47 protein-coding genes and 1 riboswitch (2 of these 48 running past the window's edge) are annotated in these 57,671 nt (G+C 61.5%); of the genes, 22 read left to right on the top strand and 25 right to left on the bottom strand.

All coding sequences use genetic code 11. The features are described from left to right. The 4 genes from pgm to MOP87_RS11040 form a co-directional block, all read left to right on the top strand. On the top strand, window positions 1–996 hold the 3' portion of the coding sequence (gene pgm, locus MOP87_RS11055) for a phosphoglucomutase (alpha-D-glucose-1,6-bisphosphate-dependent) (protein ID WP_242809482.1). The gene continues 642 nt to the left of window position 1, outside the view; only the last 996 of its 1,638 coding nucleotides appear in the window; its start codon lies beyond the left edge, outside the window; its stop codon occupies window positions 994–996. A gap of 78 nt (window positions 997–1,074) precedes the next feature. Next, window positions 1,075–1,587, top strand: coding sequence for a sigma-70 family RNA polymerase sigma factor (locus MOP87_RS11050; protein WP_027914873.1), 513 nt, complete (start codon window positions 1,075–1,077; stop codon window positions 1,585–1,587). Beyond that, window positions 1,584–2,540, top strand: coding sequence for a FecR domain-containing protein (locus MOP87_RS11045; protein ID WP_242809480.1), 957 nt, complete (start codon window positions 1,584–1,586; stop codon window positions 2,538–2,540). The genes MOP87_RS11050 and MOP87_RS11045 overlap by 4 nt, the downstream gene beginning before the upstream one ends. 132 nt (window positions 2,541–2,672) lie before the next feature. Further along, a complete protein-coding gene (locus MOP87_RS11040; protein ID WP_242809479.1) occupies window positions 2,673–5,078 on the top strand; it encodes a TonB-dependent receptor in 2,406 nt (801 codons plus the stop codon). A gap of 64 nt (window positions 5,079–5,142) precedes the next feature. Here the strand turns inward: MOP87_RS11040 and MOP87_RS11035 are convergent, their stop codons facing one another. The 5 genes from MOP87_RS11035 to MOP87_RS11015 form a co-directional block, all read right to left on the bottom strand. Then, window positions 5,143–5,994 (bottom strand): CAP domain-containing protein, encoded by an 852-nt coding sequence (locus tag MOP87_RS11035; RefSeq protein WP_125922267.1) that lies wholly within the window; start codon window positions 5,992–5,994, stop codon window positions 5,143–5,145. A 249-nt stretch (window positions 5,995–6,243) separates the two neighbouring features. Next, the gene (locus tag MOP87_RS11030) at window positions 6,244–7,161 is read right to left on the bottom strand and encodes an AEC family transporter (protein WP_049695884.1); all 918 of its coding nucleotides are present in this window, start codon (window positions 7,159–7,161) and stop codon (window positions 6,244–6,246) included. Window positions 7,162–7,251: 90 nt separating this feature from the next. Next, window positions 7,252–8,100, bottom strand: coding sequence for a proline/glycine betaine ABC transporter permease (locus MOP87_RS11025; RefSeq protein ID WP_110607192.1), 849 nt, complete (start codon window positions 8,098–8,100; stop codon window positions 7,252–7,254). Beyond that, window positions 8,097–9,113, bottom strand: coding sequence for an ABC transporter substrate-binding protein (locus MOP87_RS11020; protein WP_206405505.1), 1,017 nt, complete (start codon window positions 9,111–9,113; stop codon window positions 8,097–8,099). Before MOP87_RS11020 ends, MOP87_RS11025 begins: the two co-directional genes overlap by 4 nt. A 69-nt stretch (window positions 9,114–9,182) precedes the next feature. Then, window positions 9,183–11,327: a methyl-accepting chemotaxis protein gene (locus tag MOP87_RS11015; protein WP_027914880.1), complete on the bottom strand. Its 2,145-nt coding sequence runs from the start codon at window positions 11,325–11,327 to the stop codon at window positions 9,183–9,185. A 215-nt stretch (window positions 11,328–11,542) separates the two neighbouring features. Here MOP87_RS11015 and MOP87_RS11010 point away from each other — a divergent pair, with 215 nt between their 5' ends. Continuing rightward, complete coding sequence (locus MOP87_RS11010; protein ID WP_027914881.1) at window positions 11,543–12,862, top strand: Na+/H+ antiporter NhaC family protein; 1,320 nt, start codon at window positions 11,543–11,545, stop codon at window positions 12,860–12,862. Between the two features lie 11 nt (window positions 12,863–12,873). On the opposite strand, the gene MOP87_RS11005 is transcribed toward MOP87_RS11010, so the two are convergent. Then, entirely contained in the window at window positions 12,874–13,872 is a 999-nt protein-coding gene (locus tag MOP87_RS11005; protein WP_027914882.1) for a FecR family protein, read from the bottom strand. A gap of 238 nt (window positions 13,873–14,110) precedes the next feature. Between MOP87_RS11005 and MOP87_RS11000 the strand changes: the two genes are divergently transcribed. The 3 genes from MOP87_RS11000 to MOP87_RS10990 are packed head-to-tail and all read left to right on the top strand — an operon-like array spanning window position 14,111 to window position 17,337. After that, window positions 14,111–14,584 (top strand): MarR family transcriptional regulator, encoded by a 474-nt coding sequence (locus tag MOP87_RS11000; RefSeq protein WP_027914883.1) that lies wholly within the window; start codon window positions 14,111–14,113, stop codon window positions 14,582–14,584. 30 nt (window positions 14,585–14,614) lie between these two features. After that, on the top strand, window positions 14,615–15,808 hold the full coding sequence (locus tag MOP87_RS10995) for an HlyD family efflux transporter periplasmic adaptor subunit (protein WP_027914884.1): 1,194 nt from the start codon (window positions 14,615–14,617) through the stop codon (window positions 15,806–15,808). Beyond that, on the top strand, window positions 15,805–17,337 hold the full coding sequence (locus tag MOP87_RS10990; RefSeq protein WP_027914885.1) for a DHA2 family efflux MFS transporter permease subunit: 1,533 nt from the start codon (window positions 15,805–15,807) through the stop codon (window positions 17,335–17,337). The genes MOP87_RS10995 and MOP87_RS10990 overlap by 4 nt, the downstream gene beginning before the upstream one ends. A gap of 167 nt (window positions 17,338–17,504) precedes the next feature. On the opposite strand, the gene MOP87_RS10985 is transcribed toward MOP87_RS10990, so the two are convergent. From MOP87_RS10985 to icmH, 5 genes are all read right to left on the bottom strand, one after another. Continuing rightward, complete coding sequence (locus tag MOP87_RS10985; protein ID WP_181074025.1) at window positions 17,505–18,701, bottom strand: hypothetical protein; 1,197 nt, start codon at window positions 18,699–18,701, stop codon at window positions 17,505–17,507. After that, window positions 18,701–21,310, bottom strand: a complete 2,610-nt coding sequence (locus MOP87_RS10980; RefSeq protein WP_206405506.1) for a T6SS effector BTH_I2691 family protein — start codon at window positions 21,308–21,310, stop codon at window positions 18,701–18,703. Before MOP87_RS10980 ends, MOP87_RS10985 begins: the two co-directional genes overlap by 1 nt. After that, a complete protein-coding gene (locus tag MOP87_RS10975) occupies window positions 21,298–22,200 on the bottom strand; it encodes a DUF4123 domain-containing protein (protein WP_206405507.1) in 903 nt (300 codons plus the stop codon). The genes MOP87_RS10980 and MOP87_RS10975 overlap by 13 nt, the downstream gene beginning before the upstream one ends. Further along, complete coding sequence (tssI, locus tag MOP87_RS10970; RefSeq protein ID WP_206405508.1) at window positions 22,197–24,383, bottom strand: type VI secretion system tip protein TssI/VgrG; 2,187 nt, start codon at window positions 24,381–24,383, stop codon at window positions 22,197–22,199. Before tssI ends, MOP87_RS10975 begins: the two co-directional genes overlap by 4 nt. A 116-nt stretch (window positions 24,384–24,499) precedes the next feature. Next, on the bottom strand, window positions 24,500–25,294 hold the full coding sequence (gene icmH / locus MOP87_RS10965) for a type IVB secretion system protein IcmH/DotU (protein WP_242810544.1): 795 nt from the start codon (window positions 25,292–25,294) through the stop codon (window positions 24,500–24,502). A 558-nt stretch (window positions 25,295–25,852) separates the two neighbouring features. On the opposite strand from icmH, the gene MOP87_RS10960 reads away from it, so the two are divergent. Further along, entirely contained in the window at window positions 25,853–26,599 is a 747-nt protein-coding gene (locus MOP87_RS10960; RefSeq protein ID WP_028687497.1) for an SDR family oxidoreductase, read from the top strand. A 16-nt stretch (window positions 26,600–26,615) separates the two neighbouring features. On the opposite strand, the gene MOP87_RS10955 is transcribed toward MOP87_RS10960, so the two are convergent. The 4 genes from MOP87_RS10955 to MOP87_RS10940 all read right to left on the bottom strand — a co-directional run bounded on the left by MOP87_RS10955 (window position 26,616) and on the right by MOP87_RS10940 (window position 31,966). After that, complete coding sequence (locus MOP87_RS10955) at window positions 26,616–28,676, bottom strand: PAS domain-containing sensor histidine kinase (RefSeq protein ID WP_082693208.1); 2,061 nt, start codon at window positions 28,674–28,676, stop codon at window positions 26,616–26,618. 67 nt (window positions 28,677–28,743) lie between these two features. Continuing rightward, the gene (gene mapR / locus MOP87_RS10950; RefSeq protein WP_059183962.1) at window positions 28,744–30,153 is read right to left on the bottom strand and encodes a GntR family transcriptional regulator MpaR; all 1,410 of its coding nucleotides are present in this window, start codon (window positions 30,151–30,153) and stop codon (window positions 28,744–28,746) included. 49 nt (window positions 30,154–30,202) lie between these two features. After that, entirely contained in the window at window positions 30,203–31,606 is a 1,404-nt protein-coding gene (ccoG, locus tag MOP87_RS10945; RefSeq protein WP_088523489.1) for a cytochrome c oxidase accessory protein CcoG, read from the bottom strand. A 120-nt stretch (window positions 31,607–31,726) separates the two neighbouring features. Continuing rightward, window positions 31,727–31,966 (bottom strand): DUF3203 family protein, encoded by a 240-nt coding sequence (locus MOP87_RS10940; RefSeq protein WP_059183964.1) that lies wholly within the window; start codon window positions 31,964–31,966, stop codon window positions 31,727–31,729. Between the two features lie 275 nt (window positions 31,967–32,241). Between MOP87_RS10940 and MOP87_RS10935 the strand changes: the two genes are divergently transcribed. Further along, the gene (locus MOP87_RS10935) at window positions 32,242–32,748 is read left to right on the top strand and encodes an MgtC/SapB family protein (RefSeq protein WP_027914891.1); all 507 of its coding nucleotides are present in this window, start codon (window positions 32,242–32,244) and stop codon (window positions 32,746–32,748) included. Window positions 32,749–33,281: 533 nt separating this feature from the next. Here MOP87_RS10935 and MOP87_RS10930 read toward each other — a convergent pair. Continuing rightward, a complete protein-coding gene (locus tag MOP87_RS10930) occupies window positions 33,282–34,181 on the bottom strand; it encodes a hydroxymethylglutaryl-CoA lyase (RefSeq protein ID WP_028687492.1) in 900 nt (299 codons plus the stop codon). A gap of 19 nt (window positions 34,182–34,200) precedes the next feature. Next, window positions 34,201–34,599, bottom strand: coding sequence for a MerR family DNA-binding transcriptional regulator (locus tag MOP87_RS10925; protein WP_028687491.1), 399 nt, complete (start codon window positions 34,597–34,599; stop codon window positions 34,201–34,203). A 227-nt stretch (window positions 34,600–34,826) separates the two neighbouring features. On the opposite strand from MOP87_RS10925, the gene ggt reads away from it, so the two are divergent. From ggt to sodC, 3 genes are all read left to right on the top strand, one after another. Beyond that, on the top strand, window positions 34,827–36,617 hold the full coding sequence (ggt, locus tag MOP87_RS10920; protein WP_027914894.1) for a gamma-glutamyltransferase: 1,791 nt from the start codon (window positions 34,827–34,829) through the stop codon (window positions 36,615–36,617). 69 nt (window positions 36,618–36,686) lie between these two features. Then, window positions 36,687–37,568, top strand: a complete 882-nt coding sequence (locus tag MOP87_RS10915; protein ID WP_027914895.1) for a LysR family transcriptional regulator — start codon at window positions 36,687–36,689, stop codon at window positions 37,566–37,568. A gap of 99 nt (window positions 37,569–37,667) precedes the next feature. Then, entirely contained in the window at window positions 37,668–38,183 is a 516-nt protein-coding gene (sodC, locus tag MOP87_RS10910) for a superoxide dismutase family protein (RefSeq protein WP_023535661.1), read from the top strand. A 59-nt stretch (window positions 38,184–38,242) separates the two neighbouring features. On the opposite strand, the gene MOP87_RS10905 is transcribed toward sodC, so the two are convergent. The 3 genes from MOP87_RS10905 to MOP87_RS10895 form a co-directional block, all read right to left on the bottom strand. After that, the gene (locus tag MOP87_RS10905) at window positions 38,243–39,079 is read right to left on the bottom strand and encodes a bifunctional allantoicase/(S)-ureidoglycine aminohydrolase (RefSeq protein ID WP_023535538.1); all 837 of its coding nucleotides are present in this window, start codon (window positions 39,077–39,079) and stop codon (window positions 38,243–38,245) included. 106 nt (window positions 39,080–39,185) lie between these two features. Beyond that, the gene (locus tag MOP87_RS10900) at window positions 39,186–40,577 is read right to left on the bottom strand and encodes an LLM class flavin-dependent oxidoreductase (protein ID WP_206405511.1); all 1,392 of its coding nucleotides are present in this window, start codon (window positions 40,575–40,577) and stop codon (window positions 39,186–39,188) included. Window positions 40,578–40,591: 14 nt separating this feature from the next. After that, entirely contained in the window at window positions 40,592–41,572 is a 981-nt protein-coding gene (locus MOP87_RS10895; RefSeq protein WP_242809477.1) for an aliphatic sulfonate ABC transporter substrate-binding protein, read from the bottom strand. 196 nt (window positions 41,573–41,768) lie between these two features. Between MOP87_RS10895 and MOP87_RS10890 the strand changes: the two genes are divergently transcribed. Then, the gene (locus MOP87_RS10890) at window positions 41,769–42,650 is read left to right on the top strand and encodes a hypothetical protein (RefSeq protein ID WP_242809475.1); all 882 of its coding nucleotides are present in this window, start codon (window positions 41,769–41,771) and stop codon (window positions 42,648–42,650) included. 31 nt (window positions 42,651–42,681) lie between these two features. Here the strand turns inward: MOP87_RS10890 and MOP87_RS10885 are convergent, their stop codons facing one another. Then, entirely contained in the window at window positions 42,682–43,689 is a 1,008-nt protein-coding gene (locus MOP87_RS10885) for a GlxA family transcriptional regulator (protein WP_027914899.1), read from the bottom strand. Window positions 43,690–43,909: 220 nt separating this feature from the next. Between MOP87_RS10885 and MOP87_RS10880 the strand changes: the two genes are divergently transcribed. From MOP87_RS10880 to MOP87_RS10870, 3 genes are all read left to right on the top strand, one after another. Beyond that, on the top strand, window positions 43,910–44,122 hold the full coding sequence (locus tag MOP87_RS10880) for a PLDc N-terminal domain-containing protein (RefSeq protein WP_023535666.1): 213 nt from the start codon (window positions 43,910–43,912) through the stop codon (window positions 44,120–44,122). Between the two features lie 142 nt (window positions 44,123–44,264). Further along, window positions 44,265–44,693, top strand: coding sequence for a RidA family protein (locus tag MOP87_RS10875; protein ID WP_242809473.1), 429 nt, complete (start codon window positions 44,265–44,267; stop codon window positions 44,691–44,693). 88 nt (window positions 44,694–44,781) lie between these two features. After that, a complete protein-coding gene (locus MOP87_RS10870; protein WP_128610454.1) occupies window positions 44,782–45,675 on the top strand; it encodes a DMT family transporter in 894 nt (297 codons plus the stop codon). 43 nt (window positions 45,676–45,718) lie between these two features. Here the strand turns inward: MOP87_RS10870 and MOP87_RS10865 are convergent, their stop codons facing one another. The 3 genes from MOP87_RS10865 to MOP87_RS10855 all read right to left on the bottom strand — a co-directional run bounded on the left by MOP87_RS10865 (window position 45,719) and on the right by MOP87_RS10855 (window position 49,315). After that, window positions 45,719–46,438 carry a TorF family putative porin gene (locus tag MOP87_RS10865; protein ID WP_023535690.1) on the bottom strand — a complete coding sequence of 240 codons (720 nt, stop codon included), beginning with the start codon at window positions 46,436–46,438 and terminating at the stop codon, window positions 45,719–45,721. 163 nt (window positions 46,439–46,601) lie between these two features. Then, the gene (locus MOP87_RS10860) at window positions 46,602–47,621 is read right to left on the bottom strand and encodes a branched-chain amino acid aminotransferase (RefSeq protein WP_023535596.1); all 1,020 of its coding nucleotides are present in this window, start codon (window positions 47,619–47,621) and stop codon (window positions 46,602–46,604) included. A gap of 95 nt (window positions 47,622–47,716) precedes the next feature. Next, window positions 47,717–49,315 carry an ATP-binding cassette domain-containing protein gene (locus MOP87_RS10855; RefSeq protein ID WP_242810523.1) on the bottom strand — a complete coding sequence of 533 codons (1,599 nt, stop codon included), beginning with the start codon at window positions 49,313–49,315 and terminating at the stop codon, window positions 47,717–47,719. A 337-nt stretch (window positions 49,316–49,652) separates the two neighbouring features. Then, window positions 49,653–49,866, top strand: a riboswitch (cobalamin riboswitch). Between the two features lie 99 nt (window positions 49,867–49,965). Here MOP87_RS10855 and cobW point away from each other — a divergent pair. The 4 genes from cobW to MOP87_RS10835 all read left to right on the top strand — a co-directional run bounded on the left by cobW (window position 49,966) and on the right by MOP87_RS10835 (window position 56,475). After that, window positions 49,966–51,033 (top strand): cobalamin biosynthesis protein CobW, encoded by a 1,068-nt coding sequence (cobW, locus tag MOP87_RS10850; RefSeq protein WP_027914903.1) that lies wholly within the window; start codon window positions 49,966–49,968, stop codon window positions 51,031–51,033. Window positions 51,034–51,036: 3 nt separating this feature from the next. Further along, a complete protein-coding gene (cobN, locus tag MOP87_RS10845; RefSeq protein WP_242810522.1) occupies window positions 51,037–54,798 on the top strand; it encodes a cobaltochelatase subunit CobN in 3,762 nt (1,253 codons plus the stop codon). A 1-nt stretch (window position 54,799) separates the two neighbouring features. After that, on the top strand, window positions 54,800–55,810 hold the full coding sequence (locus MOP87_RS10840; RefSeq protein WP_140174245.1) for an ATP-binding protein: 1,011 nt from the start codon (window positions 54,800–54,802) through the stop codon (window positions 55,808–55,810). Between the two features lie 119 nt (window positions 55,811–55,929). Further along, complete coding sequence (locus MOP87_RS10835) at window positions 55,930–56,475, top strand: VWA domain-containing protein (RefSeq protein ID WP_232097609.1); 546 nt, start codon at window positions 55,930–55,932, stop codon at window positions 56,473–56,475. 101 nt (window positions 56,476–56,576) lie between these two features. Here MOP87_RS10835 and MOP87_RS10830 read toward each other — a convergent pair whose 3' ends face one another. Next, window positions 56,577–56,843 carry a hypothetical protein gene (locus MOP87_RS10830; RefSeq protein ID WP_023535558.1) on the bottom strand — a complete coding sequence of 89 codons (267 nt, stop codon included), beginning with the start codon at window positions 56,841–56,843 and terminating at the stop codon, window positions 56,577–56,579. Between the two features lie 341 nt (window positions 56,844–57,184). Here MOP87_RS10830 and MOP87_RS10825 point away from each other — a divergent pair, with 341 nt between their 5' ends. Beyond that, on the top strand, window positions 57,185–57,671 hold the beginning of the coding sequence (locus MOP87_RS10825; protein WP_027914907.1) for a sigma-54 dependent transcriptional regulator. The gene runs 836 nt beyond the window's last position; only the first 487 of its 1,323 coding nucleotides appear in the window; it begins with the start codon at window positions 57,185–57,187; its stop codon lies off the right edge, out of view.

Genomic DNA, 57,671 nt, shown 5'->3' with positions numbered 1-57,671 from the left:
GACCTGGAAAACGTCATCGACTTCGAGGTCATCCGTGCGGCCAAGCTGCGCTTGGGTGTGGACCCGCTGGGTGGGGCAGGGGTGCGCTACTGGTCGGCCATTGCCCAGCATTATCAACTGGACCTGGAAGTGGTAAACACCGAGGTCGACCCGACGTTCCGTTTCATGAGCGTCGACTGGGATGGCCAGATTCGCATGGACCCTTCGTCACCCTACGCCATGCAGGGCTTGATCGGCCTGCGCGAGCGTTTCGACGTGGCCTTTGCCTGCGATCCGGACCATGATCGCCATGGCATCGTCACCCCCGACGGCTTGCTGCAACCTAACAACTATCTGGCCGTGGCCATCGACTACCTGTACCGCAACCGTCCCCAGTGGCGTAGCGACGCAGCCGTCGGCAAGACGGTCGTGTCCAGCGGCCTGATCGATCGCGTAACCCAACGGCTGGGCCGCGAGCTGTACGAAGTACCCGTAGGCTTCAAGTTCTTCGCCCAAGGCCTGTTCGATGGCACGCTGGGCTTTGGTGGCGAAGAAAGTGCGGGCGCCTCGTTCCTGCGCCGCGACGGCTCGGTATGGGCAACCGACAAAGATGGCCTCATCCCGGCCTTGCTGGCTGCGGAAATGACCGCCCGGACGGGACGTAACCCAAGCCAGGCGTATGCCGAGCTGACCCAGGCCCTGGGCAAGCCGTTCGCTACCCGCGTGGAAGCCAAGGCCGATGCCCGCCAGAAAGGGTTGTTGAGCAAGCTTGCGCCCGAGCAAGTGACCTCCACCGAGCTTGCTGGAGAGCCGATCCTGCAGATCCTGAGCCACGCGCCAGGGAATGGGCAGGCCATCGGTGGTCTGAAGGTCATCACCGCCAATGGCTGGTTCGCAGCCCGGCCATCCGGCACCGAGGACATCTACAAGATCTACGCGGAGAGTTTCGTCGACGAAGCCCACTTGCAACGTCTGGTACAGGAAGCCCAGGTACTGGTGGATGCGGCCATTGCGTAAGCAGTGATAAAGGGCTTGGCCCTGTGGTGAGATGTAAATTAGAATTAATCCTATTTACATCATCGCAGGGACTTGTCCATGTTCGAAGCCGCGCCGCCGCCCTCGCAAAGCTTCCCTGACCTCTACCGGGAGCACCGTGGCTGGCTCGAGGGCTGGCTACGACGGCGCATGGGCAATGCCTGGGATGCGGCCGACCTGAGTCAGGATACCTTCCTTCGCGTGATGGCCAGCGCCCAGCCGTTGACCGACATCCGCGAACCACGCGCCTACCTGTTGACAGTTGGCAAGCGACTGCTGAGCAACCTGCACCAACGCCGCAGCCTTGAAAAAGCCTACCTTGAAGCCCTGGCCCACCTGCCCGAACAGCACGCACCTTCGCCCGAGCAGCGCTGGTTGTTGCTCGAAACGCTGCAGGCACTCGATGAATTGCTGGGCGGTTTGAAGCCGGTCGTGCGCAAGGCTTTTCTGCTGAGCCAGCTCGAAGGACTGAGCTACGCCGACATCGCCAGCCGGCTTGGTGTTTGCGAGCGGTCGGTCAAGCGCTACATGGCGCACGCTTATGAGCACTGCCTGCTGGCCGAACTCCTGTGAGTGCGCCTGTGCACCTGCGGGAGGCGGTGCGCGAGGCCGCGCAGTGGTTGGCGCTCATCGATTCAGGCGATACCCGTGAAGCGGACCTGGCCGGGCTTGAGCAGTGGCGCAGCCAAAGCGCTGTGCATGAGACCGCCTGGCAGCAGGCGCTGCGCTTGCGCGAGCGCTTCACCGGTTTGCCTGCCAGTCTGGCCATGGCCACGCTGGACCGTCCGGATCAGAGCCGACGTACCGCGCTTGGGCAAATACTGGGTTTGGCAGCGCTGGTGCCTACGGCTTGGTGGGTGAGCCACGAACTGCCCCTTGAGGCCTGGACTGCCGACCTGCGCACGGATGTAGGTGAGCGTCGAGTGGTGACGCTCGATGACGGCACCACGGTGCAGTTGAACACCGACAGCGCTGTCGACCTGGACACCGTAAATCACAAGGTGTGGTTGCGACGCGGCGAAATTTCAGTCACCACGCCTGGCCTTCAACCCCTGACCATCCAGGTGCCTTCAGGCCAGGTGTCGCTGGGTGGTGCAACCCTTGGCCCTGGACAGGTGTGCGTCCGCCTGATCGAATCAGGGTGTCAGGTCGCGGTAGTCCAGGGCAGGGCAGACGTGCAGCCCTCAGGGGGTAATCGCCTGCGCCTCAACGCCGGTCAGCAGGCCGACCTTGTGGCGTCAGGTATTCGAAATCTCGGTTTCTTCGAGGCATGGCGACTGGGATGGCGTGATGGCGTGTTGCGCCTGGACGATCAGCGGCTAGGCGACTTGCTTGTGGAGGTGAGCCGCTATCGCCCAGGTGTGCTGCGCTGGGACCCGGCGTTGGACAGGCTGCGGGTGACCGGCACCTTCCGACTGGATGACACCGACCAGGTATTGACGCTGCTCGCGGCAAGCCTGCCGGTGCAGGTGGTAGCCCGTACCCGCTACTGGATCACGCTGGTGCCGCGAGCAACGACTGCCTGAAGCTCGAACCCGCCAAGTTCACCCCCGAACGCTGCGTTGCGACGCATTGCACGTGATATCAACGAGAAGCTGTCCCCTTTTCCGGACTCGCCTGTCATTACCCCTAGAACACCATAAAGGGGAGCTTTATAGATGCCTGCAGTAAAGTCCATCCACCTGCGCCCATGGGTGCGGGCAGCACGCCCATTGTTCGCCATCAGCCTGCTGCTCGGCACGCCCGCTTGGGCCGATGAGCCAGCCCGGCGCACCTACCAAGTGCCAGCGGCGAGCCTGGGGGCGGCATTGACCCGCTTCGCCGATCAAGCAGGGGTCAGCTTGTCGCTGGACCCAGCGCTGGTCAAGGGCCTGCGCAGCGAAGGGCTGACCGGGCAATACAGCGTCGATGAAGGCTTCACGCAGTTACTGCGCGGCAGCGGTCTGCAATGGGTAGCCGTGGGCCAAGATGCTTTCACTCTCGTGCCGTCGCCCCAGCAAAGTGGCCCGCTGGAAATAGCCCCTACCAGCATCGTCGGTGGCCTACCGGCGACCGACGAAGCACCCCCTTATGCAGGCGGGCAGGTCGCCCGCCAAGGCGCGCAGGGCTTGCTGGGTGCGCGCGATTTCATGGAAACGCCGTTCAGCATCACCAGTTACACCAGCGACCTCGTGAAGAACCAACAGGCCCGCACCCTGAGCGAACTGGTCGCCAGCGACCCTTCGGTTCGTGCCACCAACCCGGCCGGTGGGCGTTTCGAGCAGTTCACCATTCGCGGTTTCAGCTTGTATAACAGTGATGTGTCCTACAACGGCCTCTATGGCTTGCTACCTACCTATTCGATCGATATGGAGATGGCCGAACGGGTCGACATCATCAAGGGCCCCAGCCAGTTGATCAACGGCATTGCGCCACGGGGTAGCGTCGGCGGCGGCATCAACGTCCAACCCAAACGCGCTGGCGACACGCCGATCACCGAGTTCACCGGCAGCTACGCCTCGGCGGGCCAGGTAGGCGGGGCCGTTGACGTAGGGCGAAGGTTCGGTGAACAGCAGCAGTTCGGCATGCGTCTGAACGCGGTGAAACAGTCTGGCGATACCGAATGGGACCACCAGCAAGTGGACCGCGAAATGGCCGTACTGGGGCTGGATTTTCGCGGCGAGCGCCTGCGGCTTTCGACCGACCTTGGGCATACCGAGCGTGACACCGATGCCCCTCAGGAGCGTGTGCTGGTAGGGGCAAGCGCCCAGGTACCGCGTGCTGGCGATGTGCACCGCAACTACGCCCAGGCGTGGAGCAAGGCGCGCACCAACGATACCTTCGGGGCAGTGCATGCCGAATATGACCTCAGCGATTCTGTGCTGGCCTATGGCGCAGTGGGCGCCCGGGAGAGCCGACACGATTTCCTGCGCCATAACGTCTCTGTGATCAACAATGCTGGCGACTTCACCATCCAGCCCCGCGATTTCAGCAGGGATGAATCGGTACGCACTGCCTTGGCGGGCTTGAGGACCTGGTTGCACACCGGGCCCGTCAGCCACGAGATCAACCTGGCTGCCACGTACTACTACATGGACTTCACCAATGGGGGTGCCCGTTACGCCGCCTCAGCCGGCAACCTCTATCATCCGACGGCGACGCCCACGCCAGGTACCCCGACGCGGCTCGATTCGAAGGATTACACCGAGAACCGTTTCTCTGGGCTGGCGTTGTCCGACACCCTCGGCTTCTTTGATGACCGATTGCTGTTGACCCTGGGGCTGCGCTGGCAGCGGGTGCAGGTGGACGATTGGAGTGATGGGGTCAAAGGCGACACGGCGTATGACGAGAAGAAGGTGTCGCCCTCCGGTGGTGTGCTGTACAAGGTGACGGATGAGCTGTCGGTGTATGCCAACTACATGGAAGGCTTGAGCCAAGGCAAGATCGCACCGTCCACCTCGATCAACGAGGACCAGATTTTCCCGCCTTTCACCAGCCGCCAGGTGGAAGTGGGTGCCAAGTATGACCTGGGCAACGTGGCGTTCACGGCCAGCGCCTTCAGAATCCGTCAGCCTGCCTATGAAACCAACCCCGGCTCCCGGGTCTTCGGCGCCAATGGCAAGCGCAACAACCGGGGTGTGGAGCTGACCGTGTTCGGTGAACCCACGAAAGGGGTGCGTGTGCTGGGCGGGGTGATGTACATCGACAGTGAGCTGACCGATACCGTGGGGGGTGCCTACGATGGCAACCGTGCGCCCGCAACGCCCGCGTACAACGTCAACCTGGGGGCCGAATGGGATGTGCCGGCGGTCCAGGGGCTGACCCTGACGGCGCGCGGGACGCACTCGAGCTCCCAGTACCTGGACCAGAACAACAGCAAGAAGATCGACGGCTGGGAACGCTATGACCTGGGGGCACGGTACGCCTTCAAGCTGGACGACACGCAGGTGACCCTGCGCGCCAGCGTCGAAAACGTGCTCGGCGACCGTTACTGGAGCTCAGCAGGCGCGCCGGATGACGCCGAACCGGGGCTTACCTTGTCGACGCCACGCACTTACCTGCTGTCTGCCACGCTGGGTTTCTGATCCGGCCAGCCTGAAGCCCGGGGCCAACACTGCGGGTGTCGGGTGTCGCCGGTTCAACCAGGCGCTATTGCGGCGAGCCGAACAGGGCCGTCCAATAGATGCCGGCATCGCTCTTCGGGTCTACGGCATAGGCTGCGCCGAGGTCCCGGAAGTCGGCGCTCATCAGGACTGCGCAGTGGCCTGGGCTGTCTAGCCAGCCTTGAACCACCTTGTGCGGCGTGTCGCGCCCGGCGGCGATGTTCTCGCCAATCTGCTGGTACAGATAACCGGCAAGCTCGGCCCGATCACCTGGGGTGCGGCCTTCTTTGTCGATGTGATCGAAGAAGTTCTGGTTGGCCATGGCCCGCGTGTGGCCGGCTGCCACTCCGGCCAGCACGGTGTTCCAGCCAAGTGCAGGTGCGGCGGCGTAGGGTTGGCCGCCGCACTGGCGGGGTTGCCGACGCGCGGCGTTGATTTCCTGGAGCATCTTTTGTCCTTCCGCCTGCCAGTCGCCCAGGCGACCAGAGAGCAGGGGGCGCGCCAGCACAATGCGCCAATCCCGACCTTCCTGGCTGACGCCGATGTCGACGAACTGAGGATCGAGCACCACCTGGCAGAAGCTTTCTTCAATGGCGTGCATGGCAGCGGGTGCATCTCGGGGGCCAGACAGGCTGATCGCCTGCACGTTGACCATGGGGTAACCGGCGCGGGTCATGGCCTGCTGAAGGTCACGGGTGCCTTCGGGAGACAGCGCCAGGCGGGTGTCGCTGTTGAGCGGCGGCAGTTCGAGCGAGCCTTGCTCGCCACAGGGCTGCGCCTGGCTGCGGTAGACGTTGATGGCCGCTATCAACTGTGCTTCTTCGCCCGTGACAGCCAGTGCCTGGGAGGAAACGATCAGCCCAAGCGTGAAGGCAGCGACAGATGACAGGACGCGCATATGGTTCTCCCTGAGGCTGGCAGCGGCGAGTAGGCGCTGCCTATCCTACACAAGCCCGATGGTTTTGACCCGAGCTGTGCAACGCATTGAAAACGCCTGCAGTCATTGTCGGTCGTAAGGGAGAGTAGACCGCAGGCTGGGCAAAAAGTGCGGCGGCGTGCAGGCCAGGTGTAAGGGGGCAATGCTGAGTGTGCGTGGACCGGACTTGCACTCGGCATGATATCGGCCATGCATGATGTTGTGCAGCTGTCAGCCCAACAACAGTGAAAGGACCAGAGGAAGCGTGGCCGCCGCCGCCACCGTCTGTACCGCAATGATGGTCGCCATCAGAGGCGCGTTGCCGCCCATTTGCCTGGCCATGACGTAGGACGACGATGCCGTTGGCAGCGCCTGGAAAATCACCGCCACTACAGCGGCCTGGCCACTGAGGCCGAGCAGGCGGCAGAGCCCCCATGTCGTCACCGGCATCACCAGGAACTTGAAGACACAGGCCGCTATCAATGGCTGGGCCTGATCACCGAGACGTGCACCACCCAGGGCCGCACCGACGCACAGCAACCCCAGCGGCAACGCGGCATGCCCTAGCGCGCCAAGGGTAGGCTCGATGCCAGCCGGCAGGCCCAGCCCCGTCACCCGTAACAGCATGCCCCCCGCACACCCTAGAATCAGTGGGTTGGCAAGGATCGCCCGCAGCACCGTCAGCGGCGAGCTGTGCCGGGCGCTGAAGCGCGCGAACACCAGCACGCAGAGCAGATTGACCAGTGGCACGATGGCTGCGTTGGCCACTGCTGCCAATGCGATGCCCGCGCTGCCGTAGATGCCCGCGGCCAAGGTCGCGCCGATGTAGTTGTTGAACCGGATGCCACCCTGAAACAGCGACGTGAAGTCGGTGCCGTCGTGCTGGCGCACGCCCTGGTAAAGCACCAGCAGCAACGCCCCGGACAGGGTCGAAAGCATCAGCACCGCGACCATGGCCAGCACCGGCACCCCGTCCAGGTTGGCAGTGGCCAGGCCATGGAGGAACAACGAGGGCAGCAGTACGTAGTAGCTCAGGCGCTCGGCTCCCGGCCAGAAGCTGTCCGAGACGAAGCCACGCACCCGCAGCAGTGTGCCCAGGGCGATCAACAGGATGATGGGGAGCAGGGTGGTCAACAGCACATGCAGCATGGAGGCAGATCCGTGGCCGGGTACGTTGCACAGACTACCGGCCGGACACTTGCTTTGCCATGCCCGTCCTACCGCCCTGGCTATGGCCTTTCAACGCCGTCCACGCCCATACGCCTGGCTGATACGGTCGATGACCATGGCCAGTGCCACGATGGCCAGCCCGGCCTCGACGCCTTGACCAACGTTCAGCGTCTGGATGCCTGCCAGCACATCTTCGCCAAGCCCTCGCGCCCCAATCATCGAGGCGACCACGACCATCGACAGGGCCATCATGACCGACTGGTTGAGCCCGGCCATGATGCTGGGCAGCGCCAGGGGCAGTGCGATGCGCCTGAGCCGCTGGGCACGGGTCGCGCCAAGGCCTTGGGCGGCTTTGAGCAACGACGGGTCTATCTGACTCAACCCAAGTTCAGTGAGTCGCACCAACGGTGGCAGGGCATAGATCAAGGTCGCGAAAACCGCAGGCACCTTGCCCAGACCGAAGAGCATCAACACGGGAATCAGGTACACGAAAGCGGGTAGGGTCTGCATCACGTCGAGCACTGGCATCACCAGCCGCCTTGCCAACGGCCGAGCGGCCAGCACGACGCCCAACGGTATGCCAACCAGCACGCACAACCCGGTACTGACCAGCACCAGCGCCAGGGTCTGCAGCAGTTTGTCCCATAACCCCAGCATACCGATGACCGCCAGCAGCCCTACCAGGACACAGCTGCGCAGCAGGCTTCGGCAAGCATGCCAGGCCAGCGCACCGACCACCGCCAGCAGTAGCCACCACGGCATGAGCCGCAGCAGATTTTCAAGGCCAACGAGCACTTGCAGCAACTGGTCGGAGACGCTGCGCAGGTGGTCCCCATAATGGAGTACCAACCAGTCGACCATGCGGTTGACCTGATCGGCGAAGGAAAACTGCAAAGCCTGGGGGAAACCATTGCTCACAGACCGCCCTCGACCTTGGTGGCCACCTGCTCGGGAAGCCAAGCCTTCCACACGTGCGGGTGCTGGCGCATGAACGCCAAGGCGGCGTCACGGGGTGGGGTACGTTTTTCGCTCATCTGCGCCAATGCCTGGTTGAGCGTGTCGATAGGCAAATCCACCCGTTCGAATACCTGGACCACGTCCGGGTATTGCTCACGAAAGGCTTTGGACACGCCAACCGAGAGTTTCGCCGGCAGCGAACTGCTGCCTTTTGGGGCTGGGTTGGCAGGGTCGGTCAAGGTCGCCCAGGCCTGGGCATCGAATGCAGGTTCCTGTAGCCGCACGAGCTTGTAGCGGCCCATGAGCGGGGTAGGGTTCCAGTAGTAGAAAAGCACCGGTTGGCCCCGGCGAATGGCCGACCCGATCTCCGCATCCATCGCGGCCCCGGAACCTGTGCGGAAGTTGGTGTACAGTTGGTCCAGCCCATAGGCCTTGAGCTTTTGGCTGTTCACGGTCTCGGACGTCCAGCCACTGGGGCTGTTCAGGAAACGGCCTTTGTCGGGTGATTCGGGGTCGCGAAACACCGCAGCGTAGCGCTTGAGATCCTCGACGCTGCGCAGCTCAGGCGCCAAGGCCTTGAGGTTGCGCGACGCATCGCCTGCGATGACATACGCCGGCACCCACCAGCCTTCCTCGGCATGCTTGACCGTGTCGCCCAGTGCAAACACCTGACCTGCCTGCTCGGCCTTGACCCAGGCAGGGCTGCGACCGGCCCATTCTTCGGCGATCACTTGCAGGTCGTTGCGGGCCAGGGCGACTTCCAGGCTGACCGTGCTACCAGGCAATGTCTCGGTGGCGTAGCCGTACCCACGCTCGACGATCACGCGCAGGAGTTCGGTGGTGAAGGCACCGCTTTCCCAGGTAAGGGCGCCAAAGCGGATGGGTGGCTTCTGATCGGCAGCGCTAGCGCTGTCGGCAGCGGCCAGGCCCAGGGCGAACAGCGCCCCGAGCAGCAGCGATGAACCTCTTTTCATGCCTGACCTCGTCGTCTACGGCCCTTCGGGAATGGGGCAAGTGTAGACGACGCAGCACAGGGGGCAGGCTCAGACGCGGAACTGGTCCATCAATGCCTGCTGCTGGTTGGCCAAGGCATTGAGCGACTGGCTGACCCGCGCCGATTCGTTGGCCTGGCCTGACAGCGACTCGGTGACATCGCGAATGGTCGCCACGTTACTGTTGATCTCCTCGGCCACCGCGCTTTGTTCCTCGGCTGCCGAGGCGATCTGCAGGTTCATGTCGGTGATGACCGTCACCGCCTGGCCAATGCGCTGCAAGGCGGTCACGGCCTGGCCGACCTGCTGCACGCCGCTTTGGGCCTGACGATGGCTGTTGTCCATTGCGCCCACCACTTCACGGGTACCGTCCTGCAAGGCCTCGATGACCTGGCGGGTTTCTTCGACCGACTCCTGGGTGCGCTGGGCCAGGTTGCGAACCTCATCGGCGACCACCGCAAAGCCGCGCCCGGCCTCACCGGCTCGGGCTGCCTCGATGGCGGCGTTGAGCGCCAGCAAGTTAGTCTGCTCGGCAATCGAGCGGATGACTTCCAGTACGGAGCCGATTTTTTCGCTGTTCTGCGACAGGCCCTGCACCTCGGCCATGGCCGTGCTCATGTCGGCGGCCAGCGAATCGATGCTGTGGGTAGTGCGATCGATCACCGCCAACCCTTCGCGCGTTGCCTGGTCGGCGTCGCGGGCCGCCTGCGCGGCTTGCGCTGCGCTGCGGGCGACATCCTGGGCGGTCGCGCTCATCTCGTGCGAGGCGGTGGCTACCTGGTCCACCTGGCGGTATTGCTGCTCCATGCCGGCGCTGGTCTGGGTGGCGATGGCCGAGGACTGATCGGCCGTCGAGCGGGCGGCCTGTACCGACTGTTTCACCTCGGCGATGGTGGGCTGGAGTTTGTCCAGGAAGCGGTTGAACCAGCCCGCGAGTTCACCCAGTTCATCTTGCTTGTCGTAGGTCAAGCGGCGGGTCAGGTCACCTTCGCCACTGGCGATGTCCTTGAGCATGGCCGCCACGCCCAGTATCGGGCGAGTAACGCCCCGGGCCATCAGCCACACCATCAGCAGGCCAAAAATGGCTGCTGCCAGGCCTAGGCCCAGTTCGAGCAGGGTACCGCTGGTGTTGAGGGCGTCCAGTTCCTGCTTCAGGGCCTCGGCGGGCCCGGTCAGGGCGTTTTCGGGGACGTCCAGCAACACGCCCCATGGCTTGGCGTCCGGGATCGGGCGGAAGGCCGCGAGCACTTTCAGGCGTTGGCGGTCATTGATGATGGTCATCTTGCCGTCGGCCATCTTGGCCACCAGCTCCGCACCTTTGGTCGTGTCGATCTGATCGAAACGCTGGGAGAGCTTGCTGGCATCGGCACTGTAGCCTGCCAGCAAGCCCACCGGGCTGAGGATGCCGACGGTGGTGCGGCCTTCGTAGAGACTGCGGCTGGCCTGTTCGCTCAGGGCCTGCAGGCTGTTGAGGTTGATGTCCACCGACAGGGTGGCGATCGCCTTGCCGTCCACCACCAGCGGGAAGACGATGCTGGTCATCAGCACCTGCTGACCATCGATGGCATAGAAGTAGGGTTCGACCACGCAGACCTTGCCCGATGTACGCGGGCATACCCACCAGGTGTTGGCAGGTTGGCCGCTGGGCCCAATGGACGTGTCGGCCATGTCGCGCTCGGGCAGGGCCATCGAGGTGAGCTGGCCCACGTGCGGTTGCGACCAGTACAGGGCGAAGCGCCCGGTTTCGTTGCTGCCGAGCTCAGCCTGGCCGGCGAACAGGCTGTCCTTGCTGTCCAGCGCATTGGGCTCGAACACCAGTGACAGGCCCAGCAGATCGGGGTTGGCCTGGAGCGCGGCGCGCACCTGCCGGGTCATATCCTCGCGCAGGTCGAACGCATCGAGAAAGCGCTTTTCGGCCTGTTCACGCAGGAACAGTACCTGCCTGGAAAAGCCCGCACCGTACTGGTAAGCATCCATGAATTGGCGGCGGATGTTCAGGGCCTGCACCTCGCCCTGGGATTCGATGCGCGACTGGGCCGATTCGGTCAGCATCTGCATGCTGCTGGCCTTGACCAGGTCCGAGCTGTGGTCCATCCGGTACAGGGACAAACCGATGAGCAGGGTGACGATGCCGGCCAGGCACAGGCCGGCCAGCAATGTGATTTTCCATTGGATGGAAAGTTGTCGCAGAGGCATGGGGCAGATCCCTTTTTATGACAAGTAAGGGTTAGGGCACGGGCGAGGCGGTTTCCAGCCCCAGGTGGGTATCGGCTCCTACAGACTTTTCTTTATTCAAACATTCAATTTGATCCGCCGGTTGCGGGCAATCCGCCGTTGCCTGGCAGTTTTGACATCTGCCGTGCACTGCGTCAGAGTGCGCGCTTTTTTGTTCCCAGTGAGGTAAGCCCCCCATGAATGCAGTGATTGCCGCGGTCGGCATCATGCTGATACTGAGCCTGTCCCGCGTGCACGTGGTCATCGCCCTGATCGTCGGTGCCCTGGCAGGTGGGCTGGTCGGCGGCCTGGGTGTGCAAGGCACACTTGAAGCTTTCAATGGTGGGCTCGGCGGGGGGGCTACCGTGGCACTGTCCTATGCGTTGCTGGGTGCCTTTGCCGTGGCCATCGCCAAATCCGGCCTGGCGCATGCGTTGGCCGACCGGGCATTGGCCATGATCGACCGGCAAGGCCACGACCAAGGTGGCAGGGTCAAATGGTTGATGATCGGTTTGATGCTGGTGGTGGCCGTCTCGTCGCAAAACATTCTGCCCATCCATATCGCCTTCATTCCATTATTGGTGCCGCCGCTGCTCTATGTGCTGACCCGCCTGCGTATCGACCGGCGCCTGATCGCCTGCGTCATTACATTCGGCCTGATCACGCCCTACATTTTCCTGCCTGTGGGTTTCGGCAATATTTTCCTCAATCAGATTCTGCTGGCCAACGTGGCGCGTGCAGGGGTCGACATCACGGGTGTCAACGTTACCCACGCCATGGCCATTCCCGCCGCTGGTATGTTGGTGGGCTTGATAGTGGCGATGTTCGTCAGCTACCGAAAAAAACGCGACTACGACCTGGCGCGTATCGAGCAGGTCGAACAGGTGAGCGTGCGTTACAACCCGATGACGCTACTGGTGGCCGGCATTGCAATCGTTGCCGCGTTCGTCGTTCAGCTGCTGGTGGATTCGATGATCATCGGCGCGATGGTCGGCTTCTTGATTTTCTCGCTGTCAGGCATCGTCAAGTGGCGCGACACCGATGATCTGTTCACCGAAGGTATGAAGATGATGGCCATGATTGGTTTCATCATGATCACCGCCTCTGGCTTTGCAGACGTCATGAAAGCCACGGGTGATGTGCAAAGCCTGGTCGAAACCTCGGCGCATTGGATCAACCACAGCAAAGGGATAGGTGCCTTGCTGATGCTGCTGGTGGGCCTGCTGGTCACCATGGGCATTGGCTCGTCGTTTTCCACCGTACCGATTCTGGCTGCGATTTTCGTACCGCTGTGCGTCCAGCTCGGCTTCGACCCTTTGGCGACCGTGTGTATCGTCGGTACGGCAGGCGCGTTGGGTGACGCAGGCTCGCCAGCATCGGATTCCACCCTGGGTCCGACTTCCGGGCTCAATGTGGACGGGCAGCACCATCACATCTGGGACACGGTGGTGCCGACGTTCATCCACTACAACCTGCCGCTGTTGGCCTTTGGGTGGCTGGCGGCGATGACGCTCTAACAGCAGGGCACTCAGCGCTTGGCGGGCGGCGGCGAAATACGGTTGAGCACCGTGCTGCCGTCGTTGCTGCGGGTCAGATAGACCGGCAGCACCTTGGGCAGGTTGTTCACCAACTGGCCTACTTCCCGGGTGTTGTAGATGCCGCTGATACGAATCTGACCGGTACCGACATCGGCAAGCCTCAGTGGCTTGTCGAGGTAGCGGTTTATGGCCGGCAGTGCCTGTTCGAGGGTCAAGTTGTCGAGCACCAGTTTGCCGCTGCGCCAGGCCAGGGCGTCGGCGAAGTTGCTGTTTTCCAGCAACTGGGGCTCATAGTCGCCCTTGCGGTAGGTGGCCTGCATACCGGGGCCAAGCCGATAGCCCGCATTGCCTTCGCTGGATACCAGCACCGATCCTTCGACCAGGGTCACTTTGACCCTGTCCTGGTATTTCCAGACATTGAAGCGGGTACCTGTCACGCGGGTCTGGCCATTGCCTGCGCGGACCACGAAGGGGTGCGAGCTGTCGTGGTGGACCGTGAAGAAGGCTTCGCCACGCTTGAGCGTGACACGGCGCTGGTGCTTGAAGTTGAGGTAGGTCAGGTCGGTGTTCAGGTTGAGCTGCACCGTACTGCCGTCACTCAACTGCACGGTCTGCATGTGGTCCGTCGTCTCGACGTGCTGGTAGCGGTTGGGAACCCAGCCTTGCTCCCAGCCGATCCACCCCACCAGCGGCAGAGCCGCCAACGCGATGACGGCAGCGTAAGCCTGAGCGCGCCACCTGCGACCGCTGCGCCGCACCGGGGCAGGGTGCCCATTCGCTTGAACGGGACGCGGCAGCAAGTCGGCCGTGTACCAGATATCCAGCATGGCCTGGTATTCCTCGGCATGACGCGGATCGGCTGCCAGCCACTGGGCAAAAGCCTCACGCTCGGCAGTCGTGCAATCGCCTTCATGCAGGCGCATGCACCAGTGCGCAGCGGCGTCGGCCATGCTGTCATCGGTGTGGATAGTCGGGCGGTCTTGGTTCATCGCGGCTCCAGGTTTTGCGCATTCTAACGTTCCACCACCGCGTCGAGAAACACGGAAAGCCGCCAAACCCTTTCATTTCCCGGCCTTTTCCGGCAAAAGCCTTCAGATTTTTCGCTTTTGAGAACGCTTCGCGCCATGAATAAAGGCGCTCGTGTCACGTACATAGCAAGCTAATTAAGTCTTTGACATTCACTGCCTAGGCAGTAATATTTACACACACTTGTTCGAGCAATCATTCATGCCCCATTTCTCGCCAGACAATTTCGAGACGTGCGCCATCGGCATGCTGTTGGGCCGCGCGGCGCTTCTGAAGGATCGGATCCTCGACTGGCACCTGGAGTCCGAGGGCGTTACTGCCGCGCAGTTCAAGGTGTTGATCATCGTGACGCAGTACCAGGTCGATACCCCGGCGGAGGTCTGCCGCTACCTGGGCCTGGACAGCGGATCGATGACGCGCATGCTCGATCGCCTTGAGCAAAAGGACCTGCTGGTGCGTACCCGTTGCCCGACGGACCGCCGCGTGGTGCGCCTGGCGTTGACGGCCGATGGCCAGCGGCTGGCCGACCGTTTGCCCGAGATCGGAGCTGCCGCCATGAACGAGCTGTGTGGCGCCCTGGCGGCCGATGAGCTCAAAGACTTGGAGCGTCTGTTGGCCAAGGTACTGCTTGGCGCTGGCGATCCGCTGACGATCCGTCGCTTCGGTGATCGTTGAACCCCGTTTCCTTTATTCCAAGGTATTGTCATGGCTACTTCCTCAGACACCCCTGCACCTACCGAGGCACCCACCTCCTCGCGCAAGCGCAAGCTCTGGCTGATTGGCCTGTTGGTGCTGCTGATCCTCGGTGGGCTAGGCACTTGGGCCTGGTACAGCCTGGTTGGGCGTTGGTACGAGAGCACTGATGACGCCTACGTCAACGGCAACGTGGTCGAAATCACGCCGTTGGTGACCGGGACGGTGACCAGCATTGGCGCCGACGATGGCGACCTGGTGCATGCCGGCCAGGTCTTGCTGCAGTTCGACCCGGCCGACAGCCAAGTGGCCCTGCAATCGGCTCAGGCCAACCTTGCGCGTACGGTAAGGCAGGTGCGCGGTCTGTACAGCAATGTCGATTCGCTCAAGGCTCAGTTGCAGACGCGTCAGGCTGAATTGCGCAAGGCCCAGCAGGACTTCAACCGGCGCAAGGTGCTGGCCGAAAGCGGCGCTATCGCCGGCGAAGAGCTTTCCCATGCGCGCGATGACCTGAGTGTTGCCCAGGCGGCGGTTAACAGTGCCCGCCAGCAACTGAGTACCAGTGCTGCTTTGGTCGATGACACCGTGGTGGCTTCGCACCCAGAGGTCATGGCCGCGGCGGCCGATCTGCGTCAGGCCTACCTGGCTCATGCGCGCACCACGCTGGTAGCGCCAGTGACCGGCTACGTTGCCAAGCGCAGCGTGCAGCTCGGGCAGCGCCTGCAACCCGGTACTGCCACCATGGCAGTGATTCCGCTTGACCAGGTGTGGATCGACGCCAACTTCAAGGAAACCCAGCTGCGCCAGATGCGCATCGGCCAACCGGTTGAGATCACTGCCGACCTGTATGGCAGCGATGTCTCCTACAGTGGCACGGTGGACAGCCTGGGTGCAGGCACCGGCAGCGCGTTTGCCTTGCTGCCTGCGCAGAACGCGACCGGCAACTGGATCAAGATCGTGCAGCGGGTGCCTGTGCGCATTCACTTGAACCCCGACCAGTTGAAGGACCATCCCTTGCGTATCGGCCTGTCCACGGTTGTGGATGTGGACCTGCACGACCAGAGTGGCCCGGCCCTGGCTCAGCAACCTGCGCAACAGGCGAGCTACACCACCGACGTCTACGATCGCCAGTTGGTGGAGGCGGACAAGCTGATCGAGCAACTGATCCGTGACAACAGCGCGCCTGGCAAGACGGCACAGCGATGAGCAATAACGCCGCCGCCCAGTTCACGCCGCCTAGCCTGCTGCTGACCACCATCGGCCTGTCGCTTGCCACGTTCATGCAGGTGCTGGACACCACCATTGCCAACGTGGCCTTGCCGACCATCTCGGGCAACCTGGGGGTCAGTTACGAGCAAGGGACTTGGGTGATCACCTCGTTCGCCGTGAGCAATGCCATCGCCTTGCCGCTAACAGGCTGGTTGAGCCGACGCTTTGGCGAGGTGAAGTTGTTCCTGTGGGCGACCTTGTTGTTCGTGCTGGCATCGTTCTTGTGCGGCATCGCCCAGTCGATGCCGGAGCTTGTGGGCTTTCGGGTATTGCAGGGGGTGGTAGCCGGTCCGTTGTATCCCATGACCCAGACCTTGCTGATTGCGGTCTATCCCCCTGCCAAGCGGGGGATGGCGCTCGCACTCCTGGCCATGGTGACGGTCGTGGCCCCTATCGCCGGGCCCATCCTGGGTGGGTGGATCACGGACAGTTACAGCTGGCCGTGGATTTTCTTCATCAACGTGCCCATCGGCCTGTTCGCCGCTGCGGTGGTGCGCCAGCAAATGCGCGATCGTCCGGTGGTCACCAGCCGACAGCCGATGGACTACATAGGGCTGCTGACGTTGATCGTTGGGGTAGGGGCCTTGCAGGTCGTGCTGGACAAAGGCAACGACCTTGATTGGTTCGAGTCCTCGTTCATCATCACCGGTACGCTGATATCCGTCGTGTTCCTGGCTGTATTCGTCATCTGGGAGCTGACCGACCGGCACCCGGTGGTGAACCTGCGGTTGTTCGCCCACCGCAATTTCCGCGTGGGAACCATCGTCCTGGTGGGTGGCTACGCAGGCTTCTTCGGCATCAACCTGATCCTGCCCCAGTGGCTGCAGACGCAGATGGGCTATACCGCCACCTGGGCAGGCTTGGCCGTGGCGCCTATCGGGATATTGCCGGTAATCATGTCGCCATTCGTGGGCAAGTACGCGCATCGCTTTGACTTGCGGATTCTGGCGGGGCTGGCGTTTCTGGCGATCGGTAGCAGTTGCTACATGCGTGCAGGGTTCACCAGCCAGGTGGATTTCCAGCATGTGGCATTGGTGCAGTTGTTCATGGGCATCGGGGTTGCGCTGTTCTTCATGCCCACATTGAGCATCTTGTTGTCCGACCTGCCGCCCCAGCAAATCGCCGATGGATCAGGCTTGGCGACGTTCCTGCGCACATTGGGGGGTAGCTTTGCGGCTTCGCTGACGACGTGGATCTGGATCCGCCGGGCTGACCAGCACCATGCTTACTTGAGTGAGCACATCAGCCAGTACGAGCCGGCGACACGGCATACGCTTGAGCAGATGGGCGGGGCGAACCTGCACAACTACGCGCAGTTGGAGCAGGTGCTCAACGGGCAGGCTTACATGATGTCGACGGTGGACTACTTCATGATGATGACGTGGGTGTTCGCAGGGCTGATTTTGTTGGTCTGGTTCGCGAAGCCGCCGTTTACGGCCAAGGCGGGGCCCGGGGGCGGGCATTGAGTTTGATTTGGGTTGCGTGACCGGTGTTTTGCTAAATACCGGAGCCCAGTAGGAGCGGTCTTGCCGGAGCGCCGGACCGACCTCGATGGGCCGCACAGCAGCCCTAAAGAGAATTTCATGGGGAGCCGATGTTTTTTGAGTCCGCGCTTCTGCTCTTCACTGCATCGTCATGGCTGATCATCACGGGGGGCTGCACGGGGCCTACTCATTTGGGCAGTCGAAGTTTCTACTTCGGTCTTTAGCCGCCGAGTCGAGGTGCGTTTCTTCCTCTCCGGGCGTTTACCTGGGCGAACGGCCCAGAGGTAAGCGTTTTCGCGTAACCGCTCTTGAATGGCCGGTGGATAGTCATTGACGGTGGTCAATGGCGGAACGGGTTTCCCGGGCAAACCGGCTTCACGAATGATCTTGGGCCAGCGCGGTTTCCAGCACAGCATCAGGCTTAGCCAATGGCCGGTGCCGATGATCAGGAAGGCGGGCGAGATCAAGACCAGGCCGAGTTTGATGATTCGAGAGGATTTTCGAAAGTAGTGGGTCAGGCCTTCGAATTGAGGGGTAAAGGCTTGCCAGGGCCAGGGGAAGTGCGAGGTCATAGGTGGGCGGGGCAGGTCCTCCGGGCCCTCGTCCATGAAGCGGCGGATGAACTCCCACTCGGATTGCAGCTCCGTGAAGTTGTTGGCGGCCTTGCCTACGAAGATGTGCTCCGGGTGAAGTGTTCCGGTAAAGGAGAGCGGCCACACGAGATCCAACGGAAGGCCCAAGCTACCGGCAGCCGCGTATCTTTTATCTGAGCCACTGGAGGTGATACCGTGCCAAGGGAGTGTGACGATGCCACCACAGTACGTTGGGCGATGCAGGTAAACCTGCTGGGTGATTCTATTGAAGCGTATTAGCATGTGCCGAGACGTGAACATCTCGAGTCGTGTGAAACGGAGTCCAAATTTCAAGTAGAGGCCTGACGCACATAAGCCTAAAGTAGCGAAGAGGGATGCCATGAGCAGGTGTTCACCATAAGGCTCACCGTTGTAGTTGAGTGATAGGCTAATGAGGGTTTTTATATCTTCCAAAGCAATCGCCGTCATCGCCAGTGAGTAGCCTATGACTGCAAGGGACACTAGGCTTATCAGTCCTCGCTTGTGTTCCCACATGCCGCAACGCATTTCCAATATATGGCGGCTGTAAACATAAATTGGCCCTCGACTTTTAGGGCTAGAGCTAGCCGATTTCTTGGCGGCTTCAAGCATCTCCTGGTCGTCGCTTTCATAAATAACCTTTATTTTTTCCTTCTTGTTTTGCTTTTCAAAAGCATCGCGCTGCTCTTTGTGTTCAATATAGGTCAGCCATGCTAGCCACTCCACGAAATACATTACATAACCCCACTTACGGAGTTCTGCAGAGCCTCAATTTCTTCTGCATCATTGGCGAAGCCTTTCTCAGATAGGTGAAGGCGGAAACAGCATTTACGGCACCATTTTTCTAAAGCATCTTCATCGAAGAGCAATAAAGCACTACTGCTAGCGAGCACAACGATGCCCCCAACCCAGCCCAGCCGACTAAGCCAGATCATGGCAGCTCTATTCGCCGCCAAGTGTGAAGATGATTTTGAAAGCTTTGCGCTGAAATTACTAATATTAAAACTAGGTGCCTTGATTGATATCCACTTGAAAAGCTCGCTAGCCTGTGAAAATGCAACCCCTCCTTGCCCTGCGATTAATGCAAAAGTTGCGACTGTTCTAACAGCATAAGCTGCAGCTATTATTAATTTTGATTTTTGCCTTGCCTCCGCAGCATCTGAAATGTCCCACATGATACTGACGAGCCCTCCCACCGCTGCCAACCCAGCCCCCCACAGCCGATAGCGTCCCAGGCTAACTTGCGCGCCCCGCGCAGTAGCGCTGTTCGCACCAACGCCTCTAAGCGTCACTTCAGTGCCCACTGCAAGCAGCTCCATCCCCGCAGCCGCACTGGTAAATGCAGCCGCAGTCACATCGCTCCAGAAGCGTCGATCCTTGTCCTCCCGTCTTCCTTGTAACAACAGGAGCCCGGCCTCCAACAGCAGTAATCCGCTGGCGATCCGCAAGCGATAGAACTGATTCCCGTGCACCCCGCGCAACGTCTCGGCATAAGCTCGATCAAGCCGGCGCACGATGGGGGCCGCGACGCGACCGGGCGAGGGCGTTTTACCGTCCAGCGCCTGCTCACTCAAGCGCAGTTCCACCGCTTGCTGACCCAGTGAGGCAATGAGGTAGGTGCTTAGGCGTCGGTACAGCAACCGATCAGTGCTGCCGGGTGCACCCACTGACAAGCTCTGTCGCCCAAGCTGCCCAAGCCAAGCCAACGCGCCAGCAGTGTTGATAGGGCTGTGTTGCGTGAGCTGGTCCAGATGGCTGTCCAGCCGGCTGAAGTGCGCGCCGAGCTCCTTGGCCTGTTTTAGGGCCATCTCCAGTTGAAGAATAGGGTCGCTACCCTGTGCCAGTGCGTCCAGCGCTGTGCGTGTCCGCGCAAGCACCTCTGCAATCTCACGCTGGTTGAGGACAAATGAGCGCAGCGCAAGGTTGTCAGGGGTTATATCGTCGGCGCGCCACCATTGGGCGAGCAATGCTGCGCCTGCTGGCACGCCTTCGAGGCCTATCACGCATAGGCCCGTTTGATGTGCAAAGCACAAGCCATTGGTGAGGTCGCTCTCATCATAGTGGACAAGTGCGTCTACCAGTGCGGACGACTTCAACCACGTGAGGTGATCTGCCGCTCTGGACTCGGCGAGACGTTGTGCTTCGGCGCTCTGCGCCTCGAACGTCTCCAGGTGTCGATGCATACCTTGCAGGTTGACGAGTGGCAGGTAGCGGTCTTCGAAATGTTTGGCAAACTCGCCGTTCTCGGCAAGGATTTCGAGCTTCTGCCTCTCTTTTTCTACGTGTATTTCGAAGATGGCCTCTTTTTTCTGTTCCCAAAGTTCGGCCAGCCGCGACTGCGAACCCTGCATGACGTAGGCGAGACTGGCGCGTAGCGCCTTGTCATAATGACCGACCAACGCGGCAACCTTTCGCTCCGTGAATTGCTCATGCAGCTCGCTAAAGGCTTGAGCAACCAACACCTTCCGCTCGTTACTGGGGCCACCGTTCTCGGTACTGGCTTCCAGCCAATTCCTGAGGTGTTCCATGCCAGCGTTGCGCCAGGCATTGAGTTCCTGGGTAATGCCGATGGCGTCCTCCACCACCACGGCAACGCCCCGTGCTTCAGGTTTACTGCCCAAGGGACTCAGGGCTTGCCGTGCCGCCGCCAGCGAGCTGATGCTTGGTGTACTGAAGACCTGAGCGTCCAACAGCGTGCGCAACACGTCGTTGGATTCCGCGGCAAAGTCGGCGACAAGGTTCAACTGGTCATGACGTATCGTGTAGGGCCTGGGCATTGGGCAGCTGGGGCTGGCGAAGGGCGCTATGTCTACGGCAGGCAGCAGGTCGCGTCGACGCAGCAATTGCCGCTGCGCCGCGATGGTCAACGGATCGGGGCTGTAGAACAGGCGAAGCTCGAGCAAGTCGTCGAGATCATGAACCGTGAATGCCCAGGTCATAGCGCGCACGACATCCTGGAATGTGGAGATGCCAGGCGGTTTTGGCTCTGGATGTTCAGGGTCGAAGAGCGACAGGGCGCCGTTCGCGGCGATTCGATAGGGAGGGTGAAGGCTGTATTGCCCACTGAGCCTGCGCTTTTCCATGACATACAGGAAACCTTCACGCAGCGGGCGAATGGCATAGTCCGCCTGATGCAGCGCGGCGGTGCGATGCGGGTGGCGCAGGTGTTCAGGCAGAGTAGGGAGCTGCTGACGCTGGTGGGGATTACCGCCCACGGCGGCATAGCGTAATGGCAGAACGGTGAAGGTGCGGGTGCATGAGACGGCGGGCCCTATGGATAAAGGGTCTTGCAAGGCTTCGCAGTTCTGCCGATTGATTTCCATCAGCATCTTCAGATCGAACATGAGGGCCCCTGGCGAATTAGACGGTGCAGGTGTGTTTGAAGGCGTTGATCAAGGGGCAAGCTTTGCTCGAGCGACTCCTTGACGGCGGTCTGCCAGATGGGCTCGAGTGTCAATCTGTCGCCAAGCAGGGCGAAATGGGTGACGTAGGTGATCAGGTCTTGCTGCTCGATGAACCCCGCTTCTCGCGCAGCCTTGAGGTATTTACGCACTCTCCCCAGGCGGACGCTGTGGCACTGTTTGGCTTGCCCACTGACGGTCAGCGAGGTTTTCAATTGATCGGCAAGGCGATGTTCGAGGGGGTCTACTGCCAGCGCTTCCCAGCACGCAGCGTCCAACGTGAGGTCTTTGAGCGCTCGGGCGGCCGGCCTGTCGCCGCCCATCAGGCAGCCCCAAATTTCTTCATTGGCGTCCGGATAAGGCACCCACCAACTGTGGATCGGAGCGAACCATTCGACGAGTTCAGGCAGATCCTTACGGCCATGCAGCACGCGTAGGCAGTGTTCGGTGTGATAACGCAGTAAATAACGTTGCCCGTCAGGTCCCAGCACGGTATTGGCTTGCGCCAGGTGCGAGGCCAAGGCAGCAGTGGGCAATGCGCTGACGATCCAGCCGCATATGGCATCGGCTGCTAACTCGTTCAATTGCCAGAAAAGGTTGGATTGGCTTTGTACTGTAGCCTTGCCTTTGACGGCATACAAACCGATGCCGCACTGACGCACGTTGCTAAATTCGGCTTGTTGCATCAGGGGGTGCAGTATTCTGTGCTCACGTGGGACAAGGCGTTTTAACTGTTCAGGGCCTAATGTGGAAAGTTCGAGAACGGCGCTAAGTTGGTAGCGTTCTGCTTGTCGCAGAGGAAGAAAAAGTTTTTTGGACAAGGTGTTTGTCATGACGGGTTCCCCTCCAGGCGAACGACATTCCGACCTTCTGTGATTGCTTTCAATAAACAGCTGATGCAGATGGCTTCACCAGGTGTTGGCGTGGCACGGATGGCCAGGTCATGTGAACGCCCTGTTGGGGTTTGTGCGACCGGGCCTTTGATGTTGATTGCAATGGCGTCAATGGTAAGGCCGCTGCCGTCGAGCCTTAATGTTGCGCCGGGTGCCCTGATGGTCAGGCTTCCTGATGCCTGGAGCTCCAAGACTTGCGTCCCTTGGCGAATCGCTTGCCCTGCCCGTAGCTCGACATGACCGGCGACGTGTTGCTCCAGGTGGCCGCCAATTTCTATCGAATGATTGGCTGTGGTCTTGTCATAGCGATTGTTACCGACTTGCTCCGTACGATCTTGTGCCACGTTGAGCACGCGATGACGTCCGATCTCAAGTACATCATCCTGGCCGATCTGGCAGTGATGATCTTTCCCAACGTTCAAACGTTGATCGTTGCCCACGTCCTCGTGTCGGTCATGACCGATATCGATGTGCTCATCCCGCGCTACACGTTCACACCTGTCGTTCCCAATCTGCGTCGTCTCATCGTGCTTGACCACATTGTTCTGATCCCTTTCGGCATGGATGAACACCTCCTGGCGTCCCAATTCATCCTCGAAGCGCAGCTCATTGAAGCCGTCACCCTTGTGGGTCTGGCTCTTGATGGTCATGCGGGTCTTGTGTTCAGGCAGGTCGTAGGGCGGCAGCTGATTGCCACAGTACGTGCGCCCGGTGATCATCGGCTGGTCAGGATCACCGTTGACGTACTGGATGATCACGTCCTGGCCGATTCGCGGAATGGCCATCGAGCCCCAGCTGCCACCGGCCCAGCCTTGTGACACCCGCACCCAGCAGGAGCTGAATTCGTTGTTCTCGCTCTCGCGATCCCAGGGAAAGCTGACCTTGACCCGCCCCCACTCATCGCAATAGATCTCTTCGCCCTTCGGCCCGACCACGGTAGCCATGTGCGGGCCGTCAATGCGCGGTTTTGCCAGAGGCGAGGGTCGCCATTCGATCCTGCCGGGGACCAGGACGGCGCTCAGCGCGTACTGCGTGCTCTGCTCGGCATTGGTCGCCTCTTCCTGCAGGCTGGTGAGCTGGCTGCCTTGGTGAGTGACCGTGTTCACCCGCCAGTGCGCATTGAGGTCGCGTCTGGGGTGACCGGTCAGCGTGAAGCTCAGGCCCGGTTGCAGGCGCACATCATCACCTTGCACGTGCGCCAGCCGCACATCGTGACGCAACGCCATGACCCGGTTTTCCGTGAACGGTTTACCTACGGCATCGCGCTTGTAGCGCCCTGGATAGTCGAAATACTCGTAGTCCCTGGATTGGTGCTCCAGGAACGGGCCCGTGGCCCTGTGTTCCTGGCGGTAGGCCGGGTTGGTGAAGGTGTAGTCACGCTGAACCTGGCTTGCCGTGCGAACCTGTTCGCTGTAGTTCAAGCGGCGCAAGCAAAAAACCGGTTGGTCCCCACCGCTGTTGGCGTGGTACAGGACGGTATGGGCGCCCAAGGGCTGATCGTCCCCGTGAAAGCCATCGTCTTCATCGTCGGCAGTGACGGCGCCATGGCTGATCAACCCCAGTGACAGCAGCCGATCGGTGATGATCAGCGTGTGCTGTTTTTCACTGTGGGCGAAGCGATAGACGAAGCCTTCTTCGGCTAAAAGGCGTGCGATGAACGCCAGGTCCGTCTCGCCGGCCTGAACGCAGAACTCGCGGACCTGATGGTCCAGGCTGGCGTGGATTTCGTACGGGTCGATGCCTTGGCGCTTAAGCATCAGCGCCAGTATTTGCGGCACGTTCTTGTGTTGGAAGATACGCCAGTTCGAGCGCAGGCCGGCGCGGGCCAGGCGTGGCTCGACCAGCGCATGATAGTAGGTGCGGTGGAAGCCGCTTTCAGCCTGGGTGAAACGGCTGACCAACCCGTGCACGTAGCGCACGGGACGCGCGCCGTTCCAGAGGGTGAACAGCACCGGCTTGTCGAGCAAATGGCCGAAGTCGATGTCCTGTTCGTGGCTGATCAGCTGCAGTTCGAGGGTGAATGGCTGACTGATGCCTTCATTGAGTGTGAACGACACCACTTCGAATTCCGCATCGCCAACCAGGGGTTGGAAGCTGTAACGCAGGTCAGATTGGCGAGGCATAAGCGATCCTTGTCTGCCGGTCGAGATTCAAACTATCCAGGTAACCCTGGCTGCCAGGGGCACGCCAGTGGGGTCAGGCGATCCGGTTGCGCCAGTTGTTGGCGTCTTTCTGCAACTCACTGCTGCAAGATGCCGTTCAGCGAACCCAGCACCTCAGTGGTAATCAGGTGCAGCCGGTAGCTGTAGATGCTGTAGGCCACGGCCATGGCCCCGGCAGATACCAGCAATGGGCTCCACGACGGCCATTGCCGGCGCATGCGTAAGTTACGGGGAGTCACATGGGGGTAGGGATCGCACACGTGTTCTGGCGTGGGTCCGCGCAGTTCACGGATGGTCCCGTGGAGTTGGTGGATAAGGGCGTTCAACGACGCCTCACCGTTCGGCGCAATGGCGTACCTGCCCTTGAGGCCCAGGCACAACGCGAAGTACATGAACTCCAATGCATCCAGATAACGCTTGGGTTCTTGCATCAGGCGCGAGAGCACGGTGAAGCACTTTTCCCCACCCCAGGTTTCGTCGTGGAAGATGCTGAGCAGGGGTTCCTGGCTCCAGCAACTGGCTTTGCCCCAAGGCCGTTCAATGACTGCACCATCGAGGTACAGACACAGGCCGTAGGAGTACGCGAGCAACTGAGCGTGCTCGTAGCCGTGCTGGCGCATTTCTTCCCTGATGGTGTGGATCTGGTTGCGTACCTGTTGATGCACGGCCTTGATGTTCGGCAGTGAGTTCAGTGTGCGCAGGCGAATCACCAGGCCGAACAGGGGAGCGGCGGCATCCAGCATGGGGTTGGCATAGCCGCCGCGTAGTTTGAAGTCGGGGTCGGCGCGGTAACCCTGCGAAGGCATTTGTGCCTGTGCGCGCGTGTTGGGGGCAGTAACGGATCTTCCTTCCGCCGTTCCTGGCTTAGCCATCGCATCGAAAAGGCCCGTGTTGTCATCCTGACGATCGTTACTCGCATTCCTCATCTCACCAACTCCTCTTTGCCTGGAACGATCGTTGCTGCCGACCGTTGCCACGGAGCTGATGGAAAGTTGCCGGCCTCTGGCAGTCGAAGCAGCGTTGGGCATCGTGCGACCCCCCGTTGCTGAAGTCGTGACGCTGCGTACGGGTTTGTTCCATGGCAATGGCTCTGTGTGGACGGTCATGCACACCGCGGCGATTGGGTGATCAGGACAGTGTTCCAGTTGCCATCTTTTATATTATTAATTGCTGTTTTCGTCGCGCAGGGATGTTCTTAACTTATCGTAGGAAGTTTCGTTGTGAGACGCACTTCCTATAAGCGTTCTTGGACTTCAATTTAGGTGTTGCCGACAACGCACGCTTATCCTGCGTAAGGTTCAGTCGATCACTTCAAGCACTAATGCCCAACTGAAAATTCGCCTGCTCATTCCCATCACCGCCCGCTTAACTGGCAACCTACTTAAATGTCCTCTATCGTCAAACCACAGCCTCAATCTATTCGACACCTTATGAACCCTGTCATCCTGATTACCGGCGCCAGCCGCGGTATAGGTGCTGCCACTGCACTGTTAGCTGCCCGGCATGGCTACCACTTGTGCATCAACTACCTCAGCAACGATGAAGCTGCCCAAGCCATCCTCAGCCAAGTCCGTACCCTGGGTGCCAAGGCTATTGCCGTGCGCGCCGATGTCAGCAGCGAAGCCGAGATTATCGCGATGTTTCAGCGTATAGATAAAGATCTGGGGCCTATCGCGGCCCTGGTAAACAATGCCGCCACCATCGCTCCCCAAACCCGTCTCGAGCACATGACCGAGTCGCGATTGCTCAGCATGATGAAGACCAACATCGTCGGCCCCATGCTCTGCACCAAGCACGCCGTACTGCGTATGGCCGCACGACACGGCGGAAATGGCGGGGCCATCGTCAACGTCTCATCCCTGGCCGCCCGACTCGGGTCGCCGAACGAGTACATCGACTACGCCGCCTCGAAAGGAGGGCTCGACACGTTCACACTGGGCCTTGCCAAAGAGCTAGCTGCGGAAGGTGTAAGGGTCAACGGGGTCAGGCCCGGTTACATTCATACAGGCTTTCATGCGCTTTCGGGTGACCCAGATCGGGTCTGCAAACTCGAATCCGGGTTGCCCATGGGCCGAGGCGGGCGGCCCGAGGAGGTGGCCGAGGCGATCATCTGGCTGCTGTCTGACAAAGCTTCCTATTCGACAGGTACATTCATCGACCTAAGTGGCGGAAGATAACCGGCCGCCCGCATCATCAAACGCGCCTGTTCGAGCCAGCGTCATGGCCGGCCAGCAGCAGGGCCACCTGTTCGACCAGCGCGGTCAGTGCAAAGGGCTTGCACATCACTGCACCCTTACGCGACATGGCGACGCCCTGTTCATCGGCATAGCCAGTGATGTAGAGCAGGGCTGCCGAGTCGGGCAGGGCGGTTTCCAGCTGCTTGCCACTGACTCTGCCTGGCAAGCCGATGTCGGTGATCAACAGCGACGGCTGCAGGCCGGCCCTCAAAGCTTCCAAGGCCTGCGAGCCTTCTGCAAAGGCGCGCACCTCCATCCCTTGATCAATCAGCAGTTCCTCTATCACCAGACGCAACGTGTCTTCGTCCTCCACCAGCATGACCAGATGTTTATCCTGCCGGGATGGCCAGGATGGCGTTGGTACGTTGGCAATGCTCAGCGCGATCTGGCCTGTGTCCTTGGGTAGATAAAGGTCCACACACGTGCCTTGCCCCGGCGTGCTGGTGATCTTCACCTGACCGCCGGATTGACGAATGAAGCCATAGACCATGGGTAGCCCCAGTCCCGATCCCTGGCCAAGTGGCTTGGTGGTGAAAAACGGCTCCATGGCACGTTCTGCCACATCGCTGCTCATTCCCACGCCGGTGTCACTGATAGAAATCCTGACGTACTCGCCTACAGGCAAGTGAAGACGGTCGGCCAGCGAAGGCTGCACCCGCACGTCATTGTTGCGAATGTCCAGCATCCCGCCTAAAGGCATGGCGTCGCGTGCATTGATGCACAGGTTGAGCAACGCGTTTTCCAGCTGGGAAGGGTCGACCTGGATAAGCCAGTGTCCAGGCGTGGTGTGGTCCTGGAACTCGATGCTGGCGTGCAACGAGCTCTTGATGAGATCGTGCATGCTGGTCACCAACGCATGGACGTCGACCGTCTGTGGGGTCAGTTTTTGTTGCCGGGCGAAGGTCAGCAGGCGTTGCACCAGGGTAGCCGCCCGCTTCGTATCCTGCCTGGCCAACCCGATGAGCCTGGCAACATCCGGATAGCGACCTTCGGTCTGCCGCTGAGCGGCAACCTCCAGCGCACCCATTATGCTGCCGAGCAAGTTGTTGAAGTCATGGGAGATCCCGCCAGTCAGCTGGCCGATGGCCTCCATTTTCTGGGACTGGCGCAGGGTTTCTTCCACTTGCTCAAGGCGCTGCTGCTCAGCGACGCGCTCGGTGATGTCATAGGCGAACATGAAACCACCCTGCACGACCTGGTCGGCATCGAGCAGCGGGTTGTAGCGCACCTCGTAGTGACGGACATCCGATTGCAGGCCAATGGCAACGGTGTCCACGAAAGACTTACCCGCCATGATCCTTGGCCACAGCCCGCTCAATTGTTTGACGATATCCGGCTGGTCGGCGATGAAGTCGGGGATGTACTCACCAACCCTGGGCACCAGGCCGCGCCACCGCTTGAAGGTTTCCTGCGCGGTACGGTTGATCGCCAGCAGCCTGAAGCTGCAATCGGCCGCGAATACGTTGGCAACGCTGTGATCGACCAAGTTGCCCAGCAGCTTGCGACTGGCAAGCTCTCTGTCTACTTGCTGTGCCAGTTCCTGGTTGAGCGCCTGCAACTGATTGACGTCAGCGTTTTCGTCGGGCCTGCCGGTGAACAGAACCAGCAATGTTCGCTCGCAGGCGGGCTCGAGGCGGCTGACTTTCAAGGTCAGCCAGCGATTCGAGACCGCCAGCCGCTGTTCGAAGTGCATGGGCACACCCGTGCGAGCCACCTCGGCGAAATGTGGGAGCCATTGGTCCACTTCGTCAGGAATGGTTTGCCTTGCGGTCAAACCCACCTCTTTGACATGAAGAGTGTGGCGGGCGCAGGCCTCGTTGTACATCAGGTAGCGATAGTCATTGAGTTGGCCGTGCTCATCCTCAAGCACTTGCAAGATGCACAGGCCTTCATCGATTTGCTCGACGACGGCGTCATACGCAGCAGCCTTCAGGCGCAGCTGCTCGTGCTCGGCCTCGAGCTCAAGCAGCCTGGCCTGTAAGGCTGCGCGGTCGTCCAACGTCGTTTGTGATGTCATGCGGGCAATTGGGCTTGGAAATTTCGACAACTATAGCCGTGTGTGCATGAGAGGTTAAAGGCACAACTCAGAAAGAACGAATGATCCGCCCCAGGGTGGCCATTGCCTGTTCGGCACCTTCGTTCCAGGGACTGCCATAGTTGAGCCGGATGCAGTTGCCGAAGCGCCGGGTGGGCGAGAAGATCGGCCCCGGGGCAATGCTGATGCCTTGCGCCAGCGCCATGTGGAACAGCTTGAGCGCGTCCATCTGTTGCGGTAACTCCAGCCAGAGGAAATACCCCCCTGACGGTTGACTGACACGTGTCTGTGCCGGAAAGTGACGCCCGATCGCTGCCAGCATATTGGCTTGCTGGCCTTCGAGGGCATAACGCAACTTGCGCAGGTGCCGATCGTAGCCACCGTGCTGCAGGTAGTCGGCGATGGCAGCCTGGGCCGGCATCGAGGCGCAGAGCGAGGTCATGAGCTTCAACCGCTCGACCTTCTGTGCGAACCGCCCAGCGGCGACCCAGCCGATGCGATAGCCCGGGGCGAGGCTCTTTGCGAAGGAGCCGCAATGCATGACCAGGCCCTGGGTATCGAATGCTTTCGCAGGCTTGGGGGCCTGCTGGGCATAATAGAGCTCGGCGTAGACATCGTCTTCGATCAGGGGCACTTGATGGCGAGTCACCAGCTCGACCAACGCCTGCTTCTTGGCCTCCGGCATGCTCGCGCCGACCGGGTTCTGGAACGTGGTCATGCACCACACCGCCTTGACCGGGTGTTTTTGCAGCGTTTGGGCGAGCACCTCCAGGTCCATGCCCTCGCGGGGATGTACGGGGATTTCGACGGCTTTGAGTTTGAGCCGTTCCAATACCTGCAGGCAGGCATAAAATGCGGGCGCTTCGATTGCAACCAGGTCACCTGGCTGGGTGACAGCTTGAAGACAGAGGTTCAAGGCCTCCAGTGCCCCGTTGGTGATCAGCAGTTCTTCCATCGGCAGCATCAGTCCGCCGACCATGTAGCGCAGGGCAATCTGCCGTCGCAGTTGCGGGTTGCCGGGCGACAGATCCGTGACCGCCACCCGAGGGTCCATGGCACGGCTGGCGCTGGCCAGTGACCGGGACAGGCGCTGGAGAGGGAATAGCGATGGGCTCGGGAAGGCTGAGCCAAAGGGTACCGTGTTGGGGTCTTTGATCGAGTCGAGGATGGAAAAGACCAGGGCACTTACGTCCACATCGGTGGACTCGCTGATCGGGTGCAGCGCTTGAGGCTCGCTGAATTGGCGAGTCGCATGGGCATTGACGAAGTAGCCCGAGCGCGGCCTGGCGCGGATCAGCCCACGCCGCTCCAGCAGGTAATACGCCTGGAATACCGTGGAGGGGCTGACCCCGTGCGTTTGGCTAGCGTACCGCACGGAGGGCACGCGCTCACCAGGGCCCAGTACGCCGGAGCGAATGAGTTCGGCGATGTCGTCGGCGAAGCGTTCGTAACGTTTCATTGTGGCCTTCTGTCGAAGCCTGGCAGGCAAGAAAAGTGGAGTGTAGGCGTCATCGGTTCATGGGCGCCACGAAGCGGCTGTGCGCAACGCTGCGCACCGAATCGTCGTCGCGTTCGCTGATTTCGAATGTAAGCGGCACCGCACTGCTTTCGGGTCGGTCGGCCAGCATCGCCACGGACACCGGCATTTCGCTCATGTCGCCGGCGGGTACAGTAAGCGCTGTCTGCCCCTGCAGGGTAAAGCCCTCGGCATCGAGCAACCGAAGCGCGTAGTGTTGAGTGTGCTCGGTCTTGTTGATCACCTTGAGCAGGTAGATGTTCTCGATCTGACCCATCGCATTTTCGCGGAACAGACCGCGGTCTTTGATCACATCCAGCGATACCATCGGCCGCAGGTACAATGCCACGCACAAGGCACCGATCATCACCAGCAGTGCTGCGGCGTAACCGAGCAGGCGTGGCCGTAGCCAGTGCGTAGTACCCCCTTGCAGGCTGTGCTCGGACTTGTACCCGATCAGCCCGCGTCGGTAGCCCATCTTGTCCATCACGCCGTCGCAGGCATCGATACAGGCCGCGCAGCCGATGCAGGCCATTTGCAAACCGTCGCGAATGTCGATGCCAGTAGGGCAAACCTGCACGCACAAGGTGCAGTCGATACAGTCACCCAGGCCCTGGGCGCGGGGGTCGCTGCCTTTCTTGCGCGCGCCACGTGCTTCGCCACGGCGCGGATCGTAAGCGACGGCCAGGGTATCCTTATCGAACATCACGCTCTGGAAACGGGCGTAGGGGCACATGTGCAGGCAGACCGCTTCGCGCAGCAAGCCGGCATTGAAGTACGTGGCCGTTGTGAAGAACAACACCCAGAACAGCGCTACGCCGCCCAGTTGGAGTGTCAACAATTCGGCCGCCAGCGGACGAATTGGTGTGAAGTAGCCCACGAAGGTCATGCCGGTGACCAGCCCTATGGCCAGCCAGAGCGAGTGCTTGGCGATGCGCCGGGCGGCTTTGTCCACGCTCCAGGGGGCTGCGGCCAGCTTGATGCGTTGGTTGCGGTCGCCTTCAGTGACTTTTTCGCACCACATGAACAACCAGGTCCAAGTACTTTGCGGGCAGCTGTAACCGCACCAGACGCGCCCGGCGTAGACGGTGATGGCGAACAGGCCGAACGCACAAATGATCAGCAGCGCCGAGAGCAGGATGAAGTCCTGCGGCCAGAAGGTAGCGCCAAAGATGTGGAATTTGCTGTTCTCCAGGTCCCACAGCACGGCCTGGCGGCCGTTCCAGTTCAGCCAGGCAGTGCCGAAGAACAGGGCGAACAGGGCGCCGGCGAAACCAATGCGCAGGGTGCGAAACAGCCCGTTGAAACTGCGCGTGTGGATGGCGGCTTCGCGAGTGCGCCGGGAAGGATTGGCAGGAACAGCGGCGATCACTGAGTAAGGCGTTCTATCGGTCATGGCTCCGTGCTCTTCTAGCCTGAATCAGGCCTGTGCACTATGGCCTTCACTCTGCTAGCAGCACAGGCTCAGCCTTGGCGATAAAAACCATATCAGTTGCGCCGCATGCCGTGCATCCCCCTATATGATCGAGCCTGGCGCGGTGCTCTTCAGATGCCTGCGGCTATCGACCGCACCGGCCACCGTCAGGGCATCTGCCTCTAATTCGGTGATAGGCGTGCGCATCTCGGCCAGTACCGCCACTGACATGCGCATTTGCTCGTCAGTCAAGATCTCGACGTCGCAGGCGGCGCCTTCAAGACGTTGCTGATCATTGATGAGCGTGCAGCGTTGGGTTTGGGCATCGATTTCCACTGGCATGACAAGTCTCCTGATGTGATTCGAACGGTTGACCGCAGGGTATTGGACATCGTTGCACCCTTTGGCTCAACGGCACTTTGCAGAGGCACTCAGGGTCCATGAATGTGAAGAGGGGATGCTGGGCCCGGTGTTGGGTGCAGCTGTGCAGCCCATTGCCGGCAAGCACGATCGTATGGGGGCCGTGGTTGGTGTATTAGCACTTGGGGCAAGCATGGCCCTGCCACCTAGGCACCTGACGTTCGCCAAGCAGCCAGCCTTAGAAGAGAACGTACAGGATGGAAACTATCTGGCACGCGATCCAGATCGAATTTGCAGACGTGACCGATGCGCACGAGGTGACACGCATTCTTGTGCGTTTGTTGATGGCAGCGTTGCTCGGCGCGGTATTGGGGTTCGAGCGGGAACATCGGGGCAAGTCTGCCGGGGTGCGCACGCACATGCTGGTGTCGCTCGGTGCTGCGCTGTTCGTGCTGGCGCCCAGCATGGCAGGCGCCGACGAACAGGCCCTCAGCCGCGTGATCCAGGGCATCGTCGCCGGCATCGGTTTTCTCGGGGCGGGCACCATCCTGAAAGGCAACGGACGGGACACCAGCCACGTGAAAGGGTTGACGACCGCCGCTGGCCTCTGGATGACCGCCGCCATAGGCACTGCCGCTGGGATGGGCCGGGAGGCCACCGCATTGATAAGCACGGTGCTCGCGTTGTTGGTGTTGGGCACGATGCCAATGCTGGTCGAGAAGGCCGAGGGCAAGCACGAAGAGAAGCAGAAGGAGGAGGGATAAGCACTAAGGGGAGCCGAAGCTCCCCCCAAAGCGTTGCTGCTTGCTCTTTTTATTATTAGGGCTGGCCTGTTGTTGTTTTTGTCAGCCTGCCCGGGTGGTGCAAGGCCCCCATTCGGGGCCAAGAGCAAACGTATTTTTTTGAGCGCTGACCGACCTTCATCACGTACGATCCGAGTTGGCTGCTGCTACCTGGAGGTAGTTTTGTTGTTCTGTGCCAATTCGCGGGGCTTGCCCCAGGAACGCGGGTCGACTCCAAAAAAATCTGCTTGCTACGCCTCTGCCGTGTTGTTCTTGTTCTGTCAGAGCCGTTCTCTATTATTTTTATTGAGTGATGCTTTGTTGTTCTTGTTATACAAGAGATATAGCAGTTCGCGTGCCAGGTTTTAAAAATCCTTTTGAATCAATGGGATGAAGAAATTCGCAAAAGCGCGACGTCGGTAAAACCACACCAGATGTTTCCGTGATACCCGTATCTGGCCTCGTCTTCGCTAAGCGGTAACACTTCACCCACACGGACGTGACACCTTGATGACCTAGCGCGTCTGCCACGCACGTGCAACGCGCGATCCGTTGGCCCTTCCCAACACCGTGCTGATGCGCTGCCCGGCCTCGATCAGGCGTTGCAGGTCGATACCGGTCTCGATGCCCAACCCATCAAGCAGGTAAACGACATCTTCGGTTGCGACGTTACCCGTCGCGCCCTTGGCATAGGGGCAGCCACCCAAACCCGCCACTGAGCTGTCGAATATGCTGATGCCTTCAAGGAGGCTCGCATACACGTTGGCCAGGGCTTGGCCGTAAGTGTCGTGGAAGTGCCCCGCCAATTGCGCGCGGGGTATATGGCCCGCCACCACCTCGAACAAGCGTCGGACGTCACCAGCAGTACCGGTGCCGATGGTATCGCCCAGCGACACCTCGTAGCAGCCCATCTGGTGCAGGGCGCGCGCCACCGGCAGCACCTGCTCCGCACGGACCGAGCCTTCGTATGGGCAGCCGAGTACGCAAGATACATACCCACGCACCCGCACACCCTGGGCTCGCGCGGCCTCGATGATGGGTTCGAAACGTTCCAGGCTCTGCGAGATGGAACAGTTGATATTGCGCTGCGAGAACGCTTCTGACGCGGCGGCGAATACCGCCACCTCCTTGACGCCCGCCGCCACGGCATCTTCGAAGCCTCGCAGGTTGGGCGCCAGGGCTGCGTAGGTGACGCCCGCACGCTGCTCGATACTCGCGAACACCTCGGCCGAACCGGCCATTTGCGGCACCCACTTGGGTGAAACGAAACTGCCCACTTCGATGTAGGCGACGCCAGACGTTGTCAGGTCGTCCACCAGCCGTACTTTGTCGGCAACAGGGATGGGCTGGGCTTCGTTCTGTAGCCCATCGCGAGGGCCAACTTCTACCAGACGAACTTTTTCAGGCAAGGACATGATGAGGTTCCTGTAACGGTCAACCGTGGTCTTTATTGGCAAGCGTGCAAGCCAGCGCCTGTTCACAGCGCTCCTGGGCAGTGTCCAGTTCGAGTTGCATCTGGTGGATGTCGAGCATTTGCTGTTCCAGTTGGGCGCGCCGCTCGGCGATCTTGGCGAGCATGCTGTTGAGTTGCTTGAGGTTGCCGCCCGATGGGTCGTACAGCTCGATCAACTCACGGCATTCTGCCAGCGAAAAGCCGATACGCTTGCCCCGCAAGATAAGTTTGAGGCTGACCTTGTCCCGCGCCGAATAGATGCGTTCAAGGCCGCGTCGCTCGGGACGAAGCAGCCCTTGCTCTTCATAGAAACGAATGGCACGCGTGGTGATGTCCAGCTCGCGGGACAGGTCGGAAATGCTGTAGGTCTGGGTACTCATACCAGGGCTCTGGACAGGATATGCCGCCATCCTGAAGCGTGCTTTACGTATACGTCAAGGTGAGCGACAGGAATCGAACCGCGCAACAACCGCGTGAGCGTCGATGGTCCCGGGCGTTGCAGTCGCGTTATCCTCGCCCAGCCAGAATGCTTACCTAAAAGCGTCAGCGCCCCTTTTCGATTCGACAGCCTGGCATCGATGCCAGGCCCAACGCAGGAAGCGGCTGTATGAACCCTCTCTTTGTATCCGTCAGCGCGCTGTGCCTGAGCCTGTCCTGTAACCTAGCCCAGGCCAGGCAAGTGCTGCCCGTAGCACCCGAACTTGGCTCCGGTTATCGCGCCGGCTTGCAGCCGGTGGCAGCCAAGCGTCATATGGTAGCAGCCGCCAACCCGCTGGCTAGCCAGGCTGGACAACGCATCCTTCGCGCCGGGGGCAGCGCGGTGGATGCGGCGATTGCGATGCAAATGGTACTGACACTTGTCGAACCCCAATCGAGTGGGATCGGCGGCGGTGCATTTATCCTCCACTGGGACGGGAAAAAGACGCAGGCATTCGATGGCCGGGAAACGGCGCCGTCACAGGTGACCGAACGGCTGTTTCTCGACGACAAAGGGGCACCCATACCCTTCAGGTCAGCCCAGATAGGCGGGCGAGCGGTGGGGGTGCCAGGCGTACTGCGGGCCTTGGAGCTGGCCCACAAGCAGCACGGCGTCCTGCCCTGGCAAGCGTTGTTCCAACCCGCCATCGAATTGGCCCGTACCGGCTTCCCAGTCTCGGCACGGCTACACGCGCTGCTGGAGGCTGACCCCTTCGTGGCTAGGTCGCCCAGCATGGCTGGCTATTTTCTGGACGCGACGGGGCGCCCGCTTGCGGTAGGCACACGACTGCGTAACCCCGCACTTGCCGACACATTCGAGCAGATCGCGCAGCACGGCGCGCAGGCGTTTTACAACGGCGAGGTCGCGCAGGCCATGGTGGCCGCTGTTCATAACCACGCTAACCCAGGGTATCTGTCCATCGATGACCTGAAGCACTACCGCGCCAGCGAGCGTGAACCTGTCTGCGGGCCCTACAAAGCTTGGCAGGTATGCGGCATGCCACCCCCATCCTCCGGGGGCGTGGCGGTATTGCAGACCTTGGGCATACTGGAGGCATTGCAACGCAGATCGGCCAGGGACGATCTAGCCCACCTCACACCCGTCCCCTCGACCACTGCTGCCACCTTGGAGGCGCCAGCACGCGCCGTGCACTTGGTTGCCGAAGCCGAACGACTGGTGTATGCCGATCGCGCCCAGTATCTGGCCGACAGTGACTATGTACCCGTTCCGCTCAAGGGCCTGCTCGACCCGGGCTACCTGGCACAGCGTGCCAGTCAGGTGGGTGAGCGCAGCATGAACAAGGCCAGCCCCGGCTATCCGAAGGGTGCGCTGTTGACGCTCGCGCCTGACCGATCGCCACCGCGCATAGCCACCTCCCACGTAAGCGCCATTGATGACCAAGGCAATGCCGTGGCCATGACCACCTCGGTAGAAGGCGCATTCGGCTCGCACCTGATGGTCAAAGGGTTCTTGCTCAACAACCAACTGACCGATTTTTCGTTCGTGCCCCGGGAACAGGGCAGGCCAGTGGCCAATCGCGTTCAGCCGGGTAAGCGACCCCTGTCAGCCATGGCGCCAACGTTGGTGTTCTCCCGAGGCAATGGGGCGTTGGTGGCCAGCCTTGGCTCGCCCGGCGGCTCGCAGATCATCGGTTACGTCAACAAGGCACTCATCGGGTTGCTGGACTGGCGGCTGAACCCCCAGCAAGCCGCCGGTTTGCCCAATTTCGGCAGCCGCAACGGCGCAACCGAGGTGGAATCAGGGTTGACCAGCGCTGCGTTGATCCGCCAGCTCGAGGCGTGGGGCCACACGGTAACGCCAATGGACATGACCAGCGGCCTGCAAGTCATTTGGCGAGCTGGGTCAGACTGGTCGGGGGGTGCCGACCCGCGCCGGGAGGGCGTGGCACTGGGGGACTAAGGCCAGCGTTGCGAGCTGTACAGGCGCGTGCTAGAAAACGCTCCTCCCATTCATTTGTCGAATACTCGCATGTCTCATAACGTTAAACCGAATAGGGCCTTATTCGACCTGGACCTCTTACGGGCGATCGTCGTGGTGGCCGACTGCGGCAGTTTCACCACGGCTGCCGCTCGCTTGCATTCGACCCAGTCCACCATCAGCCAGAAAGTCCGGCGCCTGGAAGACATGGTGGGGCATCGTTTACTGGTCCGTGGCAACCGCGACGTGCTCCCGACCGACGCCGGGCAGACGTTGCTCGGGTACGCCCGGCACATGCTGGCCCTGAATGACCAGATGCTCGAAGCCTTGGCCGGTGCCATGGTCGGCTTCACGGTGCGCCTGGGTGTGCCCGAAGACTTCGTGGGCGGATCGACCACCCACGCCCTATCGGCCTTCAGTCGGCTCAATCCGCAGGTGAAGCTGGAGGTCACCAGTGGGCTGTGCCGGGATCTGAGCCAGGCCTACGACAATGGCGAGCTGGACCTGGTACTGCTCAAACAACGACGCAACAGTCGCGAAGGCGTCGCTTGTTGGCCAGAGCGCCTGCAATGGATCGACAGCGCGCGCCTGCCTGCCTTTGAACTGGACCCGGTGCCGTTGGTGACATTCCCGCCGCGGGGCTTGTACCGCGAGGACATGATTACCGCCATCGAGCGCAGTGGCAGGCGCTGGCGTATCAGCTTCACCAGTTCGAGCCTGAGTGGCATCCAGGCCGCGGTCGCCGATGGCATGGGCATCAGCCTGCTACCGCCGCGCGCCGCCACCACGGAGCATCGCGTGCTGGGCGTCGAGCAGGGGCTGGACGAAGTCGACAGCTATGAGATCGTCATCGTGCACCGCCCGACCGCCGATCCAACGGTCAAGGACTTGGCGCAGGTGCTCAAGCAGCTGTTGGCCGGTGGTAGCCTTTAAGTGTTTCAGGCTGTGGCACAAGGGAATGACTGCGCGATGATGCAGTCCCATGCACAACGCGGGTATGACGTCCGCCTTCACCACGCCATGGAGAACCCTATGAAAGCAGTTGTAATCGCTGCCCTGCTGGCCACTACCGGCCTGGCCCAAGCCGCCCAGACCGTCGAGCTCAAGCTGGCAGGCGCCGATGGCCCAGGCAAGTCGATCGGCACCATCAGTATCGAACAGAACAAGTACGGAACGCTGCTGACTCCGGACCTCAAAGACCTGCCACCGGGTGTGCACGGTTTCCACCTGCACCAGAATCCGTCCTGCGCACCTGCGCAGGACGCAGGCAAAACCGTGCCAGCAGGGGGAGCAGGGGGCCACTGGGACCCTCAATCGACCAACGCGCACAAAGGCCCTTATGATGACAGCGGTCACCGCGGTGACCTGCCGGCGTTGTATGTAGGTGCCGATGGCAAGGCAACCTATCCAGTACTGGCACCGCGCTTGAAGGCTGAGGACTTCAAAGGCCATGCTTTGATGGTGCACGCAGGTGGCGATAACCACAGCGACCACCCCGAGAAGTTGGGTGGCGGTGGTGCGCGCGTGGCGTGTGGGGTGGTTGAGTAACGGCGGGTTGGCGCACCCTGGTGGGTGCGCCTCGTCGACCGGCAGGCGGTCTTTTGACTTCAGCGCTTGGGGTTGAGCGTCAAGTGCACGTGACGGTTCACGTCCTTGTACAGCAGGTAGCTGAAGTTGCCAGGGCCGCCGGCATAGCAGGCCTGCGGGCAGAAGGCGCGCAGCCACATGAAGTCGCCGGCTTCTACCTCGACCCAGTCCTGATTCAGGCGGTAGACCGCCTTGCCTTCGAGAACGTAAAGCCCGTGCTCCATGACGTGGGTTTCAGCGAACGGAATGACGCCACCTGGTTGGAACGTGACGATATTGACGTGCATATCATGGCGCATGTCGGCCATGTCGACGAAGCGGGTGGTTTTCCAGCGGCCTTCGGTACCTGGCATCTCGATCACGGTAGCGTTGTCGCGATGGGTCACGAATGAGGACGGCACGTCCAGCCCCTCGACCTTCTGGTAGTGCTTGCGCAGCCAGTGGAAGGTGACATTGGCCTTGCTGTTGTTGCGCAAGCTCCATTCGGCGCCAGGCGCCAGAAACGCATAGCCCCCTGGCACCAGTGTGTGGTGCTGGCCCTCGACGGTGATGTCCAGCTCGCCCTCGACGATGAACAACACCGCTTCGGCGTTGGGGTCCAATTCAGGCCGTTCGCTCCCGCCTTCAGGCGCCACCTCGACGATGTACTGGGAGAACGTCTCGGCGAACCCTGTCAGCGGCCGGGCGATGACCCACATGCGCATCTTGTCCCAGAAGGGCAAGTGACTGGTGACGATGTCACGCATCACGCCCTTGGGAATGACCGCGTAGGCTTCGGTGAACATGGCACGGTCGGTCAGCAGCTCGGTTTGAGCCGGGTGGCCGCCGTGGGGCGCGAAATAGGCGTGGTTCGACATGAATGCTCTCGACTTGTTGTTCTATCCCCATGCCGTGGACCGCACCGGCCGGTGCGGTGCAGGGGACGTGGACACAGGATAGGGTGGCGCGCCGAGCATCTACAAATTAAATGTTGGAATACCCGGTATTTGTTAGCTGAATGCTCACCTGGCTACCCACATGGTGTGCCGCCAGGCGGTCTCCCTCGCCGAACAACTTGTGGCGCAATGTGCCATCGACGTAGCCCTTGGGATAACGGCCACGGCGCTGCAGCTCAGGAATGAGCAACTCCACGACGTGGGTCAGGTCATCAGGTTGGACAGCATAGGTGAGGTTGAAACCGTCGATACCGGTTTGATCGACCCATGTCTCCAACTGATCGGCAACATCACTTGGCGTACCGATCAGGACGGGCCCGCGTCCTCCTAGCCCGATGAATTGCGCCGCTTCGCGCACTGTCCATTGGCGGCTAGGGTCAGCCGCCGTGAAGGCTGCCAGGGCCGCACGGCCTGCATCGTTTTCCACGTACTGGATCGGCGCATCAGGGTCCAGGCCATCCAGGTCGATACCGGTCCACCCTGACAGCAGTGTCAGGGCTGCTTCGATGTCGACGAAACTGCGGTATTGGGCAAAGCGTGCCTGCGCCTGCTCGTGGGTGGGCGCGACGATCAGTAACGCCTGGGCATAGATCAGCACATCGTCACGCGTGCGTCCTGCCGCTTCGCTGGCCTGACGAACACCATCGGCGTAGCGCCGCAGCACCGTGGGTGTAGGCCCGCTGATGAACACGCACTCGGCATGCCTTGCAGCGAACTGCTGACCACGCGCAGATGCGCCTGCTTGAAACAAGACGGGGGTCCGTTGCGGGGAGGGCTGGCACAGGTGAATACCAGGTACCTGGAAATGCTCGCCGAGGTGACCGATGGCGTGTACACGGGTTGGCTCGACGTAACGGCCAGTCTGACGGTCCAGCACCAGGGCATCCTCGTCCCAGCTTTTTTCCCAGAGCTTGTAGAGCACCTGCAGATACTCTTCGGCCAGGTCATAGCGCTGGTCATGCCCCAGTTGTCGATCCAGCCCAAGATTACGCGCGGCACTGTTCAGGTAGCCGGTGACGATATTCCAGCCCACGCGCCCGTCGCTGAGGTGATCGAGTGTGGACATGCGCCGGGCAAAGGGGTAGGGATGCTCGTAGGTCAGCGAGAAGGTGACCCCAAAACCCAGGTGCTTGGTCACAGCGGCCATGGCCGGGACCAGCAGCATCGGGTCGTTCACCGGCACCTGAACGCCGCCGCGCAAGGCCGGGCCTGGGCTGCCTTGATAGACGTCATAGATGCCCATTACATCGGCAATGAACAATGCGTCGAACACACCGCGTTCGAGCAGCCTCGCCAGGTCGGTCCAGTAGGCCAGGCGGTTGAAATCGGTGCTGGTGTTGCGTGGGTGGCGCCACAATCCAGGCGATTGGTGGCTGGCAGCATTCATGCTGAAGGCGTTGAAGCGTATAGGGCGGGGCATAGGCTGACCTCGCCTCAGGGCAGCACGGAAGCGGGATAAACCGCTTCGGCTACGTTCAGTTTGCGGGGGATCAGGCCAAGCCCTTGGAAGGTGTCTGCCAACTTCTGTTGTTCGGCAACGATCTCTGGCGTCACCGGCACGGCGTTGTAGTTGCGTCGCTGACTCGCCACCTCCAGTACATCGGCGTTGATGCCAAGCTGCGGTGCCAGCAATGCGGCGACGTCGGCAGGTTTGTCATTGGCCCACTGGCTGGCTTTGGCCAGTTCGCTGAAGAATGTTCTGAGCAACGCCTTGTTGCTGTCCGCGAAGTGGGCGGTGGACAAATAGAAAGTGCGATTATTGGTCAAGCCGGTCCCGTCACGCAGGTTTTTCAGCCCTGGCTGACGCTCTGCTGCAGCCAGGAACGGGTCCCATAGCGTAGCGGCCTGAACGCTGCCTGACTGCAGCGCGGCTATCGCGTCGGCTGCGTTGTTGACGTACGCCGGGGTGATGTCCTGGTAACTCAGCCCTGCCTGTTGCAAAGCCACGGCCAGCAAATACTGGGCATTCCACCCCCGGCCAGTGGCCACGCGCTTGCCCTTCAGATCCTGCACGTGCGTGAGAGTGTCCTGCTGGCGCACCACCAGCCCGATCCCACGTGGATAGGGCTGTTCAGCAGCCAGGTAGACCACGGATTTGCCGGCCGCCTGGGCAAACACCGAAGGCGCATCGGCAGCGTGCCCCACGTCGATGGCACCCGTGCTCAACGCCTCGAGCAACTGAGGGCCCGCAGCAAACTCATGCCAGCTGACGCTCACCCCTTGAGGGGCAAGGGCCTTTTCCAGCGAACCGCTGCCTTTGAGGATGTTGAGGCTGTTGAATTTTTGGTATCCGATGCGCAGGGTGCTGTTTTCCCCCGCCTGGGCCGGTCCGGCTAACAGCAGGGCGCCGGTAAGCGAGGCCATTAGCCCTCCCAGTACTCGCCGACGTAGTGATGAAAAGAGGGGGTGGGGCATGGCGCGATCCTTGATGTTCAGTTCAACAGGAGCACCAGAAAATAAGCACATGAGCGCGCTTCTTCAATTTTTTTATTACCAATTATTAGACTGTTTAGTTATTTTTATATCCTTTTGTTTTGTAATCAGTTGTGCGCTGTCGACGTTTTTTTCACATCCCGTTGGTAGCATTCCTAGCAGAATCAAGGAGTTCTCCATGTCTACCTTCCTGCGCACACGCAGCACTCGCATCGTGCTAACCGCTACCACTGGCCTTGTAGTCGCAACCCTCGGGTTTTTCGCCTGGCAAAGCTTCTACCCCGTGCAAGCCGCCTCGGGCTGGCAGGTCGAGGTCGTGCACCGCAATGTGGACAAGGCTGCGTCACTGCTTCCCCAGGCCGACGGCAGCCTGTTGGTCAGCCAAGAGCTGGACGATGGTCGCGGCAGCATTCTCAAGATTGCTGCGGACGGTGAGCGCGAAGTGCTCGTGGATAAGCTGTCTAAGCCGGACGGCATGGTGGCGGCAAGAGGGGGCTGGGTCTTCAGCCAGGAAGGTGGCCTGGCGCCGGTGAGTCTGGCGGTCGATGGCCACGTCACACCACTTTTCGAGGGTATTGCGGTACAGGGCCTTTGGAACGAGGGCAACCACCTTTTCGCCATCGAAGACCGCAAGGGTGATGGCCGCTTGCTGCGCTATGACTGGCGCAGCGGCCAGGTGGAGGTGTTGCGTGCGGGCCTGACCGAAGCCGAAGGTTTGACCCGATGCGGGGGTGGCCGGCTACTGTATACCGAGAAAGCCGAAGGGCAGGTCCGGGCGCTGTCCAAGGATGGCAAGGACCCTGTGGTGATCGATGGCCTCAACAACCCTACATTCCTGTTTTGCGACCAGCGTGGCCTCTGGATCAGTGAAGACAACACTCACCGGGCGCGGCTGCTGCGCATAAAGCCCGATGGGACTCGCCAGGCCGTGCTCTCGTTTCTCAAGGCGCCGCAGTCGATCGTGGCCGATGGCAGCGGTGGTTACTGGCTTGCAGAAGGCGGACGTGATCGCGTGCTGCACCTGACCCCTCCAGCGCAGCCGGCCGCTGCGTCAAACTGAAGTTTGAAAAAAGAGTCGATGACAGCAGCCATCAATCCCCCAGCCGCTGCTCACGCGACGGGGGATAGCCGAAGTAGGCGGCGTAGCATTTGCTGAAGTGCGACACCGAGACGAAGCCGCACGCTACCGCCACCTCCATCACCGAGAGATCGGAGTACTGCAACAGGCGGCGACTCTTGGTAATGCGAAGTTCCATGTAGTAACGCCGGGGGGAGGTGCCCAACTGCGCCTGGAACAGCCGGTCTATCTGGCGTCGGGACCGGCCGCTGTAAGCCGCCAACTGGTCCAGGCTGAGGGTTTCTTCGAGGTTGTTTTCCATCAGCTCGACGATGGTGCGCAGGTGCAGACTCATCGACTTCTTGGCCCCGGGACCCACTTGGCGATAGCGCGCACCAGAGAAGGACAGAATCTCCTCGACGCCCTCTGCCAGGCCATCACCGTACAGCCGTCGTACCAGTCCCAGCATCAGTTCCATCGCCCCGTTTGGGCTGGCGGCACTCAGCCGGTCCCGGTCGAGGGTAAAGCTTGCAGGCGTGATACGCGTCTGCGGGCTACGTTCGGCAAGGCTGGCACGTTGTTCGGGGTGAACGCTGCAGCCGTAGTCATCCAGCGCTCCGGCGCGCCCGAGAAACCATGCGCCATTCCACAAGCCGCCCAGGGCCATCCCGTGGGAAGCGCAGTCCTGGAGCAAGCGGTCGAGTTCAGGGTATTTGAGCGGCGTGCGTAAGCCGCCGCAGACCACCAGCAAGTCCAAGTGCTTGAGGGCGGTCGCCGAAAGCTCGGTGGTGATCAACTCGAGCCCCAGGTCACTCAGTACGCGGTCACCGGCAAGCGACAAGGGCGTGAATTGGAAGCTGTCGGCGCGCAAAAGGTTAGCCGTGACCAGTACGTCCATGGCCACGGTGAAGCTGGCCATGGAAAAGTGTTCGAGCAAAACGAAGTCGACCCGATAGGGCGCTTCAACGCTGGCGCTGCTGGTCTTTAACCGCAGCATGTTGCTGGTGCTGCTCTTTTTGCTGAACTGACGGGGTGTGGACACGCTGGACTCCGCTTCCTGGCTTCGCACCAAAGTGTGGCCGGTGCCCCTTGGAAAGACAATCGGCAAGGTGGCTGGCGCCAATGTGCAGGTCGTGTTCAGGCATGCGCTGGGCGTCGGCCTGGGGCAGGGAGGTTGCATGCGTGCTGGCGCCGTTCAAATCCAACGGAACCCTAGGCGTTATTGGGGAATCAATAGGGTAAGTGCCAATGGGAGGAAGCTCATGGAAATCGGAACGATTTGGTTCGTGGTGGCAATCATCTTGATTTTGCTGGAGATCTGGGCGATCTGGCACATCATGGGCAGCGATCGGCGCGCCGAGCGCAAGATGCTGTGGATTGTGTTCGTGGTGTGGGCACCGTTCCCTGGCCTGCCGATCTGGGCCTGGCGCGGGCCTCGCGCGGTTAAGGGCAAGGCTGTATTGGAAGAGAAGTGAATCGCGGGCCAGGCGCGGGGGCGTCTGGCGGCATCGCTGCTGTAATTCTAATGTCACGCTCAGGGCCGCTTTCGGCCCTTGACCTCAGGTCTGCTTGAGGTTGGATACTCGGCGTTCATTCCACAGACCGAGAGCCAATGCCATGCAGACCTCCGCCTTTGACCTGAGTAACCCTCAATCGCTGTATGACCCCAGTGGCAACGGTTACTCCCATGTGGCTGACGTGATTTCCGGGAGCAGGCTGCTGTTCATCGCGGGTCAAGGTGGGGAGCAGGCCAGTGGAACGCTGTCCCCTGATTTCGCCGGCCAGGCTCGACAGGCCATTGCCAATCTGGCGCTGGCCTTGTCCAGCAAAGGCGCGGGTCTTGAGCACGTGTGCAAGCTCACACTGCTTATCGTCGATCATAGCCAGGCACGCCTCAAGCAATGGGTGGACGCCGTAGACCGCGCCTGGGGCCAGGCTACCAAACCTACCTGCACGCTCATACCGGTTGCGCGACTGGCCCTGGACGGGATGCTAATCGAGGTGGATGCCGTAGCGGCGCTGCCCGCCTCCTCCCAAGGTAGGTAGCGCCAACGACTCGCTGTGTAGTAAATCTCTAATCAGGTTTGCGCCTTCCTGCGCGATGAGCACAGCAGTTCTCAGAGGTGACCACACCATGAGCACGACCTCTTCCCCGATCGACCGGCCGTTACTGAGCGCCTGGTTCTGGCCGGCCATGTTCAGCTTGATGGCCTTCGCCGCCAATTCGGTACTTTGCCGGCTGGCGCTCAAGGATGGCGCCGTCGACGCCATCACCTTCACCGCACTGCGCCTGGGCAGCGGCGCCTTGTGCCTGTGGTGGCTGGTACGGCTGCGCAACCCCTGTTCAGGGGCTGCCGGCAGTTGGAGAGGCGGTCTGGCGTTGTTTTGCTACGCCTTTCTGTTCTCCATTGCCTACCTTGATTTGAGCGCGGGCGTAGGGGCATTGCTCTTGTTTGGTGCCGTTCAGCTGACCATGTTCGGCGTGGCGGCGGTGCGTGGAGAACGGATCAGCCTGCGCGCGTTGTCAGGCATGCTGATGGCTTTTTCAGGCCTGGTCGTTTTGCTGCTGCCTGGCAGCCACGCACCTACACTGACGAGCGCCTTGCTGATGGTAGCCGCGGGCATGGCATGGGGTCTCTATACCTTGCTGGGCCAGGGGTCACCTCGGCCGCTGGCGGACACGGCAGGCAACTTCGTTCGCAGCGTGCCCTTCCTGGCGTTGTGCACGCCGCTGATCGCTCTGGGTGCCGAACTACGGTTCTCGACGGCCGGCGTGTTCTTCGCGGTGTGCTCTGGGATGCTGGCATCGGCGGCAGGTTATGCCGTCTGGTACAGCGTGGTGCGGCGCATCAGCGCTCAACAGGCCGCCACGTTGCAACTGAGCGTCCCGGTGATCGCCGCGCTGGGTGGGGTGTGGGTGATCGGTGAGGCGCTGTCGCTACGTGCCATGGGTGCCTGCGCGATAGTGCTGGGTGGGGTGGCTATCGCTGTAACGGCTCCCCGTCTACAGGCACCGACACAGGCTTGAGGTGGCCCAATGGTCGGCAAAGCCTGAGCATGAGCAGGCTTGCCTAGAAGAAACTGCGCTGGGCCTTGAGTGTCACCACGCTCTCGCAATAGGTGTTGATCCCCGAATAAGCATCGCAGCCGCCACCGGTCAGGTTCGAGTCGCTGTAGATGAGGTTCAGGTCCAGGCCCAACCAGGGGCGCGACAGCTGCATGGACCAGTCGGAGAAACCGTTGACCTGGCTGCCGTCGCCAATCGTGAACGGGGTGCCGAGCCGATGATGTGCAAGCTTGACCGTCAGGTCGGCATTGAGCAGGGGAACCTGCCCGAAATCGGCATACAAGGTGCCGATCCGGTTGCTTGGGTTGTCACGCAATGCCCCGCCGAAGCGGCTGCCCATGATCGAAATACCCCCATACAGCGCATGGCTCTCTGCGCCTGCGATGTTGGGTTGGCTGTAGTGAATGACGCCGATCTCGTAACCCAAGGTACTGTCGAAGTGATGCTTGTAGCCCACGTAGTTGTCGACCCGCAGGGTGGACCCTGGCGCCACGCCCATGCTGGGTGTGTACTGCCCTACGTACCACCCGCTGGTGTGACTGAAGTCCAGGCCGCCATGAAAGGCGCCGGTAGCGGCTGGGGAAATAAGCCCCTGGGCCATGCTGCGGGTAGGGGTCGTACTGAGGGTAAAGTCGAAGTCGCCCACTTCACGTTTGATCTGCTGGGCCAGGAGCGTGGGGCTGAACAGCAGGGCCGCGCTCAGCACTAGAAGGGGCCTGGTCATGGTCGGCTTCCTGAAGGGCTTGCAGTAGAGCCTTGAAGGATACCGGGCCTGGCCCGCGGAGGAAACCTCATGGCCTGCTCAAGTACGCAATTGCCTGTCGCGACGCGCAAAAAAAAGCGCGCCCCCTGAGGAGCGCGCCTTTGACATCAAGCAGCTTCGGTGATCAGGCCACTTTCACGATCCAGCCTGCCGGCGCTTCAATGTCGCCGCTCTGAATGCCGGTCAGCTCGTTGTAGAGCTTCTGGGTAACGGGGCCGACCTTCTCAAGGTCATGGAACACATGCAGCTTGCCGTTGTACTCGATGCCGCCGATGGGGGTGATCACCGCCGCGGTACCGCAGGCACCTGCCTCGATGAAGCGATCCAGTTGGCTGATTTCCACATCCCCTTCGATGACAGTCAGGCCCAGGCGAGACTGCGCCAGCTCCATCAGGGACAAGCGGGTGATGCCGGGCAGTACCGAAGCCGACTTGGGCGTCACGAATTCGTTATTGGCCGTGATGCCGAAGAAGTTGGCCGAGCCCACTTCCTCGATCTTGGTATGGGTCAACGGGTCGAGGTAGATGGCATCGGCGAAGTTGGCCTTTTTCGCCTCATAGCCTGGCTGCAGGCTGGCCGCATAGTTGCCACCGACCTTGGCAGCGCCGGTACCTTGCGGGGCAGCCCGGTCGAAGCTGGAGATCTGGAAGTTGTGTGGCTTCATGCCGCCTTTGAAGTACGAGCCTACCGGGATGGCGAAGATGGAAAAGATGAACTCCGGCGCGGTGCGCACGCCAATGTTGTCACCCGTGCCGATGACGAATGGGCGCAGGTACAGGGCGCCTTTGCCGTGGGGTGGCACGAAGCGCTCATTGGCCTTGACGACCTGCTTGCAGGCTTCGATGAACACGTCTGTAGGCACGTGGGGCATCAGCAGGCGCGCGCAGCTGCGCTGCATGCGAGCAGCATTCTGGTCGGGGCGGAACAGGTTGATCGAGCCATCCTTGCAACGGTAGGCCTTCATGCCTTCGAAGCACTGCTGGCCGTAATGCAGGGCCGTGGAGCCTTCGCTGATATGCAGCACGTTGTCTTCGGTCAGGGTGCCTTCATCCCACGCGCCATCGCGCCATACAGACAGATAGCGTTTATCGGTCTTGATGTAGTCGAAGCCGAGCTTGTCCCAGTTAATGCTTTCGTTGCTCATGACACCCTCGTTGTCTTGCAAGTGCCCACGTTGGGGCTGCTGTTATATGCGCACACGCCACCTTAATACATCTTCGCCGGATCGGAAATGTCCTATCACGACTTGGCAGGCGGCTGCGCAAGGTGCAGATAGCGGTCGAGCTCGAGCGCATCGAGCAACACCTGGTCGTGGGAAGCGATGATCAGCGCGCCGGTGAACTTCTCCAGCATCCTTTCCAGGGCCTGGAGCGATGGCAGGTCAAGGTGGTTGCCAGGTTCGTCCAGTAGTAGCAGTTCTACCGGGCGCCTGCGGTACAGAATCGCTGCCAGGGCCGCCTTCATGCGCTCGCCTCCACTGAGCAGCCTGCTGGGCAGCACGACACGCGCAGCGTCCAGGCCCAACTGAGCCAGCAGCATGCGGGCACGGCTCGGATCCAGTGCCAGGTTGGCCTGTTGCACGTGTTCCAGCGCGCTCACGTCGGCAGACAACACGCTGCAGTGCTGGTCGAGCAGCGCTGTTTCGCCTGCGACCAGGAGGTTGCCTGCAGGCGCTGGCAACTGGCCGGCGATCATCTTCAGCAGGGTGCTCTTGCCACTGCCATTGACGCCGGTGAGGGCGCAGCGTTGGCCCTGACGCAGGCTGAATTCGATGGGTACCGATGTGCCATGCGGCAGGCGCAAGGTTTGCAGCACTAACACTTGCCGCTGGACGCTGGGCTCAAGCGTTGGCGCGTGCACGGTAATTTCGCAGGCGCTTTCGACCGCTTGCGCAGCTTCGCGCACCCTGTCGGTCAGCCGTTGCTCGGCCTCCCGATGGCGTCGGCGCTGCTTGCCAAGTGTCGCCTGACTGCCTTGCTGTCGGTGATCGACCAGGATCTTGGCTTGGTTGACGTGCTTGGCCTTGCGCCCCGCCCGGGCCTGCGCTTTGTCCAGTGCCTGGCGTTGCTGCAGCAGAGCTCTGGCTTGCTGCTGTTGGGAGCGCTTGAGGTACTCCAACTGCTGTGTAGCTTGCGTGGTTTCGCAGCGCTTTTGCGCGTGATAGTGGCTGAAGTTGCCGCCATAGGCTTTCAGACCCAGGCTTGACAGTTCGAGAATACCGTCCATGTGATCGAGTAGAGACCGGTCATGGCTTATCACGAGCAGGCCGCGGTTCCAGGTTTGCATCATCGCCAGCCATTGCGAGCGGCCGTGGTCGTCAAGATGGTTGGTAGGTTCATCGAGTATCAGGAAGTCGGCCTCGCTCAACCAGGCACCCATCAGCGCCACACGCATGGCTTGCCCGCCGCTCAGGGTATGAACAGGGCGTTGCAGCTCCAAGTGACCCAGGCCATGGCGATGCAGGTGGGCGCGCAGGCGCTCGGGCGCATCCCAGCGCTCGCCAACGGTGTCGAAGTCAGCCGCCTCTAGGCTGCCCATCTGGATTCGTTCGAGCGCTGCGATCAATGGGCCCATCTGGGCCAGATCGGCTACGGTCTTGCTGGTGTCGATCACCTGTTGATCGACAAGATGGACACGGCCAAAGCGCCGGCACGTGCCGCTGCTTGGCAACCGCCGGCCAGCGAGGAGTTGGCCAAGCAGGCTCTTGCCAACGCCGTTGCGACCCACCAATCCGGTTCGGGTACTGTCGAAGGTCTGTGTTAGATCGGTGAACAGTGGCCTGCCATCTGGCAAGACCAGGGTGACGCTGTCCAGCGTAAGGATAGACGTAGTCGTCATGTGCAACTCCACGAATGCCGCGACATTTCCGGTGGCGACCGGAAAGTGAAGACTGGCCGTCTAACAGACGGCGGCATCAATGGCGCATTGGACGAATACCTCGTGATGGGGACGTGGAAAGAGTAGAGGAGGCTGGGCGGCGCGTAAAGTGGGGCAGACGCTGAGGGGAGTGGTGAGTGCCTTGCACTTATTCTTTTGGTTGAAGCGGCCGCTCCTGCACACGTACTGCGCTACGCTCAGCGCTGTGCCCCTGTGTGAACCAGAGGATGCTCGCCGCCTGCCAGCAGTGCGGCGCCCCCACAGCCTCGACAACGGTTGACCACCCGACGGCCACTGCGTAGCCTTGGCCGTTCGAGGTTCTTCGGCCAGGCCGGAGCTAAGACGGGAACGCGGTTCAAGCCGCGGCTGCCCCCGCAACTGTAGGCACCATCGATGAGTCGACACTGCCACTGCGCCAGGCGCGGGAAGGCGTCTTCTCCCAAGCCCGGTCCTGATGACCGTGCCTGGCGCAGGTGCAAGCCAGGAGACCTGCCTCGCAACGTTTTCGACTTTAAACCGGGCGGGGTGATCCGGTGGCGAACATGCCCGGCCAGTCTGGTCGACGGCACTCGTCCTGCATGCCCGCGCCATTCTGCCAAGGGCACTGCAACATGAAAACACTGGCCAAGCTCCCCGTTACCATCGTCACCGGCTTCCTGGGCTCGGGCAAAACCACCCTGTTGCGCCACATGCTCGACAATGCCCAAGGGCGACGCATCGCCGTGATCGTCAACGAATTCGGCGAGCTGGGCATTGATGGCGACATCCTCAAGCAGTGCAGCATCGGTTGCACCGAAGAAGAGGCCAATGGCCGCGTGTACGAACTGGCCAACGGTTGCCTGTGCTGCACCGTCCAGGAAGAGTTCTTCCCGGTGATGCGCGAACTGGTGGCGCGCCGCGGCGACCTGGACCATATTCTGATCGAAACCAGCGGCCTGGCTCTGCCTAAGCCACTGGTCCAAGCCTTCCAGTGGCCTGAGATCCGCACTGCCTGCACTGTCGATGCGGTGATCACCGTGGTCGACAGCCCTGCCGTTGCCGCAGGCACTTTCGCCGCCTACCCGGACCAAGTCGACGCCCAGCGCAAGCTGGACCCGAACCTGGACCACGAGTCCCCCCTGCACGAGCTGTTCGCTGACCAACTGGCCAGCGCCGACCTGGTCGTGTTGAACAAAGCCGATCTGATTGACGCCGACGGCCTGGCCAAGGTACGTGCCGAGGTCGCTGAAGAGCTGCCAGCGGCCGTCAAAGTTATCGAAGCCAGCAGTGGCAAATTGCCGCTGGAGGTGTTGCTGGGCCTGGGCGCCGAGTCCGAGCAGCACATCGATGCCCGCCCGACCCACCACGATGCCCATCACGACGGCGATGACCATGACGATCATGACCATGATGCCTTCGATTCCATCTCCATCGACCTGCCCGAATCCGATGAGCGAGTGCTGATCGAGGCGCTCAACCAACTGGTGGTCGAGTACGGCATCCTGCGCGTCAAAGGTTTCGCCGCCATTGCCGGCAAGCCGATGCGCTTGCTCATCCAGGGGGTAGGCACGCGCTTTGACAAGCACTTCGACCGCGCCTGGCGTGCCGAAGAACCGCGCATCACACGCCTGGTGCTGATCGGTCAGGACCTTGACCCTGCCCAGCTCGAAGCGCGTCTGCGCCAGGCCTTGGGCGCCTGACCCATGCACCTGCTGCGGACCCAGCCCGGCGGCTTCGTGCCGGACGACAGCATCGCCGACCTCGGCCAGACCCCTGCCGAACTGGTCATCCTCTGCAGCGGTGATTCGCACCTGGCCCTGCTCGCCGACAGCGCCGAGCAACTGCCCGGCGACTTCCCAAGCCTGCGCCTGGCCAACCCCATGCAGGTGCAGAACCACGCCTCGGTCGACCTTTATGTCGATCAGGTCTTGCAGCATGCCAAGGTCATCCTGGTGTCGCTGCACGGCGGCGTGGGGTACTGGCGCTACGGCGTGGAACAGTTGGTCACGCTCGCCGCGCGCGGCGTGCACGTGATCCTGGTGCCGGGCGACGACCGTCCCGACCCGGAACTGACCGGGCTCGGGTCCGTGCAGGGGGCGCAAGCCGAGCAGTTGTGGCACTACCTGCGCCAAGGTGGCAAGGCCAACGCACTCAACCTGTTCCATTACCTTGCCAGTCAGTGGCTGGACCGTGACTATTGCTGGTCCGAGCCGCGGGCGTTGCCCCGCACCTCGGTCTACCACCCTCTGGTGGGCAGTGGGGCGCTGGAGGACTGGTTCCCACACTGGGATACCGATTATCCGGTGGCGCCAATACTGTTTTATCGTTCGCACCTGCAGGCGGCGAACACGGCCTTCATCGATGTGTTCTGCCAGCGCCTGCAGGCAGCAGGTTTGAATCCGTTGCCCATTGCGGTGGCCAGCCTGAAGGAAAGCGCCTGCCTGGAACAGGTTGAGGCATGGCTCGACATTGTCGGCGCCGAGGTGGTGCTCAATACCACCGGTTTTGCCCTGTCCAGCCCTGAGCGTCCTAACCTGCGCCCGCTAAGACGAGACATCCCTGTGTTGCAGGCCATTTGTGCGCAGGACAACCAGCCGGGTTGGGAGGCCAGCGAGCAGGGCTTGGGCGCACGTGACCTGGCCATGCACATTGTGCTGCCCGAACTGGACGGGCGCATCATCACACGGCCGGTCAGCTTCAAGGACATGGCCTGGCACAGCGAGCGCAGCCAATCGGATGTGGTGTGCTACCGCGCGCACCCCGAGCGCATGGATTTTGTGGCCGAGCTGGCACGGCGCTGGGTGACCCTGGCGCGCCAGCCCAATGCGCACAAACGCGTGGCGTTGATTCTGGCCAACTATCCCACGCGCGATGGGCGCATCGGCAATGGCGTTGGCCTGGACACGCCGGCTGCGGCGCTCAATATCTTGCGTGCGCTGCGCACTGAAGGGTACCCGGTCAGCGAGCTGCCCGAGAGTGGCACCCAGCTGATCCATCACTTGCTGGGCGGTGTGACCAACGACCTGGACCACATCGATCAACGGCCGTGCGCCCAGAGCATGAGCCTGGTCGATTACCAGGCAGCATTCGACCGCCTGCCGGCCGCCAACCGCCAAGCGGTACTGGAACGCTGGGGGCCACCCGAGCAGGATCCAATGTTCCGCGAGGGCCGCCTGATGGTGGCAGGGGTGCGCATGGGGATGACCTTCGTCGGCATCCAGCCAGCACGTGGTTATCAGCTAGACCCCAGCGCCGTTTATCACGACCCGGACCTAGTGCCACCCCATGGGTACCTGGCGTTCTATTTCTGGCTACGGCATGGGTATGCCGCCGACGCCGTCATCCATGTCGGCAAGCACGGCAACCTGGAATGGCTGCCGGGCAAGGGGGTAGGGCTGTCTGATACATGCTGGCCGGATGCGCTGCTCGGCCCGCTGCCTAACATCTATCCGTTCATCGTCAACGATCCGGGTGAGGGCGCGCAGGCCAAGCGGCGCACGCAAGCGGTGATCATCGATCACCTGATGCCGCCGCTGACCCGCGCCGAGACCTATGGCCCGCTGCGCCACCTGGAGCAATTGGCCGATGAATTCTACGAAGCACAACTGCTCGACCCGCGTCGCGCCCGGGAGCTGCAACGCGACATCCTCGAACTGGTCAGGACCCATCACATCGACCGGGAATTGCAGCTCGAAGGGCAGCTTGACGATGCAACCGTCTGGTTGCCACGCCTGGACACCTACCTGTGCGACCTCAAGGAATCGCAGATCCGCGATGGTTTGCATGTATTCGGCCAGTCGCCCGAGGGCCGATTGCGCCTGGATACGCTGCTGGCACTGCTGCGTGTCGAGCGTGGCGATGGCCGTGGCGGCAATGCGAGTGTGTTGCGCGCCCTGGCCAAGACACTGGTCCCCGGCTTCGATCCGCTCGACTGCGACCTTGGGCAACCCTGGGAAGGCCCACGGCCTCTGCTACTGATGAACATCAGCGACCAGGCCTGGCGCACGGCCGGCGATACGCGCGAGCGCCTCGAACTGCTGGCATTGCAGGTTATCGAAGGTGCGCTCGACGGCTCGCTGCCAGCGTTGGAGGTGGAACTTGGAGCGCCCGTCCAGGCCGTTGTCGATCATCTGCTCGCTACAGTGGCGCCGAGCCTGGACGCCTGCGGCGCCGCCGAGATGAATGGGTTGCTTGCAGCGCTAGCTGGGCGCTTCGTGCCGGCCGGTCCTAGCGGCGCACCCAGCCGCGGGCGGCTTGACGTGCTGCCCACAGGCCGCAATTTCTACACCGTCGACGTGCGTAACTTGCCGACCACGACAGCGTGGCGGCTAGGCTTTACGTCGGCCAACCTGATACTCGAACGTCATTTGCAAGATCATGGTGACCACTTGCGTCAGCTCGGGCTGTCGGTGTGGGGAACCGCGACCATGCGTACCGGTGGGGACGACATTGCCCAGGCCATGGCGCTGATGGGCGTGCGCCCAGTGTGGGCCACCGGCAGCCAGCGGGTCGACGATTTCGAGATACTGCCACTCAGCCTGCTGGACCGTCCGCGGGTGGACGTGACGCTGCGGGTGTCGGGTTTCTTCCGGGACGCCTTTGGCAGCCTGATCCGCCTGTTCGATGCTGCCGTCCAGGCCGTGGCCGGACTTGATGAGCCCGATGATCTTAATCCGTTGGCTGCGCGCGTGCGCGGTGAGCGTCTGGCCTTGCAGCAGCAGGGCCTAGACGCTGAGCAGGCGGCTCGACAGGCCGGTTGGCGCGTCTTCGGCGCCAAGCCCGGTGCCTATGGGGCTGGCATCCAGAATGCGATTGATGGGCGGCTGTGGCAGACCCGTGAAGACCTGGCCGAGGTCTACCTGAACCATGGCAGCTATGCCTATGGCGCCCAGGACGAGGGGACGCCGGCCAGGGCGCAGTTCGTCGAGCGCCTGAGCAAGGTGCAGGCAGTGCTGCAAAATCAGGACAACCACGAACATGACGTGCTGGATTCCAACGATTACTACCAGTTCCAGGGCGGCATGCTGGCGGCCACCGAAACGCTGGCCGGCGCGTCCGTGGCCAGTTACCACGGCGACCACAGCCAGGTGGACCGACCGCGCATCCGTACATTGAAGGAAGAACTCAACCGCGTGATCCGCGCGCGCGCGCTGAACCCCAAGTGGATCGATGGCGTCAAACGCCACGGCTACAAAGGGGCGTTCGAGATGGCGGCGACGGTCGACAACCTGTTCGCCTTCGACGCCACGACGCACCTGATCGACGATCACCATTACCAGTCGCTGGCCGATGCCTACGTGCTGGACCCGGCGACCCGCGACTTCATGCGCGAGCACAACCCGCAGGCGCTGCGCGACCTCACCGAGCGGCTGATCGAGGCGCAGCAACGCGGCCTCTGGCAGTCCCCCGGCGAGTACCGCGATGCCCTGGAAGAACAGCTGCTCGATGGCGAGGAACAGGCTTGAAATGAACGACGCTGCACAATTTCCCCTGGCCGCCGTAGTGGGCGCCGACGATTTGAAGTTGGCCCTGTGCCTGACGGCCATCGATCCCAGGATCGGCGGGGTGCTCATCGAAGGCCCGCGTGGCATGGCCAAGAGCACCCTGGCCCGCGGCCTGGCTGACCTGCTGGGCGATGGGCCTTTCGTGACCTTGCCGCTGGGCGCCAGTGAAGAGCGCGTGGTGGGCACACTCGATTTGGATGCCGCACTCGGGCAGGGCAAGGCGCAGTTCTCCCCCGGCGTGCTGGCCCAGGCCAATGGTGGCGTGCTCTATGTCGATGAAGTCAACCTGCTGCCGGACACCTTGGTCGACCTGTTGCTCGATGTCGCCGCCAGTGGTACCAACCGCATCGAACGCGACGGCATTTCCCATCGTCACGATGCCCGCTTCGTCTTGATCGGGACCATGAACCCCGAGGAAGGCGAGTTGCGCCCTCAGCTACTCGATCGCTTCGGTCTGAATGTGGCGCTCGACGGTCTACCCGCGCCTGATGCACGGCAACAGATCATCCGGCGCCGGCTGGCCTTCGACCATGACCCCCTGGCGTTTTGTGCCCAGTGGGCACCGGCCCAGGAGGCCTTGCGTAAGCGCTGTCAGGCAGCGCGCCAGGCGCTGGACGACATTGCACTGGATGACCGGACCTTGGCCAGCATCACCGAACGCTGCTTCGCCGCTGGAGTCGATGGGCTGCGGGCCGATCTGGTGTGGCTGCGCGCGGCCCGCGCCCACTGCGCATGGCGCGGGGCGGCGGCCATCGAGGCGGCAGATATCGATGCGGTGGAAGATTTTGCCTTGCGCCATCGCAGGCAATCGCCCGCCCAGGCTACTGCGCCCGCAGCGCCCGAGCAGCCGCAGTCACAGACCGGCAACAGCTCGGCCGAGAAGGGCGGGCAGGGGGACTGGGGGTCTTTGGCCCCGCAGCCTGTGGCAAGCGGGCCAAGGCGTGAGGTGCCGAACTGGGCAAAAAAGCCCTGAGCATCCGTCAGCCGGCCAAGACGACGGGTGCGCAAGCAGGCAAGGGCGCGCGCTCAGGTGCAAGCCGCGGTCGAGCCCAGGCAGCCAGTGCTGGCCGGGTCGCCTGGTTACAAAGCCTATTGAAGGGCCGGCCCAGGCACCGCGACGATTTATGCTGGCACACCCGCAGGGGCGCACCGGCCCAGCTATGGCTGATCATCGTCGATGCCTCCGCTTCGACACGTCGTCATCAGGCGCTCGCGCACACCAAAGGACTATTGGCCACGTTATTCGACCATGCCTACCGCCAGCGGGCACGGCTGGCTTTATTGACGGCAAGTGGCAGTGCCCCACAATGGCAGCGCCATGGGCTCAAAGCTTCGGCGGCGCTGCAACCCTGGCTGCAGGCGCTGGGCGCGGGAGGCGGCACGCCGTTGCTGCCGGCGCTGGAGCAAGCAAGGCAGTGGCTGGGCGCTCGGCGCAAGGCCCATCCTAAAGAGGAAGTACGCTGCCTGGTGTTCACCGACGGCCGCCTGCAGCAATGGGGTACCGTCGAGCCCTTGCCGTGCTGCACATTGCTGGTGGACATGGAACTGACACCGGTCCGCCTGGGCCGTGCTCGCCTTCTGGCACAGCAATTGGCAGCGGACTATCAACACCTGCTAAGTTTCGAAGCGGTGAAGTAACAGCGGTGTGGTGCGGCAACAAGTCGCACGCAAGAAGGGTAAACAGGGACGGCTGGAAGTGCATGTGCGTGGCAGAGCACGCACATGTCGAAGCTGTTCATTTACTTGGGCATCGACCAAGGCTGCAGGTGGTAGCCTTTTTCACAAAGTTCAGCGCGTACTTCTTCGATCAGGTTAAGCCACTGGGCTTTGTCAGAATAAGTTTGCGAGGTTACCTGCTTGCTGCCGATGCGGGCGCTGGTACGGTCGATGACCGCCAGGCTCAGGTCGCCAGTGCCGTTGGGGGCGTCCCAGGCCACGCAGTGGAAGGGTTCGAAGGCGTGGTCGGCGATCAGCAGTGCTTCGTTGACACGGAGCGGGGCATTCATGGTTCGGTCTCTCTGTGGTCCCAAACATTCAAGTGACGTCCGCGTTGCTTCAAGGTCGCCTCATGTATCGCGAAATGCAGCGCGGGGTTATGTGTACTGATGCTCGACAACCGGCATCGAGTCACATGGGTACAGCAAAATAATCAACGATTATTCATTTTTCGTTCTAACGCGCCCCATGTGAGGACGTTACCCATCGAAAATTCCCCCGCCAAGTTACGAAAAGCCGTATTGGCAGACAAACGGTCATAGGCACCGTCAACTTCATTGCTACTGTTATTCGGGCGCCACAACTTACTGTTTTACTTCAAGAAACCAATACTTGGCGCCAAGGATCGGTCATGCAACAAACCGCAGTGCAACGCCGCCTGCTCATCGTCGATCCTTGTGACGATTGCCAGCGCCTGACGCCTGGCTTGCTAGAGGCTGGGTGGGATGTCGACAGCTGCACCTTGGCGCAGGCATTGGAACATCGCTGCGATGTAGGCGTATTGCGCCTGGATGAGGCGCATCTCAAACACCCGGACGTGGTCAAGGACATGATCAAGCGCAGCAACACCGAGTGGATCGCGGTGCTGAGCGCCGAACAACTGCGCTCCCCGGCCTTCGGGGATTTCGTCTGTGAATGGTTTTTTGATTTCCATACCTTGCCCTTCGATGAGTCGCGGGTACAGGTCACCCTGGGCCGGGCCTTTGGCATGGCGCGGCTGCGTGGCAAGGGCACGGTCAAGGCGCTCGACACCCAAGACGAGTTGCTGGGCGAGAGCCGGCCGATTCGAGAGTTGCGCAAACTGCTGGGTAAGCTGGCACCGACCGAGTCGCCTGTGC

This window comes from Pseudomonas sp. I3-I5 (assembly GCF_022699445.1).
Classification (GTDB): domain Bacteria; phylum Pseudomonadota; class Gammaproteobacteria; order Pseudomonadales; family Pseudomonadaceae; genus Aquipseudomonas; species Aquipseudomonas fulva.
Note: the sequence above shows the minus strand (reverse complement) of the source record. Positions and strands in the feature narration are given on the sequence as shown.

Excerpts from the sequence above, each read along its gene's own strand:
- MOP87_RS10875 (WP_242809473.1), top strand. The coding sequence starts at position 44,265 with ATGCAGACCTCCGCCTTTGACCTGAGTAACCCTCAATCGCTGTATGAC.
- MOP87_RS10865 (WP_023535690.1), bottom strand. The coding sequence starts at position 46,438 with ATGACCAGGCCCCTTCTAGTGCTGAGCGCGGCCCTGCTGTTCAGCCCC.
- MOP87_RS11010 (WP_027914881.1), top strand. The coding sequence starts at position 11,543 with ATGAATGCAGTGATTGCCGCGGTCGGCATCATGCTGATACTGAGCCTG.
- mapR (WP_059183962.1), bottom strand. The coding sequence starts at position 30,153 with ATGAAACGTTACGAACGCTTCGCCGACGACATCGCCGAACTCATTCGC.
- MOP87_RS11020 (WP_206405505.1), bottom strand. The coding sequence starts at position 9,113 with ATGAAAAGAGGTTCATCGCTGCTGCTCGGGGCGCTGTTCGCCCTGGGC.
- MOP87_RS10975 (WP_206405507.1), bottom strand. The coding sequence starts at position 22,200 with ATGACAAACACCTTGTCCAAAAAACTTTTTCTTCCTCTGCGACAAGCA.
- MOP87_RS10955 (WP_082693208.1), bottom strand. The coding sequence starts at position 28,676 with ATGACATCACAAACGACGTTGGACGACCGCGCAGCCTTACAGGCCAGG.
- ccoG (WP_088523489.1), bottom strand. The coding sequence starts at position 31,606 with ATGACCGATAGAACGCCTTACTCAGTGATCGCCGCTGTTCCTGCCAAT.
- MOP87_RS10980 (WP_206405506.1), bottom strand. The coding sequence starts at position 21,310 with ATGTTCGATCTGAAGATGCTGATGGAAATCAATCGGCAGAACTGCGAA.
- cobW (WP_027914903.1), top strand. The coding sequence starts at position 49,966 with ATGAAAACACTGGCCAAGCTCCCCGTTACCATCGTCACCGGCTTCCTG.
- tssI (WP_206405508.1), bottom strand. The coding sequence starts at position 24,383 with ATGCCTCGCCAATCTGACCTGCGTTACAGCTTCCAACCCCTGGTTGGC.
- MOP87_RS10880 (WP_023535666.1), top strand. The coding sequence starts at position 43,910 with ATGGAAATCGGAACGATTTGGTTCGTGGTGGCAATCATCTTGATTTTG.
- MOP87_RS10840 (WP_140174245.1), top strand. The coding sequence starts at position 54,800 with ATGAACGACGCTGCACAATTTCCCCTGGCCGCCGTAGTGGGCGCCGAC.
- cobN (WP_242810522.1), top strand. The coding sequence starts at position 51,037 with ATGCACCTGCTGCGGACCCAGCCCGGCGGCTTCGTGCCGGACGACAGC.
- MOP87_RS10990 (WP_027914885.1), top strand. The coding sequence starts at position 15,805 with ATGAGCAATAACGCCGCCGCCCAGTTCACGCCGCCTAGCCTGCTGCTG.
- MOP87_RS11030 (WP_049695884.1), bottom strand. The coding sequence starts at position 7,161 with ATGCTGCATGTGCTGTTGACCACCCTGCTCCCCATCATCCTGTTGATC.
- MOP87_RS10985 (WP_181074025.1), bottom strand. The coding sequence starts at position 18,701 with ATGTATTTCGTGGAGTGGCTAGCATGGCTGACCTATATTGAACACAAA.
- MOP87_RS10935 (WP_027914891.1), top strand. The coding sequence starts at position 32,242 with ATGGAAACTATCTGGCACGCGATCCAGATCGAATTTGCAGACGTGACC.
- MOP87_RS10940 (WP_059183964.1), bottom strand. The coding sequence starts at position 31,966 with ATGCCAGTGGAAATCGATGCCCAAACCCAACGCTGCACGCTCATCAAT.
- MOP87_RS11000 (WP_027914883.1), top strand. The coding sequence starts at position 14,111 with ATGCCCCATTTCTCGCCAGACAATTTCGAGACGTGCGCCATCGGCATG.
- MOP87_RS11035 (WP_125922267.1), bottom strand. The coding sequence starts at position 5,994 with ATGCGCGTCCTGTCATCTGTCGCTGCCTTCACGCTTGGGCTGATCGTT.
- MOP87_RS10960 (WP_028687497.1), top strand. The coding sequence starts at position 25,853 with ATGAACCCTGTCATCCTGATTACCGGCGCCAGCCGCGGTATAGGTGCT.
- MOP87_RS10900 (WP_206405511.1), bottom strand. The coding sequence starts at position 40,577 with ATGCCCCGCCCTATACGCTTCAACGCCTTCAGCATGAATGCTGCCAGC.
- MOP87_RS10890 (WP_242809475.1), top strand. The coding sequence starts at position 41,769 with ATGTCTACCTTCCTGCGCACACGCAGCACTCGCATCGTGCTAACCGCT.
- MOP87_RS11050 (WP_027914873.1), top strand. The coding sequence starts at position 1,075 with ATGTTCGAAGCCGCGCCGCCGCCCTCGCAAAGCTTCCCTGACCTCTAC.
- MOP87_RS10915 (WP_027914895.1), top strand. The coding sequence starts at position 36,687 with ATGTCTCATAACGTTAAACCGAATAGGGCCTTATTCGACCTGGACCTC.
- MOP87_RS10870 (WP_128610454.1), top strand. The coding sequence starts at position 44,782 with ATGAGCACGACCTCTTCCCCGATCGACCGGCCGTTACTGAGCGCCTGG.
- icmH (WP_242810544.1), bottom strand. The coding sequence starts at position 25,294 with ATGGCTAAGCCAGGAACGGCGGAAGGAAGATCCGTTACTGCCCCCAAC.
- MOP87_RS10995 (WP_027914884.1), top strand. The coding sequence starts at position 14,615 with ATGGCTACTTCCTCAGACACCCCTGCACCTACCGAGGCACCCACCTCC.
- ggt (WP_027914894.1), top strand. The coding sequence starts at position 34,827 with ATGAACCCTCTCTTTGTATCCGTCAGCGCGCTGTGCCTGAGCCTGTCC.
- MOP87_RS10925 (WP_028687491.1), bottom strand. The coding sequence starts at position 34,599 with ATGAGTACCCAGACCTACAGCATTTCCGACCTGTCCCGCGAGCTGGAC.
- MOP87_RS10905 (WP_023535538.1), bottom strand. The coding sequence starts at position 39,079 with ATGTCGAACCACGCCTATTTCGCGCCCCACGGCGGCCACCCGGCTCAA.
- sodC (WP_023535661.1), top strand. The coding sequence starts at position 37,668 with ATGAAAGCAGTTGTAATCGCTGCCCTGCTGGCCACTACCGGCCTGGCC.
- MOP87_RS10930 (WP_028687492.1), bottom strand. The coding sequence starts at position 34,181 with ATGTCCTTGCCTGAAAAAGTTCGTCTGGTAGAAGTTGGCCCTCGCGAT.
- MOP87_RS10895 (WP_242809477.1), bottom strand. The coding sequence starts at position 41,572 with ATGCCCCACCCCCTCTTTTCATCACTACGTCGGCGAGTACTGGGAGGG.
- MOP87_RS10860 (WP_023535596.1), bottom strand. The coding sequence starts at position 47,621 with ATGAGCAACGAAAGCATTAACTGGGACAAGCTCGGCTTCGACTACATC.
- MOP87_RS10855 (WP_242810523.1), bottom strand. The coding sequence starts at position 49,315 with ATGACGACTACGTCTATCCTTACGCTGGACAGCGTCACCCTGGTCTTG.
- MOP87_RS11040 (WP_242809479.1), top strand. The coding sequence starts at position 2,673 with ATGCCTGCAGTAAAGTCCATCCACCTGCGCCCATGGGTGCGGGCAGCA.
- MOP87_RS10830 (WP_023535558.1), bottom strand. The coding sequence starts at position 56,843 with ATGAATGCCCCGCTCCGTGTCAACGAAGCACTGCTGATCGCCGACCAC.
- MOP87_RS11015 (WP_027914880.1), bottom strand. The coding sequence starts at position 11,327 with ATGCCTCTGCGACAACTTTCCATCCAATGGAAAATCACATTGCTGGCC.
- MOP87_RS11005 (WP_027914882.1), bottom strand. The coding sequence starts at position 13,872 with ATGAACCAAGACCGCCCGACTATCCACACCGATGACAGCATGGCCGAC.